Raw genomic sequence first — 41768 nt, forward strand, 5'->3', positions numbered from 1 at the left:
TGCTCTACAAGCTAAAACTGCATCTTTGTTAATACAATTGTAAAAATTGTTTTTTCATACGGTTTACTAGAAAGGTGAATTTTTCCGTCCATCGCTTCCACAAGCCGTTTCGTAATCGTTAATCCTAGACCGCTTCCTTGGTACAATCTATTTCTTGAATCTTCAAGTGTGTACATACGCTCAAATACTTTATCAATATGAGATTCATCAATCCCTTTTCCTTTATCCCATACGTCTATATACACACTCGTTTCATCATCTCTTAACGTCATACCAAGTGCCTTTCCATCGTCTCCATATGTAATCGCATTTGATATTAAATTATTCAATACCCTACCTAATACTTCTACATTTCCAAGTGCGTATATATTTCTTTCTGGTATATCAATATGAACCTGAAAACCTTTCGTCGTCACTAAATCATAAAAAGATAAAATCTTCTCGCGGCAAACTTCATTCATATTTACTTTTGTCATTTCAATTGCTTTGTCACCAGATTCTAATTTTGCCAAGTCAAAAAACTTATGAATTAACTCCATCACTTCTAGTGTTTTCGTATGCACTTTTTCAAGTAATATTTGTTGTTCTTCTTTATTTATCGTTTTATCCTTATTTAACATTTCTGTATATCCAAGAATAACTGTTAGTGGTGTTTTCAAGTCATGCGAAATATTTGAAAGCATTTTTCTCATCGAAATTTCTACTTTTGCATGATCTGCATTCGTTTTCTGTTTTGCAACTAATAATTGATTAATTGCCACTAATAATTTTTGCAATTCTAGATCATCTGTCATAACGAGTAACGTCTCGCCTGTTTTGTCATTTACAATACTTTCTAACTTTTCATATGTGTATCGTAAATTTTTACTACTATTTTTTCTCATTCTATATTGCATATAAATAACACATAACAATATAAAAATAATACCTATTAACAAATTGACCATATTACATCACTTCCAACTTATAGCCGATGCCCCATAACGTTTTAATATATTCTGGATTAGATGGATCACTTTCGATTTTCTCACGCAATCTTCTCATATGAACATTAATAACGTTATCATCACCGTAATACTCTTCATTCCAAACTAACGTATATATTTGCGCTTTTGTAAATACACGATTTTGGTTCTTTACGAATAGCTTTAAAATCTCAAATTCTTTTAAAGTAAGTTTGAGAGGCTTCCCGTTTTTTTCAACTGTAAAATTAATTGGATCAATTGTTAAATCACCAATTTGAATCATTTTTTCTATTGTTTCTGTAGCCGAGTATTTCGTAGACCTCCGAATACCTGCTTTTACACGTGCAGCCAATTCAATCATAGAAAACGGCTTACAAATGTAATCATCTGCTCCAAGTCCTAATCCAACAGCTTTATCAACATCTGTATCTTTTGCCGACATCATTAAAATCGGAACTGCACTTTTTTCACGAATGATTCGTACAACCTCTAAGCCATCTAGCTTTGGCATCATAATGTCAAGGATAATCAAATCAAATGAACCTTTTAAATATGTGTTCACACCTTCTTCTCCATCAGACGCAATTGTTACTTGAAAGCCCTCTTTTATTAAATACTTTTCCACCATCTCTTGAATTGAGATATCATCTTCAACTAATAAAATATGATGTGACATATGTCTATCCCCTTTTTACAAACGTTAACAATCCAATTGTATCGTAACTACTACAGACTGGAAACAATTATATGAATTTTCAAACCAACTTCCCTTCCTTCCTTAACAATGATATGATGAAATTCACTACGATTGTTCATAATTAACTTTATATAAAGGAGACTTATCATGTCAGAGAATAAAAAAGTAAGCTTAGCTGATTTAATGCGCGAACAACTTGCTAAGAAAAAGCAAGGAAATGGAAATGGTCAAAATGCAAAAAATCAAAGCCAAGAAACGAAAAAATTACAAAACCAACAAACGAAGAAAACAAACAACCAACGTAGACGTACAGGTGTGTAAATGAACGGACAAAAACGTTCTAATATCGCGCCCGGTCTTGAAGTTGATATTGTATTAAAACAAGATCAACGAACAGGCAAATTAACACGTGGAATTGTAAAAGATATTTTAACAAAATCCCCTTCTCATCCGCATGGCATTAAAGTACGATTGCAGGACGGGCAAGTCGGTAGAGTACAAAATATCGTTCAATAAGAAAAGGAGCTCAAGTAAACTCGAGCTCCTTTTCTTTATTAACCTTTAATTTTCTCGATGAAAACTACTTTTAAGTAGTCTCCTTCTTTAAATTGATTAATGGTACGGAAATCTTCTGGTAAAGAATGTTCTTCTAATATTTTATATTTGCCATTCATTTCTTTAAAGGCTGTATCGATAAAGCCTTTAAACTTTTTCATATCGAATGCGCTACAATTTGTAGAAGCAACGATAATACCGTTATTTTCTGTAATAGCAATTGTTTCTTTTAATAAATTTTTATAATCTTTTGCTGCACTAAATGTATATTTTTTTGATCGGGCGAAGCTTGGAGGATCAAGTACGACCATATCAAATTTCATCTTTTTCTTCGCTGCATATTTGAAGTAAAGAAATACATCTTCTACAATAATATCTTGTGCTTCATAATCAACTTCATTGACACTAAACTGCTCAATTGTTTTACTTAAACTACGATTTGCAAGGTCAACACTCGTCGTTTTACTCGCTCCGCCTAGCGCTGCAAATACAGAGAAAGCACCTGTATAAGAGAACATATTTAACACTGTTCTTCCCTTTGCATATTTATCACGAATTTGTTTTCGAACGTTACGTTGATCTAAAAATACACCAACCATTGCCCCGTCATTTAAATAAACAGCGAAGTTCACACCGTTCTCTTTTACGATAAGTGGAAACTCACCGCGCTCTCCTGCTACGAAATCATCACCTTCAATGTATTTCCCTTTCGTATCAAAACGCTTTTTCTCATAAATGCCTTTAAAGTTTGCTACTTTTTGAAGAGCTGCTATAATCTCATCTCTGAAAGTGTAAATCCCTTCACTATACCAACTTACTACGTAGTAGCCGTCATAGTAATCAATAATTAATCCGCCAAGACCATCACCTTCACCATTCACCACACGGAATGCTGTCGTATCACTTGATTTATAAAATTGTTTTCGTTTATGTAAGGCAGATTTGATTTTACTTTCAAAGAAAGATTGATTAATTTGTTCACTCTCTTTTCTCGTTAAAATCCAGCCGTATCCTTTATTTTGTTTTCCATAATAACCTTTTCCGACAAAGTTGTTCTTCTCATCTACTACTTTGATGATTGTCCCTTCTTCACGAACATCGTTTAAATTTTGAATTGCATCTTTTAAAATAAGTGGGTATCCACTTTTAATTTCTTTTATAAATTTCGTTTTTATTTTTATAGTTACTTCTGATCGCATATAATAACTTCCTTTCCATTTGCATGCTTTCTCTATAGGAAGCATTTAAAAAAAGAGCCTGAAAAAACAGCCTCGTTTCACTATACCATATTATTGCTTTGCTAGTACAACTCGCTCATTCTCGCACTTAACCGCCACATATTTACTACGTTTTGAAATGGAAATCTTACTGTCCAAAATAATAGAAAAAAATTATATATTTCACATTTACCATTGACATTGATAATGATTTTCATTATCATTTAATGTATATGAGTTCTTGAAAATATAGCTACATTTATAGGAGGAATAAACATGATTATTGTTACAAATACAGCTAAAATTACAAAGGGAAATGGACATAAATTAATTGAGCGTTTTAATAAAGTAGGTAAAGTTGAAACGATGCCAGGCTTTTTAGGTCTAGAAGTTCTTTTAACGCAAAATACAGTTGATTATGATGAAGTAACAATTAGCACTCGCTGGAATGCAAAAGAAGATTTCCAAGGTTGGACAAAGAGCGCCGCATTTAAAGATGCTCACTCACATCAAGGCGGGATGCCAGAATATATTCTTGATAATAAAATTGCTTACTATGATGTAAAAGTTGTACGTATGCCAATGGCTGCAGCACAGTAAAAACAGTTCTTTTTTTAAGTATAGAATATGAGAAGCGTTATCTATCACTTCTCATATTCTATACTTTTTTCTTTAATTTCTTTTTACTAATTTTGCGTGTACAACTAGCCTTCCAGCCTCTGGATCAAGCGCATAGTCACAAGTAGAAAGTGTTACAACTTCATCATTAGCCGTCAATTCCGTATCCGTTTTGTACAGTGATTTTTCTTGAATTTCCTTTAAGAACGATGTATATGCTGCATCATTTTCAAAATCCGTTTCAATGTAATAAAAGTCCGTTGTTGTCGTGTATACTGAAAAAACTTCAACGTCGTATCCTTCAAATAATGTATCGTAATATAATTTACGATGGGACATGAAAAAGTCTTCGTCCAACATCTTTTTTAAACTACCAAACATAGAACCGTCTTTCATACGATGACCATATAAAATCGTATTGCGATTTCGAGATTTCACATCATTACGATGGTCCATAAAAATGCTGCCCGCTCTCATATCTTCACCTTTATAATTACGAAATAAATAGTACTCATTATCTTTTGCTTGAACGATTGGATAATTAATTTGTGTATCATCCATCGTAATCCATCCGACTATCTCTGGATTAATTTTCTGGAGATCCTGAAACTGTTTACGTACCTCTCCGTCTTCCGATTTTTCTTCCATTGGACTTCTTTTATAAATATGTTGTGCCTCAGCCATTACTTTACGATTTTCATAATAATCCATGAAAATCCCGCCCAACTCATACATTGAATAGAAAAAGATTCCTAAAAACGCAATTGTAAGTATGCGTTGAAAAAAAGAATTCTTTTTCCGTCCTTTCTTGCTATTCAAATTATCACCTCAAAACGGATTATGCTCAGCCTTTAGATTCCCATAGGTACCATGTACAATCCGGTATCTTCATCCTGCTTTACAATGACATCTACACCATATATTGCTTTAACCATTTCTTCTGTTATTACATCATTAGGATTACCTTTCGTAATGATCTCTCCATCTTTCATAACGATAATATGGTCGCTATAACGAATGGCTTGATTAATATCATGTAATACCATTACAATCGTTAGCCCATACACTTCATTTAACTCTTTCACTAACTCTAATATTTCTAGCTGATAGTAAATATCTAAATATGTTGTCGGTTCATCTAAGAAAAGCATTGGTGTATTTTGAGCTAATGTCATTGCGATCCAAACTCGCTGCCTCTCTCCACCAGATAAAGCATAGATTGGCTTATCACGCTTACTTTGTAAATTCGTACATACTAGTGCGCGCTCTATCGCTTCTCTATCTTCATCTGTTTGCGGAGAGAAAATATTTTTATATGGCATACGCCCAAAGCTTATTAGCTTTTCCACTGTAATATCTGCTGGAGCCTCATTTTGTTGATGGACAACTGCTAGCTTTCTAGCAAACTCTTTCGGTTTATATTCACTAATCGCTTTCCCATCAAGTATTACTTCTCCACTGCTAGGAACGTGATTTCTAGACATGACACTAAGTAATGTTGATTTCCCGCATCCATTCGGGCCAATAATTGTTGTAATTTTCCCAATTTCTATTTCACTACTAACAGACTTTAAACGATTTGTTACGTTATCGTATGAAAAGGTTACATTTTTAATTTCCATGAACTTTATCACTCTTTCTAAGCAAGAATATTAAGAATGGACCACCAATAACCGCCATAATTGTTGCTGCTGGAATTTCGTTAGGTGGCACAATTAACCTTCCAATCGTATCCGCCGTCAAAATTAATAACGCGCCTGCAAGAGCAGAAAATGGAATTAATACTTTATGGTCTGAACCGACTAATTGTCTTGAAATATGCGGAACTAGTAATCCTACAAAAGCAATAACACCTGCAATCGCTGTTGATACTGCCGCTAAGAGTACTGCAATGGCAGAAATAATAAGACGAACTCTCGTCACGTGCAAGCCTAAGTTTTTCGCAGTCTTATCTTGTAGCGATAATAAGTTACACCAAGCTCCTACGAACAGAGCAAGAATAAGACCAATCGTTCCATAAGTCACCATTATTTCTACATCGCCCCACGTCTTCATTGTTATGTTAGAAGTCGTCGTTTGCTTAATACTCTTAATAAAATACCCACAAATCGTAACGAATGATTCATTTAATCCAGTAAACATCGCATTAATGGCAATACCAATTAAAATAATGCGAAGCGGGCTTAACCCTGACTTCCATGAAAACGAATAAACGAGATAACACGCAAACGCACCACCTAAAAAGGCGAATACGGGTGTCCAGAAAAAGAATTGCGGGAACAATGTAATAATAACGAGTGTCATAAAACTAGCTCCTGAAGATATACCGATTACCCCAGCATCAGCGAGTGGATTCTTCATAACAGCTTGAAAAAGCACCCCTGAAACTGCAAGAGCCGCTCCAGTGAACAGCGCAATAATAATACGCGGGAAACGTAAATCTTTAATGACTTCAACATCTTCATTCCCACCTGTAAATATCCCTTGCACAAGTTCAACAATACCTACTTCTAAACTCCCTTTCATCGCTGACAATGATGTCATAACAATGAGCAATGCAGTAACAATGAGGAAACTCCAAGTTTTTTTATTCATTCTGCTCTTCCTTTATATTAAAATGCATCACGGATACATCATATTTTTCAATTCATCTAACGCTTCAATTGCTGCTAAATTGCCTGTCGTTCCAAATAAACGCTCTTCTAAATCGTAAACACGGTTATTTTTAACCGCAGCAAAGTGTTTCCAAATGTCATTTGTTTTAAATTCTTTATCAAACATTTTTACAACTTCATCAGGCATACCATGAGCTGCTCGTAAAATAATATCTGGATCAGCTTTCTTTAAATACTCTGTATTAGAAGCTAAATATTCTACTTGTTCACCTTGCACAATATTTTTACCACCTAGTTGTTTCACTAAATCTCCAATATAAGAATGCTCTGTTGCTACTAAATAACTGCCCGGCACACCTAATAAAATAAGCACTGTCGGTTCTTTCTTTCCTTTTACTTCCTTTTGAATGCTAGCAACCTTTTTATCTAACTTAGTTACTACTGCTTCAGCCTGCTTTTCACGTCCATATTTCTTACCTAAATCGCTAATAGAACTTTGCATATTTTTTAAACTCGTTAAATCTAAAAAGTTTGCTTTCATACCCACATCATCAAAAACTGGCTTTAATTCATATTCAAGTGTTGTCACAGATAACACTTCTGAAGGCTTTAATGACTTTACCTTTTCCATATCTGGACTCATTGGATTCCCAACTTCAGGTAAACCTTTATATCGCTTCGGTAAAGTTTTAGAACTTGTTGGAACGCCAACTAAATCTACTTCTAACGCATCCATAATTTCAGTAACAGCCACTGTTGTTGCAACAACGCGCTCCTTACTCTCACTCTTTACCTGCTTTGCTGTTTCTTTTTTTGGTGATGAGCACCCGGCTATACTCATTAACAAAATGATAGCCATTAGTACACTTACGATTTTCTTCACTCTCAATCACCACTCCCTTCCATACAATATGAAACAAGTCTTGATGCACGCGAACATGCATCAAGACTCCAAAAATTACAATCTACCTGCTCTATATTTACGAACTAGTAAAGCAAGTGAACCTAGCAGTAACACCATGTATAAACCAAGTTGTGCTGTATCTGCAGTTTTTGAGTTTTTCTCTTTTTTCGAATCATTTTTTGTATCTTCTTTTTTCTTCTGACCATCTGCATTTCGGTTAAAATCAGGAGTACCTACTGTTTTTACATTATCTACTTTCGGTGTAGTCACTGGATTTTTCGGTTCATTTTTCGGTTCCTCTTTAATAGTTCCTAACGCGCCGATATTATTTGTATCAAATTGAATTTGTACATCGTAGAAATGATGGTAGTTCATCTCATCGATGTCTACCTTTACTTTTGCGTTTAATTTTTTAAATAGATCTTCTACTTCAAACTGTACTACTCGCGTATTTGCATTTTTATCTTCGCTTACTACTTTCGCATCAGCGAATAGTTCCTTGTTTTCCGTTTGGAATTTCGTAATCCACGCACTATTTTTCAGCGTCATCTCAATGTATTTTTTACCATCTTTTACGATTAATTTCGCTGGATTTACAACATAGTCATTCATCTTTGAAATCTCATCTGTTTTATCTTTTAATACTTTAAATGTAATATCATATTGGCCATCTACTAAATTTTTCGGATCAACTATTACTTTCGGGTTATTATTTCCACCTTGGTTTCCATTCCCATCTTGGTTGTCATTCCCGCCTTGGTTGTCGTTTCCTCCTTGGTTCCCTAAAGCTTTAATACTGTCTTGATCAAATACAAATTGAACATCGTAGAAATGGTGATAATTCATTGAATCAATATCTACTTTTACTTTTGCATTTAATTTTTTAGACAAATCGTTTACTTCTACTTCTACTACTCTTGTATTTTGTTCTTTATTTTCACTTAACACTTTTGCATTAACGAAAGAACCATTCTTCTCAAATTCAAATTTCGTAATCCATGTACTATTTGTTAATGTAAACGATACGTATTTCTTACCATCTTTTACTTTTAATACACCTGGGCTTTTTGTGTATGTGTTCATCATTGAGATTTCATCTGTTTGATCTTTTAACACTTTAAAGCCAATGCTGTATTCACCATCTTTAAGAGCTTTTGGATCAATTGTTGTGTTATTATCTTGGTTGTCGTTTCCTCCTTGGTTGTTATTTCCTCCTTGGTTGTCGTTTCCTCCTTGGTTGTCGTTTCCTCCTTGGTTGTCGTTTCCTCCTTGGTTGTTATTTCCTCCTTGGTTGTCGTTTCCTCCTTGGTTATCTAACGGCTTAATGCTACCTTTATCAAATGCAAATTGAATATCGTAAAAATGGTGATAATTCATTGAATCGATATCTACTTTTACTTTTGCATTTAACTTTTTCGATAAATCTGGTACTTCTACTTCCACTACGTGTGTATCAGCTTTTTTATCTTCACTTATTACTTTTGCATCAACAAACGAACCATTTTTCTCAAATTCAAATTTTGTAATCCATGAACTGTTCGTTAACGTAAATGATACATACTTCTTACCATCTTTTACTTTTAGCACACCTGGACTTTTTGTATATGTGTTCATCATTGAAATTTCGTCTGTTTGATCTTTTAATGCTTTAAAATTGATGCTGTATTCACCATCTTTAATTGTTTCAGCATCTGGTTTTTTATTTTCATCTGGTTTTTCTGCTTCTGGTTTTTCTACTTCCGGTTTTTCTACTTCTGGTTTTTCTACTTCTGGTTTTTCTACTTCTGGTTTTTCTGCTTCCGGTTTTTCTACTTCTGGTTGTTTCTCTTCATTTTTAATTTGTTCAAGTTTATCTTGTTCAAATAAAAGTTGTACATCATGCGTTTGCTTATAATTTCTTGATGCCATTTCGATAAATACTTTTGTATTTAGTTTTTTAGATAAATCGTTTACTTCAAACTCTACTACTCTTGTATCTTTTTCCTTATCCTCACTCACTACTTTTGCATCAACAAATGCGCCATCTTTTTCCGTTTGGAAATTTTTAATTAATGAGCTACTTTTTAGTGTTACAATTGCTTTTTTCTTACCGTTTTCTACTTTTAATACTCCTGGATTTACCATGTAAGTATTCATCTTAGATTCTTCATCTGTTTGATCTTTTAATACTTTAAATGGAATGCTGTACGCACCATCTTTAATTGTGTTAGAATTTGGTTGTTGATCTGGGTCAGGCTTTTGGTCGGGCTTCTGACCTGGATCGGTAGTTTCATTTGGATCTGGCTTATTAGCTGGGTCCTCTTTTTCATTTGGTTTTTCTACATGAATTGGTGTAATGCTATTTTGATCAAATGCAATACGAACGTCGTACTCATGATGATAATTTAAAAAATCAATATCTACTTTTACTTTTGCGTTTAATACCTTCGCTACATCTTCTACATCAAATTCTACTACTCTTGTATCTTTTTCTTTATCTTCACTAATTACATTTGTCGCAACTAGCTTACCTGCTTTTTCTGTTTCAAACTTCGTAATCCATGAACTATTCGTTAATGTAAAGGATACTTTCTTTTTCCCATCTTTCACTTTTAAAGTTCCCGGGCTTACTGAATATTGATTCATCATCGATTCTTCATCTGATGTATCTTTTAAAACTTTGAAGCCAATTGAATATTCACCGTCAGCCAACTTGGTAGCTGCTTGAACTGCAAGTGGTTGTAATGTTGATACGAATGTAAATATCATTAAAAACATAGCAACAATAATTTTTGTATACCTGTTCAATGGAACGACTCTCCCTTTTGAAAATTATTTAATACTGTTCCCATCAAATACAAAGCGAATATCATACGAAGCATTATAATTAATAATTGGAATATTAATTTTCACCTTGCCATTTAGTTTTTTTGACAAGTCAGCAACTTCAAATTCTACAACTCTAGTATTATCTTTTTTGTTTTCACTTAACACGGTTGTTTCTACAAATTGACCATCTTTTTCTACTTGGAAACTTTTAATAGAAGCACTATCTTTCACTTTAAATGAAACATATTGTTTTCCATTTTTAACTGTTAATGTTGCTGGGCTTTCAAAATAACTATTCATTCTAGACGATTCATCTTTATCGCCTTTCCATACAGTAAAAGCAATATTATATTTTCCATCAGCTAGTTTTGTAGCAGCCTTTGCATCTTGTAAACCTAGTGTTGCGATAAATGTAAATAAAACAGCAAATACGGCAATAATCATTTTAAATTGTTTAAACATATATTCATCACCCTTCAAAAGATTTATTTACTCAATTTCACTTTACGAATTAAGAAAGCACCTGAAATAAGAATTAACGCTGCAAACAATCCAATACGTGCTTCATCGCCTGTTTTTGGGTTATCTGTTTTTTCAGCTTTTCCATTTTCATTTTTTGTTTCTTTGTTCGCTTCTTTAGCTGTTTCCTTACTCTCTACTTTTGTTTTCTCTTCTTTTACTTGTGTATCTGTTTTCGCTTGATCATTATTTTTTGTTGTAGCAGCTACGCCGTTATCGCCACCTACAGCTTTTACATTTGCATCAAAAGCAAAACGAATTGTGTAGTGGTGGTCATAGTTTGCATTTGGTACAACAACATGAATTTTTACAGCTGCTGGTTTGGATAAATCATCTACTTTAAACTCTACTGTTCTTTTATCTGCCGATTCATCTTTACTAACAACTTTCGCATCAACAAAATTCCCGTTCTCTGGTGCTTTAAATTCTGTAATCCAAGCACTATGATTCATCGGAACTTGTACTCTCATCTCACCGTTTTTCACTATTAATTTTGCTGGCTTTTCAAAATAGTCATTTGCCATTGAAGCTGAATCATTTTCCGCTTTTTGAATTACGTAATTAATATCGTAAGTACCATCAGCTAGTTTTGCTGATGCATTCCCGTATGGCATTACAAGAAAAGCTAGCATACATACGAACGTTATAATAAAAGCGGGTAATACAGAAACCTTTTTCATTTTTCTTGTTTCCTCCTTTGTTATCTTTCACTTCACTTTTTGAAAATGATAATTATTCTCAATTTATAAGAAAAAAAATAATCTCTTCTACCTATTATTTAATTAGCATTCTTTTATGTAACATAAGCATTATTGATTATCATTCTCATTTAATGTTAAAAATAATATCTCACCCTATTCCTTATATGAAGGCATAGAAACTGAGAAAAAATTATAAAACTTATTTATTGATTATCATTCTCAATATAAATCAAAAAAAATAAACTATCTCTTCTCCTCTTCTTTCACCTCTTCCCCTAACAACACTTTAGTTATAGAAACCCCTTTCCCTCACTTCCCTTCCAATATTTCCACAACTAAGTCAATCTTAGCCTACTCATAAATTTTTTGTCAACTATATTACGTATAAAATTTTTAATATCTGAATTTCTCTATATATGGCTTTTTCTACAAAAAAAGAGACTTTCTATTATAGAAAGCCTCTTTTCTCTATTTTTCTACAGCAATTTCCTGCTTTTGAAACTTAGAAACTATATAACCAAATCCTATACCGATTATGCCTGGAACTAACCAACCAATTCCTACACTATATAATGGAATCTTATCTAAAATAGGTGCTAGCGCTGCAATTTGAAGGTTTGCATTGTGTAACCCATCAAAGAAACTTATTGCAAATGCTCCTACAATCCCGCCCACATACATCGCTAATGGAAGACGAACGTAGTTTTCAACAAGTGATAATACGATAAGTACGATTCCAATTGGATAAATGGCGATTAAGATTGGTAATGCTAATGCATTTAACTGAGTTAACCCAAGGTTTGCTACCATAAATGCTAATACACAGAAAATAAAAACGACTTTTTGATAAGAAAGCTTTGGTAATAAGGAAGAGAAGTAATCACCACAAGCTGCAACAATACCTACAGAAGTTGTTAAACATGCTGCTGTAATTGCGATCCCTAGTAATAAAGTTCCGTAGCTACCAAATAAATGATTCACGACATTTGTTAAAATAATTCCTCCGTTTGCGCCCATTCCAAGCGATACACTAGAAGCTCCAAGATACGCAAGCGCTAAATACACAAGTAGTAAACCAAGCGCTGCAATAAATCCTGCAAAGATTGTTACTTTTGCAATACTATTTTTATTTGTAATGCCTTTTTCTTTTAACGCATGAATTACAACATTTCCGAATACCAGTGCTGCAAGTCCATCTAAAGTTAAATATCCATCAATAAATCCTTTAAAGAGAGGAGCACTATACGCTTCTGTCGGTGCACCAAATTCTCCAATTGGTGTAATAAGTGCTTTACCTACGATAATTGCAATAACTGCTAATAATATTGGAGTTAGTACTTTACCAATACGCCCCACTAATTTCGAAGGATTTAAAGCTAAATAGAAAGTGACTGCAAAGAAAATAAGTGTAAAGATAACAAGTGGATATGACTGACCAGCTATCTCACTTGGTAAAAACGGTGCAACACTCATCTCATAAGCTACTGTTCCTGTACGCGGCACACTTACGAATACGCCTAAACATAAATAAATTGCAGTGATAAAAACAAGTGCGAATATAGGATGTACACGTCCTGCTAGCTCATTAATATCTCCCTTTAAAGCTATAACAATTACTCCTAATAAAGGTAGTCCAACCCCTGTTACGATAAAACCAAACAGCGCGATCCATACGTCCGTTCCAGCACCTTGCCCTAACGCTGGTGGAAAAATCATATTGCCTGCACCAAAAAACAGTGCAAATAACATTAAACTTATTGCAAACATCTCTGAAAACTTTAAAGATGACTTCATTTCTACTAACCTCCTAAAATAATTAATTGACAAAATATTCTGAATTAAAATCCGTCACATATCCTCTTTCAAGCATACTTCCCCGTAAAAGAACGCAAAAAACACCCGTCCCTAACAAAGGGACGAGTGTTGAAATCGTGGTTCCACCCTTATTCTAATAAAATGAATTTATAGCAAAATAAGCTCATTTTATAGCTCGTGTAAATTGATAACGGTTTTATCCGTCAAGAATTACAATGCATCATGTATGCAGTTCACTCTTGAAGTTTAGAGGTGGTAAGCTTGTCTTTTCGTATTAGGAAGCTCACAGCCTAAGGCTCCCCTCTCTGAGAATCGTAAAATACAACTCATGTCCTCATCATTACTTTTATAAAATATCTTGTCGAAACTTGTTGTTTTTTATTATATGGGCTATTTTTTAAAAAATCAATAGTTTTATTTTTTCTGACAAAAAAATATAGGGAGAAAATTTTTCCTCCCTATAACTGATCTATTAGAATGTCTAATTCCCCCGATGTAACGCTCCTCCACTTTCCTACTTCAAGCTCATTTAGCTCTATATTCATAATCCGTACTCGCTTTAGCTTTATTACAGTAAACCCAAAAGCACGGCTCATTCTACGAATTTGCCTGTTCATTCCTTGCGTTAAAACGATACGAAATGTTGATTGATCGACTCTCGTCACTTTGCACGGCTTCGTCATACCATCTTTAATCTTTACACCGCTGGACATCTCATCAATAAACCAGTCCGTAAAAGGTTTATCGACTGTGACAACATATTCTTTCTCGTGTTCGTGATCACCGTGTAAAATTTGATTGGCAATCGCGCCATCATTCGTTAATAAAATAAGTCCTTCTGATGCTTTATCTAATCGCCCAACTGGAAAGATTCGCTCTGGGTAATTGATATAATCAATAATATTATCTTCAATATGATCAGCTGCTGTACAAGTAATTCCGACTGGTTTATGAAATGCGATATACACCTTTTCTTTCTCTTCTTTCGCAATAACCTGTCCATCAATCGTTACAACATCACCATCGCTCACAAGTGCACCGTGCGTACATATTTCGCCATTAATAGCCACGCGTCCAGCTTTAATAAGGCGGTCTGTTTCACGTCTTGAGCATGATTTTGCTTCGCTTATGTATTGGTTGATTTTCATGTTTTGCTCCTTTTCATATATAATAAAAACGTCAATCTATGGCAATATCATTATGCCACGATTGACGCTTTTTCACTTCGCAAAAACAACTAAATAAATAACCCCAATCACCAAAAATATTCCACAACAAGCTAACAATACTTTTGCAAGTTTGTCCATAAACATATAATGGTTTCCCCTTTGTTTCGTTGTTTGCTATTTTAATTCGACAACTGTTACGCCTAGGCCTCCCTCGCCCATGTCACCGTAACGGTAATTCTTCACGCCGCGATGCTTCTTCAAGTAATCTTGTACACCTTGGCGAAGCGCTCCTGTTCCTTTACCGTGAATGATTGATACACGAGGATAACTTGCAAGCTGGGCATCGTCTAAATATTTTTCAACGCGCATCATTGCATCTTCATAACGTTCACCGCGAAGATCAAGTTCCAATGAAACGTGGTAATCTCTACCCTTCACACTTGCGACTGCTTTTTTCTCTGTTTGCTTCGGTGTGTTAATGTATTCCATGTTAGATTCTTTTACTTTCATCTTCAGAATACCGATTTGTACGCTCCACTCTGTATCACTTACTTTTTCAAGTAATTGACCCTTTTGACCGAACGTTAATACTTTTACTTCATCACCTGCGCGTAACTGTTGTTTCGGCGCAGTGTTTTTCACGTTTACTTTTTGTTTCTTCACAAGCTCTGGCGCTGTTCCTTCTAGACGGCTCTTCGCTTCAATAAGCTCATGGTCTTTCACATTTACAAGCTGTGCTTTACGCAATTGACGAAGTTCTTGAATAATACCTTCTGCTTCTTTCTTCGCAGCTTCGACTTTTTCTTCCCCTTCTTTTTGCGCTTTTAATAATTTTTCATCACGCTCATCGTTAAACTCAATAATTTGACGTTGCAACTCACGATGAAGTTTCTCAGATTGTTTGCGAAGTGCCTCTGCTTCGTTCCAGTCACGCTCTGCGTTCTTCTGGCTTTCTTCTAACTTCGCAATCATATTTTCAATTTTATTTGTATCTGTACTAATGTGGTTACGTGCTTGGTCAATAACGCGATCAGATAATCCAAGGCGCTTCGAAATTTCAAAGGCGTTACTGCGACCTGGTACACCGATTAATAACTTATAAGTTGGACTTAATGTATTTACATCAAACTCAACACTCGCATTAATAACTTGCTCACGGTTGTATCCGTATGCTTTTAATTCTGGGTAATGCGTCGTAGCAACAACGCGAGCACCGCGGTTACATACTTCATCTAAAATCGAAATTGCTAGGGCAGCACCTTCTTGCGGGTCTGTTCCAGCACCTAATTCATCAAATAAAACTAAGCTTTCAAAATCAGCTTTTTCTAAAATATCTACAATGTTCACCATATGTGAGGAGAACGTACTTAAGCTTTGTTCAATCGACTGCTCATCACCGATATCAGCAAAGATATTTTTAAATACACAAATCTCTGACTCATCCATTACTGGAATGTGAAGACCAGATTGCGCCATTAATACACAAATACCAACTGTTTTCAGCGTAACTGTTTTACCACCTGTATTCGGTCCTGTAATAACAATTGTTGTGAAATCTTTACCTAGCATAATGTTATTTGGCACAATAATTTCTGGATCGATTAGCGGATGACGAGCTTGTCTTAAATCCATATAACGCTCGTTATTTACAATTGGTTTCGTTGCTTTAATTCGTTTCGCATAAAAAGCTTTCGCAAAGATGAAATCAAGATTTGCAACTATTTCTACGTTTGATAAAACGATATCGGCTTCTACTGCCACTTCTTCTGTTAACATTAATAAAATGCGTTCAATTTCTTGTTTTTCTTTCACTCGTGCTTCTTGTAGTGCATTATTTAATTCTACAATTACTTGTGGTTCAATAAATAATGTTTGTCCAGAAGCAGATTGGTCGTGAACAATACCGCCATATACGCCGCGGTATTCTTGTTTTACTGGGATTACGTAACGTTCATTACGAATTGTTACAATCGAGTCAGACAGCATCTTTTGCGCGTTTGAAGAACGCGTCATATTTTCTAACTTTTCACGAATACGGCTTTCCGCAGTACGAATTTGAGTACGAATACCACGCAGTTTATCACTCGCACTATCGACTACTTCACCGCCATCACCGATGCAATTTGTAATTTTCTTTTCTAACTCATATAAAGATACAATTTGAGCGACATGAGTTTCTAAAATCGGAAGCTCGACACCGTTATCAGCCATATCTTCAATGAAACGTTTCATATTACGGCTACCATACATCGTATTCGCAATATCAAGTAGTTCATTTGGGCTTAACATACTTCCAATCTTTGCACGCTTCACATTCGAGCGAATATCCGTAATGCCACCTAATGGTGCACTACCTTTTAAACGAATGACTTTCGCTGCTTCATCCGTTGTATCTTGCATTTCTACAATTTCTTCAAAATCAGTGCTCGGCACTAAATTCTTCACTTTATCACGGCCAAGTGAAGAGGCTGTATGTTCAAGTAATTGTTCTTTTACTTTATTGTATTCTAATACACGCAACGTTCTTTCTAACATGTTGCAGGTCCCCCTTGTGTTACTTATTACGTTTAATATAGTCTAATAAACGTTCAATATCCCATGTGTTAATCACGTTATCTTTTTGAATCCAACCTTTACGTGCTGCAGCTACACCTGTTTCCATATCTTCTAACATTTCAAGTGTATGAGCATCCGTATTAATCGCTACTTTTACACCAGCATCTTGTGCTTGTTTTAATAATTTCGCGCTTAAATCTAGACGGTTCGGATTCGCATTTAATTCTAAAACTGTATTTGTCTCTTTTGCGAGTTCAATTAATAAATCTGTATCTACATCATAACCCTCACGGCGCCCGAGAAGACGTCCTGTCGGATGGGCAATCATTGTGACATGTTTATTCTCAAGTGCAGTACGCAGACGCTTCATAATCGTTTCACGGTCTTGTGAGAAGCTAGAGTGAATCGCTCCAATGACATAGTCTAATTCTTCTAATACTTCATCATCAAAATCAAGAGAGGCATCTGGTAAAATGTCCATTTCAATTCCGCGTAAAATTGTAATGTCTGGATACTTTTCATTCATACGTTCAATTTCTTTCGCTTGCTCACGAAGACGCTCTTTCGTTAAACCATTCGCTACTTTCAAATATTGCGAGTGATCAGTAATCGCCATAAACTTGTATCCACGAGCACGGCACGCTTGTACCATTTCTTCAATAGAAAAAGCACCGTCACTCCAAGTTGTATGCATATGTAAATCACCTTGTATATCGGAAAACTGAATTAAGTTCGGATACTCTTTAATTAATTCAATTTCTTTTCCATCTTCACGCACTTCTGGCGGAATAAATGGCAGACCGAAATGAGCGAAGAAGTCTTCTTCAGTCTCAAATGTTTTCACTTCACCTGTTTCCAAGTTCTCTACACCGTACTCACTAATTTTCTCGCCTTTATCTTTTGCGATTTGACGCATTTTTACGTTATGGTCCTTTGATCCTGTGAAATGGTGAAGAGTTGTAATAAACTCTTCTGGTTTTACTAAACGAAAATCGATTGAAATATCATATTCATATTGAAGACGGACAGAAACTTTTGTATCTCCACTTGCGATTACTTCAATCATATTATCGAATTGTAGTAAATGCTCACGTACCGCTGCTGGTTCTGTCGTTGCAATGATAAAATCTAAATCTTTCACTGTCTCACGAACACGGCGTAAGCTACCAGCGCGAGAGAAACGAATGGCTTCAGCAATATTCGACAATTTCTCCTCTATTTCCCCGGCAATAGGTAATACCATCGCAATTGGTAAACGCTCTGGACGAGAGCCTACTTGATCGATTGCTTCTAATATTTTCTCTTCTGTCTTCTTACCGAAACCTGCTAAAGCCTGTACTTTATTTTCCTCACAAACAGCTTTTAGCGATTCCATGTCAACAACACCAAGTTCTTTATATAACTTAGCCACCTTTTTACCACCAAGTCCTGGTAGTTTTAATAACGGCAATAAGCTACTTGGTACTTCTTTCTCAAGTTCTTGTAATACTTCAGATGTTACCGATTCTATATATTCTTGAATAACGGCTGCTGTTCCTTTTCCGATTCCTGGAATCTTTGTGAAATCTTCAATTTCAGAAAGACTACGATCGTCACTTTCTAATGCTGCTGCCGCTTTACGAAATGCAGATATTTTAAATGGATTCGCACCCTTTAGTTCCATAAAAAGCCCGATTGTCTCTAATAATTTGATAACTTGTTTTTTATTTACTTTCATCATTGCCCCGCCTTTCTTTCATAGAAAAAAACTTCTCTTTCCGAAAAAAGAGAAGTTATACTCTGCTACCTGTCTGCCATAGTTCCTTCACCTTTTCAGATAGAATCGGTGTATCGTCTACAATTATTTTGCTAATTGATGATTTTTGTAATGGTGTTTGTACTTGTTCAATCGGAAGAATATTTCCAATGATAATTAAGACAAACAAAATAATATATACTTCTAAAAATCCGAGGATTGCCCCCGCAAACGCATTTACTTGCTTTAAAACCGGTATTTCTGCAAACATATTTAACAAATTACCAAGTAATGAAAGTGCAATTTTAGTGATAATAAACAATATGATAAACGCAAGCGCTTGATAAAATACTGTCTCAATATTATTTGCATCAATCCATTCTGGAACAGATACGTTTTTATCAAATGGATACGGAATAAATTTCGCAAGTGCTGGCGCTAAATCTTTACAGTACCAGTATGCAACAAGGTATGCGATAATAAAGCTTGTTAACTTTACAAGTTGCAGAATAAACCCTCTGCGTAAACCGAGGAAAAATCCCATAACAAGCAGTAAAATGATAATAATATCAATCATGTTATTCCATTCCTTTTTTTGTCATACTTTCTTTCAATTTCTCATGTTCTTCTTTTAATTTTATGTAATCGTGTATGACGTTTACCGCCGTCAATACCGCTAGTCTACTCGTGTCAAGCGAAGGATTCTTGGCATTGAGTTCGCGCATTTTATCATCCACAATCGCTGCTACCATGCGGATATGACTTGTACTTTCATCGCCAACAACTGAATATTGCTGACCATAGATTTCTACATTAATTCGACTTTTCTTTCCCTTTTGTTGTGACAACTCACCGGCCTCCAATCACGTACAGAATCCTAAAGTTTATCATACCATGAACCTTCATAATATGGAAACAGAAAGAACAATCCGATATGATAAAAATAACAATATAAAAAAAGGGGCGACCATTATGTCAAATTCTATCGTAATTCAAACAAATTCTACAGTAATTGAAGACATGAAACAACAATATAAACATTCGCTTAGCCCAAAAATTCCACAAGGCGGAATCTTCATGGCCAAGGTACCATCTTGCACAATTACAGCGTATAAATCTGGAAAAGTAATGTTCCAAGGAAGCCGCGCTGAAGCAGAAGCTTCTCGTTGGCAAACTGTCTCTCAAACACCGAAAACAGCTGTAAAAAAATCTGTCGATTCCCATCGTTATGCGCCGCCCGCTTCCATCGGTACAATGTCTATTGTAGGGTCTGATGAAGTTGGTACGGGAGATTTCTTTGGACCGATGACAGTCGTTGCTGTATATGTGGATGCAAAGCAAATTCCACTACTAAAAGAACTTGGTGTAAAAGACTCTAAAAACTTAAATGACGATCAAATTACTGCCATTGCGAAACAACTTCTACACGTTGTTCCTTACAGCTCCCTTGTCCTTCATAATGAAAAATATAACGAGCTATTTGATAAAGGAAACAACCAAGGTAAGTTAAAAGCTTTACTACACAATAAAGCTATTACAAACTTATTAGCTAAAATGGCACCTACAAAACCTGAAGGCGTCTTAATCGATCAATTCACACAACCTGATACATACTATAAATATTTAGCAAAACAAAAACAGGTACAGCGTGAAAATGTTTATTTCGCTACGAAAGGTGAAAGCGTCCATTTAGCAGTAGCCGCTGCTTCTATTTTAGCTCGCTACTCATTCGTAAAACAGTTTGACGAACTAAGTAAAAAAGCTGGTATGCCACTTCCAAAAGGTGCTGGTAAACAAGTTGATATCGCTGCTGCTAAATTAATTCAAAAGCTTGGTAAAGAACGATTACCTGAGTTTGTGAAACTGCATTTCGCTAATACGGAGAAGGCGCTTCGCTTATTAAAATAGTATCGACAAAAACAGGAGCCTACAAACTCCTGTTTTTTGTTTCACCCTACTATTGTCCTTATAGTTTTGTTATAATTATAATATACAGATTATTCTAACAAAGGAGGAGATCCCCATTGCTACTTATACAAATGATTCTAAATATTTTACTAGGCGATCCACACGAAAGACAGTTTGAAATTAGGGAAAACATTCAGCTATTAAGTGAACAACGAGCGTTCAACGATTTAATAGAGCGCTATGGCCGATCTTTCTTATTAAACTTTCGGATTCGAAAATTTATCGGGAAACACGATGCTCGCTCGTTAATACATAATCCAGCAAAACTACAACACTTCTGTGAGGAACTTGAATGTATGATTAGAAAGAGGAGGTTTTTCATACGAACGCTGTAAAAGTTAAAAAGATATTATATGTTTTCGTACACCTCGTAGGCCCACTTTCTTACTTCACTATTTCTACCATTTGGGGAGCTTTTTTCACTACTAAATCCACATTCGAAAATATATCTGATAATCTTGGCGTGATGGCCATCTATTACGTGTTCATGAGTTTACTGTGGTTTTTCTATTTCGATCGATTAGACAAAGATGTCGATAACATTACAAAAGAAATTAACGATAAGAAGATGTAATACATGAAAAAAGGAGAGTCGCCAAGACTCTCCTTTTTTATGTTAGCTTCGTTTCTGCTTCTTATTTGATGAAGGTACTTTATGTGAACCTGTTTCATGTGTCGTCGTTCCTTGTCCTTCTACTTCTGGAGAACCAAGGCTTGACCTTGAATGATCTTTTTTCACTTTTTTACTCATTTATATTCACCCCTTCGCGTTACTTTTTGCTACGGGGTCATAAACTATGCAAACAAAAAAGCGAGAGGAAATCCTCTCGCTTTTTTCATATTTTAGAACTCAGAAGAACCTGGAGTTCTTGGGAATGGAATTACGTCACGGATGTTAGCCATACCAGTGATGTACATTAGGAAGCGCTCGAAACCTAGACCGAATCCAGCGTGTTTTGTACCGCCGTATTTTCTAAGTTCTAAGTACCACCAGTAGTCCTCTTCGTTCATACCTAATTCTTTAATTCTGTCTACTAAAACGTCCATTCTTTCTTCACGTTGACTTCCGCCGATTAATTCGCCGATGCCAGGAACTAGAAGGTCAGTAGCAGCTACTGTTTTTCCATCTTCATTCATACGCATGTAGAACGCTTTAATGTCTTTCGGGTAGTCAGTTACGAATACAGGGCGTTTGAAGATCTCTTCTGATAAGTATCTTTCATGCTCTGTTTGTAAGTCAATACCCCATTCTACTGGGTATTTGAAGTCAGCACCTGATTCTTGAAGTACTTTAATTGCTTCTGTATATGTGATGCGACCGAAGTCAGAGTTAATCACGTTGTTCATACGCTCTAGAACTGTTTTATCAACGAAGCTGTTGAAGAAGTCCATCTCTTCTGGTGCATGCTCTAATACATATTTCATTGCATATTTCAGCATATCTTCTGTAAGATCCATTACATCGCCTAACTCAGCGAATGCAATCTCAGGCTCAACCATCCAGAACTCAGCAGCGTGGCGAGTTGTGTTTGAGTTTTCCGCACGGAATGTAGGTCCGAATGTATATACATCACGGAATGCTAATGCATACGCTTCAGCGTTCAGCTGTCCACTTACTGTTAAGTTTGTTTCTTTACCGAAGAAGTCTTTTGATTCATCAACTTTTCCGTCTTCACCTTTTGGTAGGTTATTTAAATCTTGCGTTGTTACGCGGAACATTTCGCCAGCACCTTCTGTATCACTACCAGTGATGATTGGTGTGTGAACATGTACAAATCCACGCTCTTGGAAGAACTGGTGAATCGCAAATGCTGCGATAGAACGTACGCGGAACGTTGCAGAGAATGCATTTGTTCTTGGACGTAAGTGAGCGATTGTACGTAAGTATTCAAACGTATGACGCTTCTTTTGAAGTGGGTAATCAGAATCTGATAAGCCCTCGATATCAATTTTTTCTGCTTTAATTTCAAATGGTTGCTTCGCTCCAGGCGTTGCAATTACTTTACCTTCTACTTTCACTGAAGAGCTAAGTGGAAGCTTTGCAATTTCTTTAAAGTTCTCTAATTCTGTATCGAAAACGATTTGAACGCTTTTGAAAAAGCTACCGTCGTTTAATTCGATGAAACCAAATGCTTTTGAATCACGTAAGTTACGAATCCACCCTGATACTTGTACTGTTTGACCTGCATACTTTTCTGTATCTCTATACAGACTTTTTACTAATGTGTTTTCCATAGTGAAATTCTCCTTTGCTGATATATTTAAATACAAAAAAACCTTTCATCCATAAAGGGACGAAAGGTTAAACTTCGCGGTACCACCCAATTTGTCATAAAGACCAACTTTAACTCGTATGTAATACATACTTCCCGGTTTGTAACAGGCCGGATTCCCGTCTAAGTCTACTCTTGAATACAAGATTCAATTTCGGTTAGCAACTCCAAGGTGTTCTTCACATATACCGCCTCATCAGGCTCTCACCGCCCCTGACTCGCTTTGGATTATAGTATATACTACTTTTCCTTATCATCGTCTTTCATTTTGTTAAACTAAAATTAATGTACTACATTCGAGAGAAAGATGCAAGATGCCAGAAAATATATAAGCGATTTTTGTAATATATCGACTTACCGACATCTGTCGACGATTGTGCAATAAAAAAATTGCCGGAATGAATCCAGCAATTTTCTAATTACTTACGTAACTCCGCACCAAATTTCTCTTCTACCGTTGTTAATACACGGTTATGCGCTTCTGTTACTTCTTCATCTGTTAACGTACGTTCTGCATCGAAGTAAGTCATAGAGAATGCAAGTGATTTCTTGCCTTCTTCCATTTTTTCACCTTCGTATAAGTCGAATAATGTTACATCTTTCAGAAGTTCTCCGCCAGCTTCAGCAATAACTTGCTTCATTTCACCAGCTTTTGTTTCTTTTGTTACTACAACAGCCATGTCGCGTGTCATAGATGGGAAACGCGGAATTGCTGAGTAGTAAGTTTCTTCAGCGTCTGCACCGAATACTTTTACAAGAGATAATTCAAATACGAATGTATTTTTCACATCTAATTGTTTTTCTGCTTCTGGGTGCAATTGACCGATGAAGCCAATTACTTCGCCATCTAATACGATGTCAGCTGTACGGCCTGGGTGCATACCTTCACGTTTTGCTGGTGCATATGTGATTTGGTTTGAAACGCCAAGTACGTCGAATAGTCCTTCTAGTACACCTTTCACAACGAAGAAGTCTACTACTTTCTTCTCACCTTGCCATGCATGGTGAAGAGCAAGACCTGTCATAACACCTGCAAGGTGTTGTTCTTCTTTCGGAAGTTCTCCTGCTTCTGTTGGTAAGAAAATAGAACCTACTTCGTACAAAGCAACGCTGTCGTTTTTACGAGCAACATTGTATGAAACTGCTTCTAGCAATTGTGGCACTAAGCTTAAACGAAGTTGGCTGCGCTCTTCGCTCATTGGAAGCGCAAGGTTTACAGGTGCTTTTTCGTTTGGCTCAACCATATATTGTTTCGCTTTGTCAGCGCTTGTTAATGAATACGTGATTGCTTCATATAAACCAGCACCCTCTAAGAAGCGACGTACTTTACGACGTTTCGTTTGTGCTGATGTTAATTTACCACGAGTCATTGTTCCAAAAGGTAATGTAACTGGAATGTGGTCATAACCGTATAGACGGCCCACTTCTTCTACTAAGTCTTCTGAAATTGTAATATCAGGACGACGTGCTGGTACATTTACATGGAATGTTCCTTCTACTTCTGTGAATGGGAATTTCAAGTTTGTAAACATTGTACCCATTTCACTCGCAGAAATATTTGTACCTAATACACGGTTTACTTTTTCAGCAGTAACAGATACTGTACGCTCTTGTACTTGTAAGTTGTCAGCTTCTACTACACCTTCAAGTGCTTCACCGCCAGCATATTTCGCCATTAAAGCAGCTGCGTGTTGAATTGCTTCAAATGTACGTGTTGGGTCGATTCCTTTTTCGAAACGTGCACTTGATTCACTACGAAGACCTAAGTCTTTTGATGTACGACGCACTGTTTGACCTGCAAAGTATGCAGACTCAATTAGAACGTTTACTGTCTCATTTGTAACTTCAGAATCCGCTCCGCCCATTACACCAGCAACAGCTAAGGCTTTTGTTCCGTTTGTAATTACAAGGTGGTGGCTTTGTAATGTACGCTCTTGATCATCTAACGTTTCAATTTTTTCGCCTTCTTTTGCAAGACGAACAACGATTTCCTTTGAACCTAATTTATCGTAATCGAATGCATGTAACGGTTGACCGTATTCCATTAAAATGTAGTTTGTAATATCAACTACGTTGCTAATTGGACGAATGCCAGCTGCCATAAGACGAGTTTGCATCCACATTGGTGATGGACCAATCTTTACGTTTTTAACCATTTTTGCAATGTATAATGGGTTTTCTTCTTTCGCTTCTACACTTACAGAAATATAATCAGAAGTTTTTTCTGCTGTTTCTTGTAATTCGATAGCTGGAAGTTTTACTTCGCGGCCGTAAATAGCAGCCACTTCATATGCAACACCTAACATGTTTAAGCAATCTGCACGGTTTGGTGTTAAACCAAGCTCAAGTACTTCATCGTGTAAGTTTAAAATTTCAAGTGCATCTGCACCAACTTCAGCGTCACTTGGGAAGATGAAGATACCATCTGCATATTCTTTTGAAACTAACTTTCCATCAATGCCAAGCTCTTGAAGAGCACAAACCATACCGTGAGAAGCTTCACCACGTAGTTTTGCTTTTTTAATTTTGAAGTTACCAGGAAGTACAGCACCAACTTTTGCAACTGGTACTTTTAAACCTTTTGCAATGTTAGCAGCTCCACAAATAATTTGAACTGGCTCTTCTTCACCGATATCGATTAAGCATTTGCTTAATTTATCAGCTTCTGGGTGTTTTTCACATTCTAATACGTGACCAACTACAACACCTTTTACACCTTTATTTAATACTTCAACGCCTTCTACTTCAATACCACTTTTCGTGATTTTGTCTGCTAGTTCTTGTGCTGTTACATCTTTAATATCTACATACTCTTGTAACCAACGATATGATACGAACATATTTATCCTCTCCTTCCCTTACGCTCGTTTGAATTGTTGTAGGAAACGTACATCATTTGTATAGAAATGACGAATGTCATCTACGCCGTATTTCAACATTGCGATACGCTCTGCGCCCATACCGAATGCGAAACCTTGATATTCTTTTGAATCATAACCAGCCATTTCAAGTACGTTCGGGTGAACCATACCTGCGCCTAAAATTTCAATCCAGCCAGTTCCTTTACAAGTGCCGCAACCTTTGCCATGACACATCATACAAGAAATATCCATCTCTACAGATGGCTCTGTGAATGGGAAGAAACTTGGACGAAGACGGATTTCACGATCTTCACCGAACATCTTTTTCACGAATACTTGCAGTGTACCTTTTAAGTCACTCATACGAATGTTTTTATCAATTACAAGACCTTCAATTTGCATGAACTGATGTGAATGCGTCGCATCATCATCATCGCGGCGATACACTTTACCAGGACAGATAATTTTGATTGGGCCTTTTTCTTTATTATTTTCCATCGTACGTGCTTGCACAGAAGATGTATGTGTACGTAGTAACGTTTCTTCTGTAATGTAGAATGTATCTTGCATGTCACGTGCTGGGTGATCTTTCGGTAAGTTTAGTGCTTCGAAGTTGTAGTAGTCTTTTTCTACTTCTGTTCCTTCAGCTACTTCATAACCCATACCGATGAATACATCTTCAATTTGTTCAACAACAGCTGTTAACGGATGGTGACAACCTGTTTCAACAGGACGACCTGGTAATGTAACATCAATTGTTTCCGTAGCTAATTTCGCTTCAATTACTGCTTTTTCTAAGTTGCTAATTTTGTCTTCTAGACGCGTTTGAATCGCTTCACGTACTTCATTCACTAATGCTCCCATACGTGGACGCTCTTCTGCTGATAATTTCCCCATGCCGCGTAATACTTCTGTAATTGGACCTTTTTTTCCTAAATACGCTACGCGTACGTCGTTTAAGCCCTTTAGCTCTTTCGCTTCTTCAATAAGCTCTAACGCTTTTTGCTTTAGCTCTTTTAAACGTGCTTCCATTTTGGAACCCTCCTAATTTTAAAAATAAAAAAACCTCGCTCCCAAAAAGGGACGAGGTAAATTCGCGGTACCACCCTAAATTGACAGAACAAGTCTGCCCACTCATTAGTTATAACGATCAATTCTGACCGGAACGCCTTTACATATACATGGTCCTGGCGTCAACTCCAGAGGTGAATTCACTTCCGTCTACCATAAGAATGCTTTCAGTCTACGGCACTCTCTCCCTATATGGCGATTTTGTAAGCTACTCTTCTCTATCAACGTTTTTCGTTATTTAACTTTTAATATAATGTACTTCAACTTATTATAAGAAGTTTTTTATTTGTTCGCAACCGGGCTTTGCAAATAATACGTTAAAATCCCTGCTGCAACCGCAACATTTAATGATTCTGCCCCGCCGTAAATCGGAATATACAAGTTTTGATCCGTTTTTGCAAGAATTTCTTGGCGTACGCCATTTCCTTCATTTCCTACAATTAATGCAAAACTGCCCGCCGGCGTTACCTCACCATACGGAACTCCATTTTCAAGAGCTGTTCCATATACAGGAACGTTATTTTCTTTTAACTTGTCTACCCATTCTTCTAAGTTCCCTTTTACAATTGGTAAGTGGAAAATAGAGCCTTGTGTAGAGCGGAGTACTTTACTATTGTAAACATCAACACAACCTTCTCCAAGCACAACGGCGTGAATACCAGCTGCATCAGCTGTACGAATAATTGTTCCTAAATTACCTGGGTCTTGCAGGCCATCTAATAAAAGGAATTTCCCATCAGTAAGAGCTACTTCTTTCTCATGCTTCTCACAAACAGCAAATACACCTTGCGTCGTTTCTGTTTCACGAAGTATTTTTACAATCGCCTCAGGCACGATATACATTTCCACATCATTAACTGTCCAATCTTTCGGAAGGTCTGTCTGATCTGAAACGATAAGTTCTGTTACAATTCCTGCCTTCAAAGCTTCCTCGACTAAGTGAAATCCTTCTACAAAAAATAAACCTTTTTTATCGCGTTCTTTTTTCGTTTGCAGCTTTTTCCACTGCTTTACACGCGGATTTTGTACTGAATCAATGTTTTTCATAATATGTATTTCCCTCTCTTCTTGTCTTATCATTATAGCCTATTTTTCATACATATTTACATAAAAAAGAACAAAAACTAACGTCAGTTTCAATTCTGAAGAAGAGGTGAAAACAATGAGTTTTAATTTACGCGGTGCCGTATTAGCGAATGTATCTGGTAATTCACAAGATCAATTACAAGAAACAATTGTCGATGCAATTCAAAGCGGTGAAGAAAAAATGCTTCCAGGTCTTGGCGTCTTATTTGAAGTCATTTGGAAAAACGCTGATGAAAATGAAAAGCACGAAATGTTAGAAACACTAGAGCAAGGATTAAAAAAATAAGCAATTTGAAAATCACCTTCGCATAAGCTAAGGTGATTTTTTACGAAAAAAATTTTTCTTCTCCTAAACATTTCTACTTTACTAACGAACTATGATGGAGTACAATGTTCAAAATACATTTAAACCGATCGATTTTTCTTCGTATACATCATTAGATAAAAGGAGTGAATGTTTTATGCACCGTATTACGCTTGAACAAGTTTTTAAACATCACATTACACAAAAATACGTAAACCGTTCCGGAATGGTCCACGCGATCGCTGTCGCTTACCATGCGTTTCACTTAGCTAAAAAGCACCACGCCTCAGTCGATGCTGCGACAAAAGCCGGTTTCCTTCATGATATCGGACATCATACGTGGTACACAGGCGGCGAATGGGACTATGACTTATATAAAAAGAATGATATCCATGCAATTAAAGGCGCAGAAAGAGCACATAAATTACTTATTAGATTGGGAGAACATCCAAAACTAGCAAAAGAAATTTCTATCGCAATCCTTCTGCATACAGATTCTTTCTTAGTGGAACAAGAAATTGAAAGAACATCTCTTCAAAGCATTATTAAATGGGCAGACGAAGCAGATGAAGAACCAGGCGGAGCTCATCATTATAGAACGATTTCTTATGAAAAAGCACTTAAAGCTATTCAGCAATTAGATCGATTGGTAGAGCGTGAATTGCAAATAGAGCAAGCCAAATTGAATAACAAGGCAGAACATAGTTATCAATGAGAAAGAGGCATCACTACAGGGTGATACCTCTTTTATTATTTTATGGAAAATAAACCTTTATCCCGCATTAACGGGCAGTAAGACCCCCACCTCGAAATTCAGCAAAGACGAGGAAGTTAGGTGGGGAATCAACTGCCCGTAAAAGCCCGATTGGTGAGGGCTGATAATCAGTGAGGGATGAACCTCCCCAATGATTAAAGTTTCACTTTATATGTAATATTTAAATATTACATTCAAAAACATTTTACTTTATAATTAAATATACAAATATAAAAGAGGTGATTTTACAAATGCAACCCGCTACACAGCTTTCTAATGAACAAAAACACTCGATGTCATGGGGACAATTTATTAGCTCTGTTTTATTCGCCTTTTTTGGAACTGGACTTATTACTGTGTTCCTCGCAATGCCATTAACAATTTATACAGCAGGTCTTACAGATAAAAAACAAGTTGCCCTGTATGAATCTATTGCAAATACTGCAAGTACCGTATTACAACTAGCTGTATTGTTATTCTTCATTTTTAAATTCGAACCCGCAAAAAAATTACTACTAAAATCTTTTAACTTTAAAACACTGAAAGAATGGCGCACATACGTATACTTACTTCTTTTCTTCGTTATCAACATCATACTCAATTACATCTTGTTAAATTATGTGTTCCAAGACGCAACAAAGCAGCAATCTTCCGCACTAAGCTTAGACGTCTTTAAGCAATATCAAATATTATTACTTCTCAGCTTTGCAATACTCACACCCATTTTTGAAGAACTTATTTTCCGTGGTTTTATACTTCGCTTCTTCTCTGAACGCTTTCCATTTTGGATTGCAGCCATCGTAACAAGTTTCTTCTTCGGTATCGCTCATACATACTCACTTGGGGTAATGGTAATTACTTTCTTTATGGGATTATTAATGGCCATTTTATGTAAAAAAACAAAGTCCATTATTCCAGCTATGTTATTTCATATTATGAATAACATGTTGGCATTCTTGAGTTAAAAAGAGGTATCATCGCGATACCTCTCTTTACTCTTTTATCATAACTTCAAACTCTTCTGCGGTTAGCGTTTTTGATAATCCGTATCGTTATTACCCATTTCCTTCAATTTATATATACTCATTAATAATATCCAAAATAAACCTCATGTAGTAAAATATAACTTAATTCACATAAAGGAGTTTACATATGTTCAGTATTATTTGGATGCTTTTCACGCCACTTCTCTTACTATGCGGGATTGCTGGTGGTATTTTTTTAATAGTAACAGGGATTAAATATGGGAAATTACTCGTTGGTTTAATGGGGCTTACTTAGCCTATCCTTTGTCACACTACCTTTTGTTCTTTTAAGTGTAGGGATTCATATCGATACAATTTTCCCGATTCCAACTGCTCTTTACTGGACCCTATTTTCTTTAACTGGATTATTAGCAGGGGTAAGTGGAGTACAAGCCAAAATTAAAAGTATACGTAATACGGGATTCATTATTTTTACCATTGGAATATTAGGGGTTATTTTCTGGGTACTCATGTCTGTAGGTGATTCATTCTATATATAACATTTTTTGAAACCCACAAATCGGAGGTAATACAGAAGTGTTTGGAATATTAACTTGGATGATTTTGGCTCTTACTTTAATGTTATGCGAATTCATCGTCGGCATTTTTTTAATTATTGCTGGCATGAAACATCGTAAATTACTTACCATTATAGCTGGTTTCACTAGCATATTACTCATCGTTGTTCCTATTGTTTGTATAGGTTCTGGAATAGATTTAGAGGGGATGGTTCCAATTTCGGGAACTTTATATTGGTGCTTCTTCTCTTTAGCTGGACTATTAGCTATTATAAGCGGCAGGCAAATATCGAGTATTTGTTCTATGGGGACAATTTTGTTTATAACAGGGCTGTGCTCCGTAACTGGTTATCATTTTTTATATCTCACTCTTTAAAAAGACAAAAAAGCAGGGAAATTAATTCCCTGCTTTTCTATTTTGTTTATTGCCTGATGGTAAGAAGAACGATAACACCCAAGCAATCCCTGCAAGTATCGTTGCAATTAAGAAGGCATCGTTAATACCGTTAATTGCAGATAGCTTTGAAATTTGTCCATATAATAGTTGTGTGCTCATCGCGTCTCCTGCTTGAGCTGATCCAGCTAAGGCCGCTAAGCTTTGACCCATGCCGTGTACTTTATCAACTAAAATTGGGTTTGATGTTGTTAACATGTTGCCGTAATCTGCTACGTGAGCAGTTGTTTGTTGCGTCATAAGTGTGATTAAAATCGCTGTTCCGATTGAACCAGCTACTTGTCTTGACGTATTTTGCGTTGCTGTACCGTGAGAAATTAATTTCATCGGTAGCGCGTTCATACCAGCTGTCATAATTGGCATCATAATGAATGACATACCAATTGAACGTATAATATAATCCGTCATAATAACGCTATACGGTGTATCCATCGATAATTTTGTAAATTCATATGTCGCATACGTCGTAATTGCCAATCCAATTATCGCTAATGGACGAATGCCATATTTATCGAATAATTTACCCGCTACTGGTCCCATGATCCCCATAATTAATGATCCTGGAAGAAGTAGTAAACCAGATTCAATTGGCGTAAAGCCACGAATGTTTTGCAGATATACTGGAAGCAATAACATACCTCCGAATAATGCCATCGTAACGATTGCGTTAATTACTAAAGTAAAAGTAAATACTGGATATTTAAATACTTGTAAATCAAGCATTTTATTGTCCGTTGTTAACTCTCTCCAAATAAATAACGCTAAACCAATTACACCGATAACAAGTGAAATAATGACTTCTGCACTAGTCCAACTATTATTTCCAGCTTCACTAAATCCGTACAATAAGCTTCCTAGTCCAATACTTGAACTAACCACACCGAATATATCTAATTTCGTTTTAGACACTGGCTGAGCTAGTGTAAAGAATTTTAAAGATAGGAACGTAATAATTAAACCAATAATAAACATCGCATAGAACATTAAGTTCCAGCTATAGTTTTCAATCACCCAACCTGTTACAGTTGGTCCGATAGCTGGCGCTAAAATCATCGCTACACCTAGTAATCCCATCGCCGCTCCGCGTTTATGAGGCGGGAATAACGTCATAAAGATATTCATACCAACCGGCATTAAAATACCCGCACCAACTGCTTGAATTACGCGACCTGTCATCATCATTGTAAAGTTTCCTGAAGTAGCACAAATGATAGATCCTACCGTGAAGAATAACATTGCTGCTACGAATAATTTACGATACGTAAATCGTGAAACTAAAAAGGCACTAATCGGTACTAAAATACCATTTACAAGCATGAAGCCTGTAATTAACCATTGTGCTGTTGAAGTTGATACATTAAATTCATTCATTAACGGAGGTAATGCAACGTTAATGATTGTTTGGTTTAAAATAGAAACGAACATGCCGAGAATTAATACAGCTACAACTGCTTTTACGTTCACATTCTCTACAGGCATAGACATTTGTTTTTTCGGCACTTCTTTTTCTTGTTTTACTTCTTCTTGCTTTCCTGTTTCTAACTCAACTACATTAGAAATTTCCGATTCTTGCTTTCGTTCAATTTCTTTCTCTTCTGTTTCAACTTTACTTACTTCTATTTTACTTACGGCTGGGACTTGTTCTTCTCCCATTTTCGTTTTTTTCTTTCGTAAAAGACGATTTACAAGGAAGAAGACGATTATACAAAATAGTGCATATCCTGCAATTACAATTGAGGACATCTCATCTCCCCCTTACTTATGAATACGAACTGTCACATTCATGCCAGGAACAATATTTACTGATTTGCTATGATCTAAAGAAACTTTAACTGGTACTACTTGTGTTACTTTCGTATAGTTCGCTGTTGCGTTGCTTGATGGCAACATAGAGAATGTATTCGCTGTTGTTAAGCCAACTTGTTCTACTTTTCCTGTTAACGTTGTATCTGGGTATGCATCTACATACACATCTACATCTTGACCTTTTTGAACATCATCAACATCTGTTTCTTCAATGTTTGCTGTTACCCATAAATTGTTCATATCAAATGCATAAGCAATCGGGCTACCTGCTCCAACGAAAGCATTTGTTGTTGCGTTTGATTGTACAACTGTTGCATTTTGTGGAATTGTTACATCTACTGTTTGTTCTCCATTAGCTGCCGCTACAGTAACAGTACCTAATTTATCGTTCTCATTATAATTTTTTCCTACTTCAGCTTTCCAGTCAGTTAGTTTACCTGCTACTGGTGAAGCAACCGGAATTACCTTTCCATCAATCTTTGCATTGTCTGTTTTTAAGTAATTTTCCGTTTGATTGTAATAGTAATAACCGCCAATACCGCCGCCAACTAGTACAATTAATGTGATAATGTTGATAATTACCATTCTTCGAAACTGATTCATTGCATTCCTCTCCTTATATCGCATATAATTTTTTTCTAAACTATTTATGTCCTTATTGTTTAGATTGTTTAATTGTTAATTATATTAACCTTTTAACAAAAAAATCACACCATCTGCAGCGTAAATCGAAATTTATCTACCTGCGAGCGGTGCTGATTTCTGAAGGACTATCGTTTATAATTATAAATAATTATTTTGAATCTACAACCGACAATTTACGTATGAAATGTCGTTTAAACAACAATATAATACCAATATGTTGTTTAAGTACAGAAAATTAAACGAGGGGAAATAAAAATGTCTATTAAAAATACAAATGATCCACGTGTAAAACGGACGAGACAACTCATACAGGATGCTTTTGTCGCTTTAGTAGGCGAAAAAGGTTTTGAAAATGTTACTGTTCAACATATTGCAGAACGCGCTCCTGTAAACCGCGCTACATTTTATAGCCATTACCACGATAAATATGACTTACTAGACAAAAGCATTGAAGAAATGTTAGAAAAGCTAACTGAAGTAATTAAACCGAGAAATAGAAATAAAGAAGATTTCCAATTAACATTTGATTCGCCACATCCAAGTTTTTTGGCCTTGTTCGAACATATTGCAGAAAACACTAACTTCTATAACGTCATGCTTGGTGATAAAGCTGCCGGAAACTATACGTATAAGATGATGAAAGCAATTCAAACGCATTTAACATTAAGCCTCTCTATTTCACAACCTAACGATGAAAAACTAATGGTTCCACGCGATATTCTCATTAGTTATGTTACTGGTGCCCATCTAGGGATGATTATGTCATGGCTTAAAAGAGGAATGATATATACCCCGCATTTTATGGCGATGCAATTAACTCGTTTAATTATTTTAGGCGCTCATACTGCAGCGGGATTAGAACGGCCTTTTTAAAACATAAAAAAGCGAAGGAGAATCTCCTTCGCTTTTTCTATTAATTAAATGTAATGTTATGTACAGCCTCTTTATCAAGACGTTTAATAACTTCTACAATTAACTTCACTGCATTTTCATAATCATCACGATGTAACATTGCCGCATGAGAATGGATATAGCGCGTTGCAATTGTAATTGCCATAGAAGGAATACCATTTACAGCAATGTGAATCGCACCCGCATCCGTTCCTCCGCCCGCTACTGAATCATATTGATACGGGATTTGTAATTCATCAGCAACATCAACTACGAAATCACGTAAACCTGTATGTCCAATAACAGAAGCATCATATAAAATGATTTGTGGTCCATCGCCCATTTTACTTTGCGCTTCTTTTGACGTTACACCCGGTGTATCTCCAGCGATACCAACATCTACTGCGAACGCGATATCTGGTTTAATATAATTCGCAGATGTTTTTGCGCCACGAAGACCAACTTCTTCTTGTACAGTTCCAACGCCGTATACAACGTTTGGATGCTTTTCATCTTTTAGTTGTTTTAATACGTCAATTGCAATTGCACAACCGATTCGGTTATCCCACGCTTTTGCAAGTAACATTTTTTCGTTCTTCATCACTTGGAATTCAAAGTACGGTACAACTTGATCTCCTGGTCGTACGCCCCACTCCATCGCTTCTTCTTGGCTAGAAGCACCGATATCGATGAACATGTCTTTAATTTCAACTGGCTTTTTACGAGCTTCTGGAGGTAAAATGTGCGGTGGTTTTGAACCAATTACACCTGTTACATCTCCTTTACGCGTTACAATCGTCACGCGCTGTGCAAGCATAACTTGTGACCACCAGCCACCAACCGTTTGGAAGCGAAGGAAACCTTTTTCATCGATTTGTGTAATCATAAATCCAACTTCATCTAAATGACCTGCAACCATAATTTTCGGGCCGTTTTCTTCCCCTACTTTTTTCGCAACTAAACTCCCTAAATTATCAGTAGAAAGTTCGTCCGCAAACGGCTCGATATATTTCTTCATTACTTCACGTGGTTCACGTTCGTTACCAGCAATACCACGTGCATCCGTTAATTCTTTTAGCATTGTCAATGTCGCGTCTAATTTTGTCATTGCCAACACCCTCCTTTTTCTTCAGTCAATTCATTATACAATAATTAAATTGAAATATTCAAAAATTAAATTAGTATCCTTGTGTTTGACGCTGATGATTTACCTCATTTTTATCTAAATATGCTTTTTCAATCTCTTCTTGCTCAAATTCAAGTGCTTGTCCAAGTCGAAGATAGCTCGTAAATAATTCAATATAGTTTGTAATAGATGGTTGATCTGTAAAACGAATTACTTTCGCATATGTGTCTAAGAAAATTTCCACTTGTGTTTTATTCGTTTGTGCACATTTATAGAATAAGAAGTTTTTATCAATACCTAAATCAATTCCGATTGATAAAATAAAATGCAAACCATCTACGTATTCTTCTAATATTACTTCACGTTCCGAAGCTGGTTTGTTGCTCCAATATTTAAAACAACGTGTTTCATTTGCAAGTTCACCAATTTCTACAAGAAGAGCTAACATTTTTTCTTTTAACAATTTTTTCGGTTGTAAGTCATGTTCTTTTGCAATACGGTCATCTAATTCTTTTTGTAATTTAAATAGTTGTAGTAAGTCCATTCTATTGTCCTCCTCCAACATCGCATTTTACGCAACAATGTTGTTTCATCTCAAAGTTCATTATTATGTTTCAGTTCTTATGAATAAGTCAGCTATCTACCTCTTTATAAAATAGCTTGTCCTTAATTTGCAAATACGTTTCAGTCATCACTCTTAAATTGTTCATCTGATGAAAGTTCCATATCATCTTTCCATTATAGCAGTGTCGTTTCGGCTAGGAAAGATACTCTTCTTTCCAAACGTGCATAATTAAAAAAAGCCAGGAGGATTCTCCTGACTTCATATGTATATTCTTCTATATCGCTATAGTTTTTACGTTGATTTTGTCATATCGATAACAACACATCCGTTAATCTTTAGAACTTCAAACTTCTCTCTGAACACAAACAAAAAACCTTAGAAGAAAATTCTTCTAAGGTTTCAACTAATTAATTAGTTAATGTTGTTTTTTGCAACTGTTGCTAATTCAGCGAAAGCTTTTTCGTCATGAACAGCTAAGTCAGCAAGCATCTTGCGGTTAACTTCGATGCCAGCATTTTTAAGACCGTGCATTAAGCGGCTGTAAGAAAGACCATTCATACGAGCTGCTGCGTTGATACGTGTAATCCATAATTTACGGAAGTCACGTTTCTTTTGACGGCGGTCACGGAATGCATACATTAGAGATTTCATAACCTGTTGGTTAGCAACCTTGAATAATGTATTTTTTGAACCGTAGTAACCTTTTGCTAATTTAATTACTTTTTTACGACGTTGACGAGTAACTGTACCACCTTTTACTCTTGGCATAATATTACCTCCTAATTGTTCTATATATCAGCCGAACTTATTTTAAGTTGTCAAGCATTTGACGAATGCGTTTGAAGTCACCAGCGCTTACTACACCAGCTTTACGTAGTTTACGTTTAGCTTTTGTAGATTTGTTAGCGAATAAATGGCTTGTGTAAGCGTGAGAACGTTTCAGTTTACCTGATCCAGTCTTTTTGAAACGCTTTGCAGCGCCGCGATGAGTTTTTTGTTTAGGCATAGGTATTTCCTCCTCTATCTATTACTTATCGTTTTTCGGTGCTAAAACTAAGAACATACTGCGTCCTTCCATTTTAGGCTTAGATTCAACTGTACTAACTTCAGCACAAGCTTCTGAGAAGCGATCTAAAACACGTTGACCGATTTCTTTATGAGTAATGGCACGTCCTTTAAAGCGAATTGACGCTTTAACCTTGTCGCCTTTCTCTAAAAACTTGATAGCATTACGAAGTTTTGTGTTAAAGTCGTGTTCATCAATTGTTGGACTTAAACGAACTTCTTTCATGCTAATTACTTTTTGATTTTTGCGCTGCTCTTTTTCTTTCTTCTGTTGCTCAAAGCGGAATTTACCGTAGTCCATAATGCGGCATACTGGCGGTTTCGCATTTGGAGCAACTAATACTAAATCAAGATTAAGATTTGCAGCTAAGTCTAAAGCGTCATTACGAGACTTGATTCCAAGTTGATCGCCATTTGCGCCAACTAAACGTACTTCACGTGCACGAATTTGCTCGTTAATCATCATATCCTTGCTAATAGTAAGCCACCTCCAAGGTTTTCTCAGAACATATTTTGTAGTCATAGAACCCGACAAAAAAAGTGCGGGCATACGACACCCACACTTGTAAAATCTTAAGTAAGAAATACATTTACCTGCTAACTGCGAATGCGTCCATCAGGTGAGAAGCGGGTGCTTCTACTTGTTCCACAAAACAATATTCTATTATCCTTGATGAGTTTATCATAGGACATGACGTCTGTCAAGAAGACGCGATGTGTTTTACTAACAACAAGAAATATTGTAACAAACAACTAACATACTTGCAATACTTTTTTATGATAAGTGTTACATGGTTATTTTTTCTAGTTTTTCTCTTTTATATTACAAAGAAAAGCCGCGGTATACCGCGGCTTTTTCTTATCGTTTTCCTTCTACTTTAATCATGTCAACAAAAGCATCTAATGCGATTGTTTCTGATTTTTGTTCACCATATTTACGTACGTTTACGCCGTTTTCAGTTACTTCATTGTCACCTACTACAAGCATGTACGGAATTTTTTGCATTTGTGCTTCACGGATTTTGTAACCGATCTTCTCTTCACGAGTGTCTAATTCAACACGGATACCAGCACGACGCAATTCGTCTTGTACTTTCTTCGCATAGTCTAAATGTACTTGCGGAGAAACTGGAATTACTTGTACTTGAACTGGAGCTAACCAAGTTGGGAATGCACCTTTGTATTCTTCAATTAAGAAGGCTACGAAGCGTTCCATAGTTGATACAACACCACGGTGAATTACAACTGGACGATGTTGCTTACCGTCTTCGCCAACATAAGTTAATTCAAAGCGTTCTGGAAGTAAGAAGTCTAATTGTACAGTTGAAAGTGTTTCGTCTTTTCCAAGAGCAGTACGAACTTGAACATCAAGTTTTGGACCGTAGAATGCCGCTTCACCTTCAGCTTCATAGTAATCAAGACCCATTTCATCCATAGCTTCTTTTAACATACCTTGTGCTTTTTCCCACATCTCATCATCCGCATAATACTTTTTAGTATCTGCTGGATCACGATAAGATAGACGGAATGAGTAGTTCTCTAAACCGAAATCTTTGTACACTTCTAGAGTTAAGTTTACAACACGTTTTAACTCTTCTTTAATTTGATCTGGACGAACGAAAATGTGCGCATCGTTTAAAGTCATTCCGCGTACACGTTGTAATCCAGATAACGCACCTGACATTTCATAACGGTGCATTGTTCCAAGTTCCGCAATACGGATTGGTAATTCACGGTAGCTGTGAATATCATTTTTATAAACCATCATATGGTGAGGACAGTTCATTGGACGAAGAACTAATTCTTCATTATCCATTTCCATTGATGGGAACATGCCATCACGGTAGTGATTCCAGTGACCAGAAGTTTCATATAACTCTCTACTTCCTAATACTGGAGTGTATACGTGATCATAGCCTAAGCTTGCTTCTTTATCAACGATGTAACGCTCGATAATACGACGAATTGTTGCACCCTTTGGTAACCAAAGTGGTAAACCTTGTCCTACTTTTTGGCTATTAGTAAATAGTTTTAATTCTTTACCTAATTTACGGTGATCGCGCTCTTTCGCTTCTTCAAGCATACGTAAGTGCTCATCTAATTCTGCTTTCTTAACGAATGCAGTACCGTAAATACGTTGTAACATTTTATTATTGCTATCGCCGCGCCAGTAAGCACCTGCAACGCTTAATAATTTAAACACTTTAATTTTCCCTGTAGATGGAAGGTGAACACCACGGCAAAGGTCGAAGAATTCGCCTTGCTCATAGATTGAAATAACTGCATCCTCTGGAAGATCGTTAATTAAATCTAATTTTAACTCATCACCAATTTCTTCAAAGCGACGAAGTGCTTCTGCACGTGGTACTTCATGACGAACGATTTCTAAGTTTTCGTTCACGATTTTTTGCATTTCTTTTTCGATTTTCTTGAAGTCTTCAACTGTAATTGCTTCTTCCATATCGATATCGTAATAGAAGCCATTTTCAATTACTGGACCAATGCCAAGCTCAAGCTTAACATCTTTATATAAACGTTTTAACGCTTGTGCTAAAAGGTGGGCTGTTGAATGGCGTAAAATATATAAGCCATCTTCAGAATCTAATGTAATAATAGAAACTGCACCATCTTCTTCGATTGGTGTAACAAGATCGATCATCTCATCGTTTAATTTTCCAGCTACAGCTTTTTTCTTTAAGCCTGGGCTAATAGAAGCTGCGATTTCTTCAGTTGTTACGCCTTTTGGAAACTCCTTCACAGCTCCATCAGGGAAAGTAATTTTAACTACATCTGCCATCACTGGTCACTCCTCTTTTTCTCAAAATAAAAAACACTCATCCCGTAAAAAGGGACGAGTGTTGAATTCGTGGTTCCACCCTTGTTCCAATTAACATAATTGTTAATTGCTCAAGTTCAACATAACGGTGTTGTCCGTTAGCAATTACTAGAAAAACCGTTCACTGCTAAAGTTTAGAGGTGGTAAGTAATAATCCCGTACTAGGAAGCTCACACCCTAAGGCTTCCCTCTCTGAAAATCGTAGAAAACTACTCATGTCCTCATCATGACATTTCGATATATTTCATTTATGTAGGTAATTATATGCTCAAAAACTTAGAAAATCAAGGGCGTTACCTTTATTTTTTAAATTTTTCACATTGCGCTCAAAATCATGTAATCCATGTAATTGGACCCGTTCTTGAAACACATTTCGCAAAGTAATAATCATATTATGGTCTTGTTCTTTCGTATATAAATAAATCTTTTTGGGCGAAATAGAAAGAAGCGGCGCAATTACTTTCGTATCAATATATACATCATTTCGCTTTAATAATTCCTCATCTATATATTGGACCAACTTCTCCTGTTTTAAACGTCTTCCTTTATCATCATAAAAGATAAAGCTTTCATCAAAAATAAGATGCACGCAGGACAAGCGTGATTTACGGCTACTTACTTGTTGCCGAAGCGTCTCAATGAACATTTGGTATTCTTGCTCCATCTTATATTCATCAATTGCCACTTCCGCAAGTTTAGCCACCATTTCCCTATATGTACGAAGACGAAAACGGATATATGATGAAAACGAGAATGAGAGCGGATCACAAAGCCAATTATTTAAAGAAGACTTAATATATGACTCAAATGCGTTACGCGTTAAATCCTGAGCTACCCCTTTTCTTCTTCCCTTTAAAATCTCATGTGCCATGTGCAATATTTGATGACACTCTTCTTGTTCTTCATAAAAAAACTTTTCTTTTAAGATCGTATAAATCCACTCATTTTGTTTCACATTCACAATAAAATACACCATTACCGGCAATAAGATCTTTTCAATATAATTTGATTCACGTACTGGTATGTGAATCACCACTTTTTGTTCCTGTAAATACACACTCGTTTCCTTATATAATACTTCCGCTCTTTTCAGCAATTGTCTATATACGTGCATAGCATCATTTTTTTCTTCGAAGCAAATTTCAATCACTTTTGTCCCCCCTTTTATCCCTGCTCTAAAGGACTGTATCTATACGTTACAAATCCTATAAGAGTCCGTCCCGCGTGAATTTCACTCTTAGTAGAATTACATTTCCTGTCGTTAGAAAATCCACTCAATATGGCTTGCTAATTTTATATATATTAAGGGAGGAAGAAAAAAATGATACAAGCTACTATGAATTTTTTTATTGTATACTTTACTTATTACTAAAGGGAGGTATCTGAATGTTTGAATATAAATTCGTAAAAGTCGAATTTCATTGGGGGCTCACTCGCTCAAAACTAGCTGAAGACTACCAAGAAATTATTCAAGAACATGCTAGAGATGACTGGAGGTTCGTACAGATTGTTGCCCCTACGATTGGCAGTTCTGGACAACCTGAATATTTCGACCTCATATTTGAAAAGAAAATATCACTATAATACAAAAGAGCAAGCTTCTTGAACTGCACCCCAATTGTTAGACACAGTCTAACAATTGGGGA

At 36.1% G+C, this 41768-nt stretch carries 42 protein-coding genes, 1 pseudogene and 5 other annotated features; of the genes and pseudogenes, 13 read left to right on the plus strand and 30 right to left on the minus strand.

What is annotated here, in order from left to right; all coding sequences use genetic code 11:
- Window positions 1-11: 11 nt before the first annotated feature.
- Both OXT04_RS13655 and OXT04_RS13660 read right to left on the minus strand, forming a co-directional pair.
- The gene (locus OXT04_RS13655; RefSeq protein WP_267415261.1) at window positions 12-947 is read right to left on the minus strand and encodes a HAMP domain-containing histidine kinase; all 936 of its coding nucleotides are present in this window, start codon (window positions 945-947) and stop codon (window positions 12-14) included.
- A gap of 1 nt (window position 948) precedes the next feature.
- Window positions 949-1641, minus strand: coding sequence for a response regulator transcription factor (locus tag OXT04_RS13660; protein WP_000018029.1), 693 nt, complete (start codon window positions 1639-1641; stop codon window positions 949-951).
- Window positions 1642-1809: 168 nt separating this feature from the next.
- Between OXT04_RS13660 and OXT04_RS13665 the strand changes: the two genes are divergently transcribed.
- On the plus strand, window positions 1810-1983 hold the full coding sequence (locus OXT04_RS13665) for a hypothetical protein (RefSeq protein WP_001293578.1): 174 nt from the start codon (window positions 1810-1812) through the stop codon (window positions 1981-1983).
- The gene (locus OXT04_RS13670; RefSeq protein WP_001014307.1) at window positions 1984-2178 is read left to right on the plus strand and encodes a YwbE family protein; all 195 of its coding nucleotides are present in this window, start codon (window positions 1984-1986) and stop codon (window positions 2176-2178) included. It begins immediately after the preceding gene.
- A 38-nt stretch (window positions 2179-2216) separates the two neighbouring features.
- Here the strand turns inward: OXT04_RS13670 and OXT04_RS13675 are convergent, their stop codons facing one another.
- Entirely contained in the window at window positions 2217-3416 is a 1200-nt protein-coding gene (locus OXT04_RS13675) for a class I SAM-dependent rRNA methyltransferase (protein ID WP_098533466.1), read from the minus strand.
- Between the two features lie 294 nt (window positions 3417-3710).
- Between OXT04_RS13675 and isdG the strand changes: the two genes are divergently transcribed.
- Window positions 3711-4034: a heme oxygenase gene (gene isdG, locus OXT04_RS13680; RefSeq protein WP_000587818.1), complete on the plus strand. Its 324-nt coding sequence runs from the start codon at window positions 3711-3713 to the stop codon at window positions 4032-4034.
- Window positions 4035-4106: 72 nt separating this feature from the next.
- Here the strand turns inward: isdG and srtB are convergent, their stop codons facing one another.
- From srtB to zapA, 13 genes are all read right to left on the minus strand, one after another.
- Window positions 4107-4871 (minus strand): class B sortase, encoded by a 765-nt coding sequence (gene srtB, locus OXT04_RS13685; RefSeq protein ID WP_001086119.1) that lies wholly within the window; start codon window positions 4869-4871, stop codon window positions 4107-4109.
- 32 nt (window positions 4872-4903) lie between these two features.
- On the minus strand, window positions 4904-5674 hold the full coding sequence (locus OXT04_RS13690; protein ID WP_000403765.1) for an ABC transporter ATP-binding protein: 771 nt from the start codon (window positions 5672-5674) through the stop codon (window positions 4904-4906).
- Entirely contained in the window at window positions 5664-6647 is a 984-nt protein-coding gene (locus OXT04_RS13695) for a FecCD family ABC transporter permease (protein ID WP_001036841.1), read from the minus strand. The genes OXT04_RS13690 and OXT04_RS13695 overlap by 11 nt, the downstream gene beginning before the upstream one ends.
- A gap of 27 nt (window positions 6648-6674) precedes the next feature.
- Window positions 6675-7556 carry a heme ABC transporter substrate-binding protein IsdE gene (gene isdE / locus OXT04_RS13700; RefSeq protein WP_002094153.1) on the minus strand — a complete coding sequence of 294 codons (882 nt, stop codon included), beginning with the start codon at window positions 7554-7556 and terminating at the stop codon, window positions 6675-6677.
- Window positions 7557-7625: 69 nt separating this feature from the next.
- Window positions 7626-10358 carry an NEAT domain-containing protein gene (locus tag OXT04_RS13705; RefSeq protein ID WP_267415264.1) on the minus strand — a complete coding sequence of 911 codons (2733 nt, stop codon included), beginning with the start codon at window positions 10356-10358 and terminating at the stop codon, window positions 7626-7628.
- A 24-nt stretch (window positions 10359-10382) separates the two neighbouring features.
- Window positions 10383-10841, minus strand: a complete 459-nt coding sequence (locus OXT04_RS13710; protein WP_000476164.1) for an NEAT domain-containing protein — start codon at window positions 10839-10841, stop codon at window positions 10383-10385.
- Window positions 10842-10864: 23 nt separating this feature from the next.
- Window positions 10865-11578, minus strand: a complete 714-nt coding sequence (gene isdC, locus OXT04_RS13715; protein ID WP_023523143.1) for a heme uptake protein IsdC — start codon at window positions 11576-11578, stop codon at window positions 10865-10867.
- Window positions 11579-12067: 489 nt separating this feature from the next.
- A complete protein-coding gene (brnQ6, locus tag OXT04_RS13720; RefSeq protein ID WP_000842650.1) occupies window positions 12068-13393 on the minus strand; it encodes a branched-chain amino acid transport system II carrier protein BrnQ6 in 1326 nt (441 codons plus the stop codon).
- A 115-nt stretch (window positions 13394-13508) separates the two neighbouring features.
- Window positions 13509-13764, minus strand: a binding site (T-box leader).
- A 108-nt stretch (window positions 13765-13872) separates the two neighbouring features.
- Window positions 13873-14562, minus strand: a complete 690-nt coding sequence (locus tag OXT04_RS13725; RefSeq protein ID WP_000700736.1) for a 23S rRNA pseudouridine(2604) synthase RluF — start codon at window positions 14560-14562, stop codon at window positions 13873-13875.
- Window positions 14563-14757: 195 nt separating this feature from the next.
- Window positions 14758-17118 carry an endonuclease MutS2 gene (locus OXT04_RS13730; RefSeq protein WP_061660092.1) on the minus strand — a complete coding sequence of 787 codons (2361 nt, stop codon included), beginning with the start codon at window positions 17116-17118 and terminating at the stop codon, window positions 14758-14760.
- A 19-nt stretch (window positions 17119-17137) separates the two neighbouring features.
- Window positions 17138-18856, minus strand: coding sequence for a DNA polymerase/3'-5' exonuclease PolX (gene polX / locus OXT04_RS13735; protein WP_267415273.1), 1719 nt, complete (start codon window positions 18854-18856; stop codon window positions 17138-17140).
- A 55-nt stretch (window positions 18857-18911) separates the two neighbouring features.
- The gene (locus OXT04_RS13740) at window positions 18912-19451 is read right to left on the minus strand and encodes a CvpA family protein (protein WP_000565409.1); all 540 of its coding nucleotides are present in this window, start codon (window positions 19449-19451) and stop codon (window positions 18912-18914) included.
- A 1-nt stretch (window position 19452) separates the two neighbouring features.
- Window positions 19453-19722, minus strand: coding sequence for a cell division protein ZapA (gene zapA, locus OXT04_RS13745; RefSeq protein ID WP_000082701.1), 270 nt, complete (start codon window positions 19720-19722; stop codon window positions 19453-19455).
- A gap of 124 nt (window positions 19723-19846) precedes the next feature.
- On the opposite strand from zapA, the gene rnhC reads away from it, so the two are divergent.
- The 3 genes from rnhC (at window position 19847) to OXT04_RS13760 (ending at window position 21416) form a co-directional block, all read left to right on the plus strand.
- Complete coding sequence (gene rnhC, locus OXT04_RS13750) at window positions 19847-20782, plus strand: ribonuclease HIII (RefSeq protein WP_098533473.1); 936 nt, start codon at window positions 19847-19849, stop codon at window positions 20780-20782.
- A 116-nt stretch (window positions 20783-20898) separates the two neighbouring features.
- A complete protein-coding gene (locus OXT04_RS13755; protein WP_000924589.1) occupies window positions 20899-21177 on the plus strand; it encodes a hypothetical protein in 279 nt (92 codons plus the stop codon).
- Window positions 21178-21188: 11 nt separating this feature from the next.
- The gene (locus OXT04_RS13760) at window positions 21189-21416 is read left to right on the plus strand and encodes a hypothetical protein (protein ID WP_071713960.1); all 228 of its coding nucleotides are present in this window, start codon (window positions 21189-21191) and stop codon (window positions 21414-21416) included.
- A 42-nt stretch (window positions 21417-21458) separates the two neighbouring features.
- Here OXT04_RS13760 and OXT04_RS13765 read toward each other — a convergent pair whose 3' ends face one another.
- From OXT04_RS13765 to OXT04_RS13785, 5 genes are all read right to left on the minus strand, one after another.
- A complete protein-coding gene (locus OXT04_RS13765) occupies window positions 21459-21593 on the minus strand; it encodes a YuzL family protein (RefSeq protein WP_000039592.1) in 135 nt (44 codons plus the stop codon).
- Window positions 21594-21685: 92 nt separating this feature from the next.
- A complete protein-coding gene (gene asnS, locus OXT04_RS13770; protein WP_000432187.1) occupies window positions 21686-23077 on the minus strand; it encodes an asparagine--tRNA ligase in 1392 nt (463 codons plus the stop codon).
- Between the two features lie 52 nt (window positions 23078-23129).
- Window positions 23130-23381, minus strand: a binding site (T-box leader).
- A gap of 153 nt (window positions 23382-23534) precedes the next feature.
- A complete protein-coding gene (gene pheT / locus OXT04_RS13775) occupies window positions 23535-25955 on the minus strand; it encodes a phenylalanine--tRNA ligase subunit beta (RefSeq protein WP_000498194.1) in 2421 nt (806 codons plus the stop codon).
- Between the two features lie 18 nt (window positions 25956-25973).
- Window positions 25974-27008 (minus strand): phenylalanine--tRNA ligase subunit alpha, encoded by a 1035-nt coding sequence (gene pheS, locus OXT04_RS13780; protein ID WP_000388222.1) that lies wholly within the window; start codon window positions 27006-27008, stop codon window positions 25974-25976.
- 44 nt (window positions 27009-27052) lie between these two features.
- Window positions 27053-27281, minus strand: a binding site (T-box leader).
- A gap of 48 nt (window positions 27282-27329) precedes the next feature.
- Window positions 27330-28127: a TrmH family RNA methyltransferase gene (locus OXT04_RS13785; protein WP_001986644.1), complete on the minus strand. Its 798-nt coding sequence runs from the start codon at window positions 28125-28127 to the stop codon at window positions 27330-27332.
- A gap of 82 nt (window positions 28128-28209) precedes the next feature.
- Between OXT04_RS13785 and sspI the strand changes: the two genes are divergently transcribed.
- The 5 genes and pseudogenes from sspI to OXT04_RS13810 all read left to right on the plus strand — a co-directional run bounded on the left by sspI (window position 28210) and on the right by OXT04_RS13810 (window position 31110).
- A complete protein-coding gene (gene sspI, locus OXT04_RS13790) occupies window positions 28210-28419 on the plus strand; it encodes a small acid-soluble spore protein SspI (RefSeq protein WP_000009509.1) in 210 nt (69 codons plus the stop codon).
- A gap of 175 nt (window positions 28420-28594) precedes the next feature.
- On the plus strand, window positions 28595-29152 hold the full coding sequence (locus OXT04_RS13795) for an HD domain-containing protein (protein ID WP_000554805.1): 558 nt from the start codon (window positions 28595-28597) through the stop codon (window positions 29150-29152).
- 290 nt (window positions 29153-29442) lie between these two features.
- On the plus strand, window positions 29443-30156 hold the full coding sequence (locus OXT04_RS13800) for a CPBP family intramembrane glutamic endopeptidase (protein WP_001182112.1): 714 nt from the start codon (window positions 29443-29445) through the stop codon (window positions 30154-30156).
- A 187-nt stretch (window positions 30157-30343) separates the two neighbouring features.
- Window positions 30344-30716 (plus strand): annotated as a pseudogene (locus OXT04_RS13805) (DNA-binding protein).
- A 37-nt stretch (window positions 30717-30753) separates the two neighbouring features.
- Window positions 30754-31110 (plus strand): hypothetical protein, encoded by a 357-nt coding sequence (locus OXT04_RS13810; RefSeq protein WP_000467059.1) that lies wholly within the window; start codon window positions 30754-30756, stop codon window positions 31108-31110.
- 21 nt (window positions 31111-31131) lie between these two features.
- Here the strand turns inward: OXT04_RS13810 and OXT04_RS13815 are convergent, their stop codons facing one another.
- Together OXT04_RS13815 and OXT04_RS13820 are read right to left on the minus strand one after the other, a co-directional pair.
- Window positions 31132-32931, minus strand: coding sequence for a DHA2 family efflux MFS transporter permease subunit (locus OXT04_RS13815; RefSeq protein ID WP_000095294.1), 1800 nt, complete (start codon window positions 32929-32931; stop codon window positions 31132-31134).
- Between the two features lie 12 nt (window positions 32932-32943).
- On the minus strand, window positions 32944-33597 hold the full coding sequence (locus OXT04_RS13820; RefSeq protein ID WP_001071420.1) for an HlyD family secretion protein: 654 nt from the start codon (window positions 33595-33597) through the stop codon (window positions 32944-32946).
- A gap of 297 nt (window positions 33598-33894) precedes the next feature.
- Between OXT04_RS13820 and OXT04_RS13825 the strand changes: the two genes are divergently transcribed.
- Window positions 33895-34512, plus strand: coding sequence for a TetR/AcrR family transcriptional regulator (locus OXT04_RS13825; RefSeq protein WP_000023672.1), 618 nt, complete (start codon window positions 33895-33897; stop codon window positions 34510-34512).
- 40 nt (window positions 34513-34552) lie between these two features.
- Here OXT04_RS13825 and OXT04_RS13830 read toward each other — a convergent pair whose 3' ends face one another.
- From OXT04_RS13830 to ytxC, 7 genes are all read right to left on the minus strand, one after another.
- Window positions 34553-35638 carry a M42 family metallopeptidase gene (locus OXT04_RS13830; protein ID WP_000163561.1) on the minus strand — a complete coding sequence of 362 codons (1086 nt, stop codon included), beginning with the start codon at window positions 35636-35638 and terminating at the stop codon, window positions 34553-34555.
- A gap of 70 nt (window positions 35639-35708) precedes the next feature.
- Complete coding sequence (locus OXT04_RS13835; RefSeq protein ID WP_000365050.1) at window positions 35709-36200, minus strand: dUTP diphosphatase; 492 nt, start codon at window positions 36198-36200, stop codon at window positions 35709-35711.
- Between the two features lie 432 nt (window positions 36201-36632).
- Complete coding sequence (gene rplT / locus OXT04_RS13840) at window positions 36633-36989, minus strand: 50S ribosomal protein L20 (protein WP_001138362.1); 357 nt, start codon at window positions 36987-36989, stop codon at window positions 36633-36635.
- 37 nt (window positions 36990-37026) lie between these two features.
- Window positions 37027-37227: a 50S ribosomal protein L35 gene (gene rpmI, locus OXT04_RS13845; protein WP_001125945.1), complete on the minus strand. Its 201-nt coding sequence runs from the start codon at window positions 37225-37227 to the stop codon at window positions 37027-37029.
- A 21-nt stretch (window positions 37228-37248) separates the two neighbouring features.
- Window positions 37249-37752, minus strand: a complete 504-nt coding sequence (gene infC, locus OXT04_RS13850; protein ID WP_000973215.1) for a translation initiation factor IF-3 — start codon at window positions 37750-37752, stop codon at window positions 37249-37251.
- Window positions 37753-37814: 62 nt separating this feature from the next.
- Window positions 37815-37935 (minus strand) — a sequence feature (ribosomal protein L20 leader region).
- A 210-nt stretch (window positions 37936-38145) separates the two neighbouring features.
- On the minus strand, window positions 38146-40083 hold the full coding sequence (gene thrS / locus OXT04_RS13855) for a threonine--tRNA ligase (RefSeq protein ID WP_000786077.1): 1938 nt from the start codon (window positions 40081-40083) through the stop codon (window positions 38146-38148).
- Between the two features lie 47 nt (window positions 40084-40130).
- Window positions 40131-40359 (minus strand) — a binding site (T-box leader).
- A 31-nt stretch (window positions 40360-40390) separates the two neighbouring features.
- Window positions 40391-41272 carry a putative sporulation protein YtxC gene (gene ytxC, locus OXT04_RS13860; RefSeq protein ID WP_016512262.1) on the minus strand — a complete coding sequence of 294 codons (882 nt, stop codon included), beginning with the start codon at window positions 41270-41272 and terminating at the stop codon, window positions 40391-40393.
- 236 nt (window positions 41273-41508) lie between these two features.
- Between ytxC and OXT04_RS13865 the strand changes: the two genes are divergently transcribed.
- Window positions 41509-41706, plus strand: a complete 198-nt coding sequence (locus OXT04_RS13865) for a DUF4177 domain-containing protein (protein ID WP_000464454.1) — start codon at window positions 41509-41511, stop codon at window positions 41704-41706.
- Window positions 41707-41768: the final 62 nt, after the last annotated feature.

It is taken from the genome of Bacillus sp. GC_Bacil_1 (genome assembly GCF_026540675.1).
In the GTDB taxonomy this organism is placed as follows: Bacteria; Bacillota; Bacilli; order Bacillales; family Bacillaceae_G; genus Bacillus_A; species Bacillus_A cereus.

Bases quoted from the DNA above. Each gene is read 5' to 3' on its own strand.
- OXT04_RS13865 (WP_000464454.1), top strand. From the start codon at position 41,509: ATGTTTGAATATAAATTCGTAAAAGTCGAATTTCATTGGGGGCTCACT.
- rpmI (WP_001125945.1), bottom strand. From the start codon at position 37,227: ATGCCTAAACAAAAAACTCATCGCGGCGCTGCAAAGCGTTTCAAAAAG.
- OXT04_RS13690 (WP_000403765.1), bottom strand. From the start codon at position 5,674: ATGGAAATTAAAAATGTAACCTTTTCATACGATAACGTAACAAATCGT.
- OXT04_RS13675 (WP_098533466.1), bottom strand. From the start codon at position 3,416: ATGCGATCAGAAGTAACTATAAAAATAAAAACGAAATTTATAAAAGAA.
- rnhC (WP_098533473.1), top strand. From the start codon at position 19,847: ATGTCAAATTCTATCGTAATTCAAACAAATTCTACAGTAATTGAAGAC.
- OXT04_RS13710 (WP_000476164.1), bottom strand. From the start codon at position 10,841: ATGTTTAAACAATTTAAAATGATTATTGCCGTATTTGCTGTTTTATTT.
- OXT04_RS13830 (WP_000163561.1), bottom strand. From the start codon at position 35,638: ATGACAAAATTAGACGCGACATTGACAATGCTAAAAGAATTAACGGAT.
- polX (WP_267415273.1), bottom strand. From the start codon at position 18,856: ATGAAAGTAAATAAAAAACAAGTTATCAAATTATTAGAGACAATCGGG.
- OXT04_RS13820 (WP_001071420.1), bottom strand. From the start codon at position 33,597: ATGAATCAGTTTCGAAGAATGGTAATTATCAACATTATCACATTAATT.
- OXT04_RS13730 (WP_061660092.1), bottom strand. From the start codon at position 17,118: ATGTTAGAAAGAACGTTGCGTGTATTAGAATACAATAAAGTAAAAGAA.
- OXT04_RS13785 (WP_001986644.1), bottom strand. From the start codon at position 28,127: ATGATAAGACAAGAAGAGAGGGAAATACATATTATGAAAAACATTGAT.
- isdG (WP_000587818.1), top strand. From the start codon at position 3,711: ATGATTATTGTTACAAATACAGCTAAAATTACAAAGGGAAATGGACAT.
- OXT04_RS13670 (WP_001014307.1), top strand. From the start codon at position 1,984: ATGAACGGACAAAAACGTTCTAATATCGCGCCCGGTCTTGAAGTTGAT.
- pheT (WP_000498194.1), bottom strand. From the start codon at position 25,955: ATGTTCGTATCATATCGTTGGTTACAAGAGTATGTAGATATTAAAGAT.
- asnS (WP_000432187.1), bottom strand. From the start codon at position 23,077: ATGGAAAACACATTAGTAAAAAGTCTGTATAGAGATACAGAAAAGTAT.
- OXT04_RS13795 (WP_000554805.1), top strand. From the start codon at position 28,595: ATGCACCGTATTACGCTTGAACAAGTTTTTAAACATCACATTACACAA.
- OXT04_RS13765 (WP_000039592.1), bottom strand. From the start codon at position 21,593: ATGAGTAAAAAAGTGAAAAAAGATCATTCAAGGTCAAGCCTTGGTTCT.
- OXT04_RS13835 (WP_000365050.1), bottom strand. From the start codon at position 36,200: ATGGACTTACTACAACTATTTAAATTACAAAAAGAATTAGATGACCGT.
- sspI (WP_000009509.1), top strand. From the start codon at position 28,210: ATGAGTTTTAATTTACGCGGTGCCGTATTAGCGAATGTATCTGGTAAT.
- isdC (WP_023523143.1), bottom strand. From the start codon at position 11,578: ATGAAAAAGGTTTCTGTATTACCCGCTTTTATTATAACGTTCGTATGT.
- OXT04_RS13655 (WP_267415261.1), bottom strand. From the start codon at position 947: ATGGTCAATTTGTTAATAGGTATTATTTTTATATTGTTATGTGTTATT.
- thrS (WP_000786077.1), bottom strand. From the start codon at position 40,083: ATGGCAGATGTAGTTAAAATTACTTTCCCTGATGGAGCTGTGAAGGAG.
- OXT04_RS13800 (WP_001182112.1), top strand. From the start codon at position 29,443: ATGCAACCCGCTACACAGCTTTCTAATGAACAAAAACACTCGATGTCA.
- OXT04_RS13660 (WP_000018029.1), bottom strand. From the start codon at position 1,641: ATGTCACATCATATTTTATTAGTTGAAGATGATATCTCAATTCAAGAG.
- OXT04_RS13825 (WP_000023672.1), top strand. From the start codon at position 33,895: ATGTCTATTAAAAATACAAATGATCCACGTGTAAAACGGACGAGACAA.
- OXT04_RS13665 (WP_001293578.1), top strand. From the start codon at position 1,810: ATGTCAGAGAATAAAAAAGTAAGCTTAGCTGATTTAATGCGCGAACAA.
- rplT (WP_001138362.1), bottom strand. From the start codon at position 36,989: ATGCCAAGAGTAAAAGGTGGTACAGTTACTCGTCAACGTCGTAAAAAA.
- brnQ6 (WP_000842650.1), bottom strand. From the start codon at position 13,393: ATGAAGTCATCTTTAAAGTTTTCAGAGATGTTTGCAATAAGTTTAATG.
- OXT04_RS13695 (WP_001036841.1), bottom strand. From the start codon at position 6,647: ATGAATAAAAAAACTTGGAGTTTCCTCATTGTTACTGCATTGCTCATT.
- OXT04_RS13725 (WP_000700736.1), bottom strand. From the start codon at position 14,562: ATGAAAATCAACCAATACATAAGCGAAGCAAAATCATGCTCAAGACGT.
- pheS (WP_000388222.1), bottom strand. From the start codon at position 27,008: ATGGAAGCACGTTTAAAAGAGCTAAAGCAAAAAGCGTTAGAGCTTATT.
- OXT04_RS13815 (WP_000095294.1), bottom strand. From the start codon at position 32,931: ATGTCCTCAATTGTAATTGCAGGATATGCACTATTTTGTATAATCGTC.
- infC (WP_000973215.1), bottom strand. From the start codon at position 37,752: ATGATGATTAACGAGCAAATTCGTGCACGTGAAGTACGTTTAGTTGGC.
- OXT04_RS13740 (WP_000565409.1), bottom strand. From the start codon at position 19,451: ATGATTGATATTATTATCATTTTACTGCTTGTTATGGGATTTTTCCTC.